Below are 57,671 nucleotides of genomic sequence, written 5' to 3'. Positions count from 1 at the left end.
CAAGACGACTAAGAGTTGAAACAGCGCTAACCAAGGGCCAAGCAATAGCGCCGTCAGTACTAGGGCTTCTGGGCCTGCTAAACGTTGGAACCAACGACGGGCGAGGCTATTGTCCTGTGGTGTTAAACCAAGCTGGAATCTTAGTGCTGCTACGGCGTAACTGAGTAATAGCACTGGCGCTATGGTCATTAGCCATGTTGTTAGCTGCTCTGTACTGTGGTCGTGATGGGCATGTTCGTGGCCGCCAGAATCCATCAATAACAGCATCATTAATAAACCAATACCGAGCAAACTGCCGATACCCGCCTGATATTCATACTGGCCTTGTTTATCTGTTTCCTGTTGACCATGTGGCTGATGTAACACCACATGCAGAATCGAGCCTGTCACAAAAGCTTGTAAATAAACGGTTTTATCTATGCTCATGTGTGATAAAAGCTGTTCGCTAGCAAAATAGCCAATACTCGTGAATAGCATAATGGCGGCAAAAATAACCAGCGTCCAACGAGCTCCAAGATGAGGTTTTAGTATCCACCAAATAGCAAAACCGACAGGGAGACGATGGAGTATAACGCCCAAGGCTAACAAAATAGAGTTGCCCTCATTTTGGGCTAATACCATAGCGCTCCCATCTGTGATGGTGTGCAGCAATAAGCCACTAATGCCAAGAAAAAGGGCAAAATTATGCGTAATTTCTGAGTAGCGGTGGAATAAGCGTTCACTGGCTGTGGGTCCCCACAGGCCGAGTACTACAAAGACGATGGCCAGCAGGCCGCCATGCTCGAGAAGTTCAGGCAGAATATGGATCAGCACTAATCCGCCTAAGGAGACGAAAATAAAGCCATCAAGTCCCTTCTGCAATCCGCTGCCTGATGCAAAGTAGCGGTAAAACAGTGGCCCGATTAAGAGTGCGAGACAACTAGCAAGAAGATAGAGCATGTATTCCACGAAAATTGGCTGAAAAAACGCTGTAGTATACCAGTTGTAATTTAAATGAGCAGTGACTTACAGGCAATTTACTCAAGCGAGATGTTGTGCTGTGGCTTGTAGTAAAAATGAATCAACGACTCAATGGCTTATGGATGATAGGTAAAAAGCCGCTAGAGGATCATGAAACGGCACTCATAATCCATCTTAAGGAATTTTCTAGATAATTTTTCACATCTGTAACGCGAAAAAGTTATACAATATGTGCTCATGTTGGCTTAGACGTTGATAAAGTTAAATGGATATATTTTCTGCTGCGGTAATGTTGTTTCTCATCATGGACCCCCTCGGTAATTTACCGATATTCGCGTCGATTTTACGGCATATTGATCCTAAAAAACGTCGTAGGGTTTTGATTCGTGAACTCATTTTTGCATTAGTGATCATGTTGGCCTTCTTGTATGCCGGCGAAGCCATCTTAAGTTTCTTAAATCTGCGATCTGAATCGGTCAGTATTGCCGGTGGGATTATTTTGTTTCTGATCGCGATTCGGATGATTTTCCCCCAGCCGGGTGGTGTGGTTGGCCTTGCAGCAGGGGAGGAGCCATTTATCGTGCCGATGGCGATACCATTAATGGCGGGACCATCTATTCTTGCCGCGCTCATTTTACTAGCGCATACCGATAGCTCACGTATGGGGGATTGGACTATTGCTCTCGTATCAGCTTGGGGCGCGAGTGCGGTTATCTTAATGTTTTATAAGCTCTTTACCCGTATGTTGGGTGAAAAAGGGTTAACGGCTGTTGAACGTTTGATGGGGATGGTGCTGGTAATGATATCGGTACAAATGTTCCTCGATGGAGTATCAAACTATATGAAAACTGCTGGGTAAGCGTATTGCATCAAGTTATCAAAAACCGCATTACATCGTTAATGCGGTTTTTTTATGGCAAAAAATCGCTGTTGAGGATGCTTGCTGAACCAACGCTGACAAAAGTATAAAAACCATCACCTTCCAATCTGTATCAAGTTGTTACACTCTTGGTGTCCTGATATGTTTTCACATCCCATTGAAGTTGGCTTTCCGATGAGGGAAGACAACCAATAAACAAACTTGCCATAGAGCAAATAGGCACTAGCCTTAAAAAATAGCTTGGCTATAACAGCGCAGATTGTGACGGAAGGAAGACGGTAATGCGAAGTACAAAGAGTATCACAGCGTTTGGATTGATGTTGGCCTTGCTGAGTGGCGCGAGTATTGCTGCGCCCAATCACACGCCAGCGGATGCAGGAGTCATTAATAAAGAGCGGATCCTCTATTGGCTGATTAAGCGGGGTGAAGTCTCAGAGGATGCCAGCGATAGCGTTAAGCAAGCGGCCGTTGAAGCCTTTATTGCTCGCGCAAGTTTCGCACAGCCTAAAGAGCCTAGAATGGTGATTGAGGCTGAGCATGAACGCCTGCAAAAAGCCAAAACATCAGCGGTGATGCGTGCACCCGCACAGCGTGTTTTAGCGGATGCAGATGTGACTAAAACGGTTAAGGTATTAACCGTGCTGATTGATTTTCCAGATTTAAAATATAATAACAATGGCTTAACAGCGAGTGATACCGACATGTATTACTCGAGTTATCCTGCTTCTCACTACAAGAATTTACTCTTCTCTACGGCTGGTTTTAGTGGCCCGCAGGGGCAAACTTTAGATTCGGCCTATCAGTATTACCAAGCCGTTTCGGGCAAAACCTTCTTCTTTAGTGGTGACGTTAAAGGTTGGTATACCGCTAGCCAAAATGCTGATTACTATGGCGCTAATGATGCTGACACTGGCAACGATGTTAATGTGACTGAACTGGTTAAAGAAGCAGTATCGCTAGCCGTAGCGAATATGTCAGCTGCAGAGCTTGCAACCTATGATATTGAAGACCCATATGATTTAAATGATAACGGTAACTTAAATGAAGCCGATGGCATTATTGATCATGTGATGATTTTCCACTCCAGCATTGGGGAAGAAACTGGTGGTGGTAAGTTAGGAGCAAACGCTATTTGGTCGCACCGTTATTACGTGGATCAAGGTACTCAAGGTTACACTTTACCGGGCTCGAGCAAAAAACTCTTTGGTTACACTATCCAACCGATCGATGCCGCGACTGGGGTCTGTACCCATGAATTTGGTCATGATCTTGGGCTGCCCGATGAGTACGACACTACAGACAACGCTAACAAAGATGGTTCACCTGTTGGTTATTGGTCCTTAATGTCGGGAGGCAGTTGGACAGGGGCTATTCCTGGTGCGCAGCCGAGTGGTTTTAGCCCCTACGCACGTTCGTATTTACAGACAAAATATAAAGGTAAGTGGCTTAACGAGCGTGAGATTACTTTAGACAGTATTCCTAAATCGGGTATGGAAATTACGCTTAATCAGGCGATAAACCAAGATGCCGTGAATCAAATATCGATACCGCTTCCTGCGGCACAAATTGTCTTTAAAGCACCTTATCAAGGGAGTTACCAGTACTACTCTGGTCAAGGTAACATGCTGACAAACAGTATGAGCTTTACCACAACCTTGCCTAGCACCAGCGAAAAACTCACACTCTCTTTGCAGGCGAGTTGGGCAATTGAGACTGACTATGACTATATGCAAGTTAAGGTTAATGGTACGGCGATTGCGGGTAATTACACTAAGTCGATCAACGCAATTAACAATGCCCGACATATTATCACTGGTAAGTCATCAGACATCTCTACCGCAGTGGGCAGCGATGCTTGGGTTGCCTTGGAATATGATTTGTCAGCCTATGCAGGTAAGAGTGTCACCATTGAATTTACCTATGTGACCGATGAGGCGGCAATTGAGTCGGGGATTACTATCGACAATATCAGCATTAAACAGGGCGTAACTGAGCGGTATGCCGATAATGCTGAGGTGGCTGGTAAAGCGGCTCTTGTGGGTTACAGCCGCATTACCAGTACTCGCCCTGGCGCCGCATCCCGTTACCTTATTCAATTACGTAGCCATAATGGTGTCGATGCGGGCTTAAAGAGTAAAGGGTTTGATCCTGGTGTACTGCTATGGCTAGAGAATGCCAGTTACAGCGATAACAATGTATCGGATCATCCCGGCCGTAGCTTGATAGGTGTGATTGATGCTGACCAGAATATGATTGGCACTCTTTCTACCGATGAACAAATCCGTGATGCGGCTTTTAGCATGGTAAAACAAACAGCTTACTCTGGGGACAATAACCTCGATGCGGTCAGTCTTTTTGATGATAGTTTGGATTACAGCGCACCACTACAACCTCAGTCTGGCATGCAACTGCAACAACTTGGGTTGACGATGCAAGTGGTCTCTCAGGCCAGCGATAACCGCACCGCGGTAATTCGTTTAGCCAATGCGAATGCCGATCCAGCGTTAGCTCCGTTAACTGCGGCAATAAATCTGAGCCAAAATGCCTTAACCGCCACCGTGGCCGCAGTGGTTGATGGTGGCGAGGGTGCTTACACCTATGCTTGGGATTTTGGCGTTGCCGGAGCGACGAGTAATTCATCATCGGCGAGTTATACCTACGCGAGCGCTGGAACTTATACGCTGACCTTAACGGTAACCGATGCAAAAGGCGCAATTGCCACCGCGACGAAAACGGTGGTGATGAGCTTGCCCTTAACTGCTGGCTTTAGCGTCATTGCCAACCAGCTAACGGTGAAGTTTAGCAATACCTCGGCAGGTGGCGTTGGTAGCCTAAGTTATACATGGAACTTTGGCGATGGCACCTCAAGCACTTCGGCATCGCCTTCCCACACTTATGCTCAGACGGGTACTTACACAGTGACACTGACGGTGAAAGATACACAAAATGCCACTGCCAGCAGCAGTTCAAGTGTTACCGTATCTGAGCCAACGACGCCAGGCGAAACCCCAAGTAGTGGCGGTGGTGGCAGTCTAGGTTGGCTAAGCCTGATGTTGCTCGGTGGTTTTGCATGGTGCCGCCAGCGCCAATAAGAAGGGATTGTTCTAACGAAAAATGCCTCTGATATAGAGGCATTTTTGTTTTAGCTTAAGAGTGCTAGGGTTGTAGCCTCGCCATCGCTTGTACAGCGGCCGGAAGGAACATTTCACTGACAAACATTTCCTCTTCGTCATGGTGAAAATATCGGCGTCGACCCCAAAGTTCATGCTCGACGTTTTGCGCTAAACTTTGGGCGAGCAGGGCAAGGCGGCTATCGGTGTCAAATTGGGCGATTTCAATGCGACCAGGAATGAAGCTATCTTGGCTAAATAATAATTCGCCGAGTGGGCGTGTACCTAGGCCTAAAAAATCGGCTTGGCGTGTCGATAACAAAGACTGAGGGATCAAGGTTCTGGCAAATACCCAAGGTACAGAATCGAGGCAGAGTAACACTTCGCGCACCCAAACGGTGTTTTGCTTAGGATATTCCCCTTCGAGCGGGGCACATTGGCCTTCACCAAGGATTTTTACTTCAAACTTATCGCAGCAGGTTTTGAGTTTTTGCGTCAGGCTTCCTGGCGCCAGTAACCATTCCTTAAGGGGAGAAGCGGGAAGATTTTTGGCATTATCGGCACAAAACCATTGAATAGATTCGCCATAGGGAAAGCTTAAGCTGGTCACATTCATTAAATACTCGTTACAATATAAGCAAACGTCGGCAGTCTACCAGATAGATTGGGAAGTTTCTTCCATTGACCATTATTGTTTTTAGGGAGCTGTAAACCGCGATGAAAAAATTATTATCAGCCTGCCTGATTTTGCTTAGTGCTGTGTTTAGCGCATATGCAGCCGACGAGAAAGCTCCACCCCCTACTGGGGATTTCGCCTATTACGGGTTTGAGCCCGAAATTGTGACTAACTATATTTCAAACCGCAAAAAGCTCGGGTTTGTAAAGATCAGTGTTGAGCTGATGGTAAAGAGTCCCGATGATTTAGTGATCGTTGAGCGCCATGATCCACTGTTGCGTGCCGCCATTATTGAGGTGCTGGGTAACCAAGCCGAAGAAAAAATTAAGTCTCTTACTGGCCGTGAAGAAATCCGCCGTGAATGCTTTGATATGGTCAATAATCTGCTGACCAAGGAAGCGGGTAAACCAATAGTAGTCAATCTACTGTTTACCTCTTATCTTTACGATTAATCCAGCCAATAGGCTAAGGGCCGATCTTTGGATTGGCCCGCTCTTGTTGAACCATCATTATGTCAAAGCCCATCGTTAAAATTGCCGCTAAGCCTGCGATGTCACCCACAGGAAAACGCAGCAAACCAAGCACGCCTAAGCCACCTGTGGCAAAATCAGCAAAATCAGCAAAATCAGCAAAACCAAATATTGCCCCCGCTAAAGCGATGAGCAAGCCAAAACAGGGCGTTGAGAGAAAGACCTTACACCCGCGTAATTTGCATGCTCACGGCTATGACTTTTCGGCGTTGATGACGAGTTACCCTAAGCTAAAAACCTTTGTTCGGCCAACGCCATACGGCGCCTTATCTATCGATTTTGCCGATCCCTTGGCGGTGAAAACCCTCAATGCGGCCCTTTTGAAACATCATTATGGGCTGGCGTTTTGGGATATTCCTAAGGGCGCGCTGTGCCCACCAATCCCCGGACGAGTTGATTATCTGCACTACTTGGCTGATCTGTTGTTCGAAGGCGCCCCCGTCCAGCGTGCTGGACAAGTTAGCGTTTTAGATATCGGCACTGGGGCGAATGGCGTTTATGCCATCCTAGGGCATCAAGTGTATGGCTGGCAGTTTGTCGCCTCGGATATCAATGCCGAGTCGCTAGCCAATGTGCAGCGGATTATCGACAATAACCCGAGTTTGCAGGGGCACTTATCCTTAAGGCAGCAGCAGGATGAAAAGTCGGTCTTTAAGGGGATCATTCAGGCATCTGACCGCTTCGAGTTAACTCTGTGCAATCCTCCCTTTCATGGCTCGTTAAAAGAAGCTAGCGAAGGCTCGCTGCGCAAGGTGCGTAATCTGCAACTTAATCGCGGTGAACAGCCTAAAGCGACCAGCGCGACCTTAAACTTTGGTGGTCAAGCGGCGGAGTTATGGTGCCAAGGCGGAGAGAGGCAATTTTTAGCCACAATGATCCGCGAGAGCCAAGCGTTTGCCGAGCAGTGTCTGTGGTTTACCAGTTTAGTGTCAAAGCAGGAAAATCTTAAACCTTGCTATCAAGCATTGGCAAAGTTGGGTGTTGATACCGTTAAAACCATTGAGATGCAGCAGGGTAATAAGGTGACTCGGGTGCTCGCATGGAGTTTCCATTCGCAGGCTAAACGTTTGCAGTGGCGAAATCAGATCGTCAGCGGGACATAAAACAACAGGCGCCGAGTGCGCCTGCTTTTTTACTCAGCCTCAATTACTGGGCTTTTCCTGTGGATGGTCGCGGCGAAATAGCGCCCACTCTTCAATCTGTTCACCGTTTGGCAAGGTACACATACCGTGTTCCCCCTCTGCGGTTCTTTGGATTTCCGATATGCCACCGAGGGAGGCGCAATACTTTGATGCCGGGTTGGCGATTTGTGCTTTCGCTTCCGTTTTTGTTTCAGCCTGAGCGTTTGTTGCTGGCTCGGTTTTCTCGCCGCAGCCGATTAAGCTGGTGCCGATGATGAGGCCGATTAACAGTGGTGAGGTTAGTTTCATGCTGTTTTCCTTGTCATTGAGTGACTTATTTTCGTCCTAAAATCCGCAAAATACGCAGAAATAGATTGATGATATCCATATACAAAGCGGCGGCGCTATCGACGGCGTTATCGACGGTTTTCGGGATTTGGTTCGCGCGGCCCCAATCGTAGCCAATATAGCCACAAAAGATCAGCACAACTATCCAATCTAAAATGCCGTGATGGGTATTAAAGATAAATATTTCAATTAGTTCGACCACTATCACCAATAGTAATGCGATGGTGAGTACCCCAGATATTTTTTGGAAAAAAGCTGGAAACAGGGTGCCCAAACACATCATGGCAATCGTGACTAGGCCAGTTATTCTAATCGCTTCGGTAACTAATACGGGATCGTACTGACTGACAACCATATTAATAATCAGGCCAAAGGGCACGACTACAAAGTTATAGCCAATAAAGCTGACGAGGGGATTAGTTGAAGATTGGAACAGATAAATCCCCAAGAAGCAGGAGGCAAAGTAACCGATAAAGAACACCCACGGATTCACGCTGGCAATCGCCTCGGGGTCGATATAACTGACCATCATATAGTTCACGGCAAAACCCCAGACGAGGGTTAAGCCAATCACTAAGTTATAGACACCCGCGCCTATAATGGGGTCATCGGTTGTGCGGCGGTCAAATACGCTATTTTCAGTATCCATTTGATTTGTCATTCCTTAATTGTAAAAAGCGTGCTGAATATTAAAGGTTAATGTGCTACTCACCACATATCTTGCAGTGAGGGTGCTTGGGTAATTTCATCTCGCGAAATTCCATGGTCATGGCATCGATCATCAGCATTCGTCCTGCCAGTGTTTTGCCCATACCCGTGATGACTTTGATTGCTTCAACCGCCTGCAAGCAGCCGACCGTACCGACGACGGGCGCAAGAATACCGGATTCGACACAGCTGAGTTGCTGCTCGCCAAAAAGTGAACTAAAGCAATGATAACAAGGCGTTTGCGCTTGATAGTCAAATACGGTGACCATGCCTTCCATGCGGATGGCGGCGGCAGAAATCAGTGGGATCTTGTGCTTAAAACAGCTTTTATTTAATTGTTCACGTACGCTGACATTATCAGTGCAATCGACCACGATACTGTGGTTGGCGACTAAGGCATCGATCTCATGGTCATCCAATACCGCATTGATGGTATTGATTTTAACGTGAGGATTGAGCTGATTAAGGCGCTGCTTGGCCGACTCGACTTTAGGTTGGCCAATAGTGGCATCCTGATGCAGCACTTGGCGCTGTAGGTTAGAGAGCTCAACCGTATCGAAATCGACTAAGGTCATCTCGCCAATACCCGCAACGGTCAAATATTGCCCCGCCGCGCAGCCTAAACCGCCGGCGCCAATCATCAACACTTTGGCGAGTTTTAAGCGTTCTTGGCCATCGATATCCATCGCCTTGATCGAGATTTGGCGGCTGTAGCGGGTGAGTTCGCTATCGCTAAGGATGTCTACTTGTTGATTCATAAAAAGACCTTAGCAAAGCACGCTGTTAAAGGGTTCAACCGTGACTTTTGTGCCCGCTGGCGAGTCACCTTGGAACTGTTCTAACAACACAAAGCAGTTAGCCAGACTCATCGAGGTCAACATACCCGACCCTTGACTGCCTGTAATGGCGACTTCCAGCTCGCCCTGTGCATTGCGGGATAAAATACCGCGCTGATACTCAACGCGGCCGGGCTGTTTACGCACTGGTGTCGTCAGGGTAGCCGATAACATCAGTGGCGCTTTTGGGGTTAAGCCCTGCATCTTGTTTAGAATTGGCCACACCAGCTTATAGAATGTCACCATAGAGGACACAGGATTACCCGGTAAACCACAGAATACTGCTTTGCCTATGCGTCCCATGGCGAAGGGTTTACCTGGTTTGATGGCGAGTTTCCAGAAGGTGATTTTGCCTTCTTCATCAAGGATCTGCTTAGTAAAATCTGCCTCACCGACGGATACGCCGCCCGAGGTTAATACCATATCCGCTTGGCTCGCAGCATGGCGAAATGCATGACGAATCGCCTCTGGATCGTCAGCGACAACCCCTAAATCCAGCCATTCCACATTGGCACGGCTGAGTAACCCTTGGATTGAATAGCGATTGGAGTCGTAAATTTGCCCTGGCGCTAAGTCGCTGCCCACGGGGCGCAGCTCATCCCCTGTGGAGAAAAACGCGACCTTGAGTTGGCGGTAAACCCGCACCTGACTCACGCCAATGGTGGCTAATACGCCGAGTTCGGCGGCTTTAATTTCGATGCCCGCTTTAAGCACTTTAGAGCCTTGCAACAGCTCTTCACCGCGGCAACGCACATTGGCGCCCTTAGCCTTAGGGTGATTGATTTGGATTTGATTGCCCTGTGCTTGGGTCTCTTCCTGCATTTGCACTGTGTCATAACCCGCAGGCACTGGCGCGCCCGTCATAATGCGCACGCAGGAGTTGGGGATAATTTCACCCTCAAAGCCATGGCCTGCGAAGGAACTACCAATCAGGGTTAATGTGGTGTGCTCGGTTTGACTGTTTAAATCGGCAAAGCGAAAAGCGTAGCCATCCATTGATGAGTTATCAAAGGGGGGTAAATCGATACACGAGGCCAAGTCCTCTGCTAACACACGGCCAAGCGCGTGGGGAAGTGTAACGACTTCGGTGTCTGACACTGGGCTAACCTGCTCAAGCAGAAGGGGAATGGCTTGATCTGGATGCATTAAGCTAGGTTGCGAACAAGGATCGGCTTTCACGGACATCGGGTCTTCCTTATGGGCAAAGGGTTGGAGCAAATATGGGAGCTATTATGCCACGCTGCGCTTGCTTGGCTATGATCTGCATAGGAGTTTATGTGATTTGTTAGGTAGTTTTCCTTAAGTGTTGCCTAAGGTTTACTCTTTTTATACTTGAGTTTGCAGTAACGTTCGTGCGGTACTAAACGCGATTCTATGAACAAATGAAAATCATTTTTATCAATGAATCATTAACTTAGCTAAGTCAACAAAGGTAAATTTTGTTGCTTTTGCTGCCGCCCTTCATGACAATGTGAGCCGATGATTTAAGTGCGAATGCCCAAGAGGATTAACTATGCTGTCTGCAACCATGATCGAAAAGTTGAATGAACAAATTAATATGGAGTTTTTCTCCTCTAATTTATACCTGCAAATGAGTGCATGGTGTGAAGATCAAGGCTTTGAAGGCGCAGCAAAATTTATGCGCGAACATGCAGATGAAGAAATGGGCCATATGCGCCGTTTGTTCACCTATGTGAGTGAAACCGGTGGTTTACCTCTATTGGGCGCCATTGCAGCACCTCAGTCACAGTTCGATTCTCTGCTGGCGTTATTCGAGCTGACCTATGAGCATGAACAGTTAATTACTCGTCAGATTAACGCGTTAGCCCACACTGCATTTTCGAATCAAGATTATTCAACCTTCAATTTTCTGCAATGGTATGTGGCTGAACAGCATGAAGAAGAAAAGCTGTTTAAGTCGATTGTCGATAAGATCCGTTTAGTGGGTGAAGATGGCAAAGCGCTGTTCTTTATTGATAAAGATCTTGCCAAATTAGCCTCAAAGGGCGGCGAAAGTATTATGAATGCTCAAAGCCAACCGCAGGCTTAAGCGCAACATCTTTGCCCATAAAAAAGCAGCCTAGGCTGTTTTTTATGGGCAAAAATCAGGGTTTGGGTCAATCTATTAAGCATTTACGCACTTTTCGCGCGGTTCTTGCTGCTGTAATAATGCCGGTAGTGTTTGGCTTAGCAGCGGCGTAATGGCTGCAAATGGCAGGGGCTTAGAGATCAAATAGCCTTGGGCGTAGTGACAACCTAAATCACGCAGTAGATTCCATTGGGCTTCGGTTTCAATCCCTTCGGCCACGAGTTCCATTTCAAGGCTTTGTCCCATCATCACGATGGCTTTCACTAAATTAGTATTTGAGCTATTGCTCAGAGCATTTTCCACAAAGCTGCGATCGATTTTTATCACAGAGATAGGGAATTTCTTCAAATAACTCAAGGATGAATAGCCAGTACCAAAATCGTCGATATAAATCTGCGAGCCTAAATGACGAATGGATTCTAGGGTGGTTAAGCAATGGCTAGCATCGCCCATCAGCATGCTTTCGGTGATCTCAATATGCACGTTTCTTGGGTTGATATGGTGGCGGTTAAAGCATTCTTGCAGCACTTGATCAAATCCTAAACCTCGAGCATTCACACATTGGCGGCTTGAAACATTGATAGCCACGTTAAGGTGTAAGCCAAGTTGTTGCCATTGTCTGAGGTCGTGCATCGCTTGGTTGAGCACCCATTCCCCCATAGGTTCGATAAGTCCTGTTTCTTCAGCGATGCCAATAAACTGGTCAGGAGGGATTAAGCCTAAATCAGGGTCTTGCCAGCGGATCAGCGCTTCAACACTGCATACTTTACCCGTTTTCATCTCCACAATCGGTTGATAGTGCAGCGTAAACTCATTCTGTGCCACGGCACGGCGTAGCCGCTGTTCAAGCTCCATACGGGCAAACATGGCTTGGTTCATTCCTGAGGTGAAGTATTTGAAGTTATTGCGGCCGGCGTCTTTTGCCTGATACATGGCCATTTCGGTGTTGCGGGTCAGCGAGCTGACATCTAGCCCATCTTCTGGGTAAACCCCAATCCCAAAGCTGGCAGAAATTTGAATTTCCCGTTCATTCAAGCTAAAAGGCGTCGACAGGGTTTCGATGATATGGCTTGCCATATGCTCGATCGCAAATTCATTGGTGACACGGGGAAGGATAAGCACAAATTCGTCCCCGCCGATGCGGGCGACAAAGTCGGTTTTACCAGCAATATTTTCCAGTCGCTTGGCCACATCTTGTAATAATAAGTCGCCTGTGGCGTGGCCTTGTACGTCATTAATATATTTAAATTGGTCTAAATCAATTAGCAGAATCGCCAGTTTACGGGAGTCATGTTGGGCGAGCTGGATTTCATGCTGCAGCCGCTCATTAAAGAGTTTGCGATTCGGTAGTCCGGTGAGCGTATCGAAATGTGCCTGATACCACAGATCCTGTTCATATTGCTTACGTTTACTGATATCCATAAACAAACCAATATGTTGGATTATTTCACCCCGTTCATTACGCACCACTGTAATCGCAAGATACTCGGGATACACTTGGCCATCTTTGCGCTTATTCCAGATTTCGCCTTCCCATTTGCCGTTTTTTTCTAATGCTTCCCACATGGTGGTGTAGAAATGGCTGGTATGGCGTTTTGAGCTTAAAATTGAAGGGCTTCGGCCTTTCACCTCTTCTAAGCTATAGCCTGTGATCTGGCTAAAGGCGGGGTTAACTAATTCGATATGGTTATCGGCATCCGTCACCATAATGCCTTCGGCCGAATAGTTAAAGACCGCCGCGGCCCGATTAAGCGCTTGATTCGCTTTCTGGCGCTCGCTCAGCATACGGTTCATCGCCCGAGACATCCGCGCAAGTTCATCTGAGCCTGACACATCAATATGAATATTCAACTCAGGGTCGGCGGCCATTCGCTGCATATCATTAGCAATTTGGGTGATTTTATCCATAAAGCTACGAATAATTTTCCGCCCTAGCCACAGGGTGATGGTGGCGGTAAATAAGGCGGAGAGCAGATAAATACCTAATAAGGTTAGCGCATGCTGTTGTTGTTCATTACTCTGGCGAGCCATGGTACGCGTGATTTCATTACTGAGCGCGTTCAGCTTATTGATTCTATCTGTGGTTAATGTCCACCAGTGTTTGCTGCTCACTGGGTGGGGAGGCATTAATAATTTATCAATGGCGCTAGTGAGATCGGTATTGTTGATGTGAGCAAGGGCGGTGATTTCAGCGAGCGATAGTTTTTGATCTTTTAATTGTAAGATCTTGGACATGCAGAATTGATACTGGTTGATACTCTCTTCGATAATCTGTACCGCAGGCGCAAGTGAAGGCAGGTTGATTGTTTCGCGGTTGAGTTCTGCGATTTTTTGCTGAATCGTGGCTAAGGATTGATTGAACTTCTCAAGCGATATCAGGCTACCCGTTAATAAGTAATCTTGAAAACTATCGATTAACCCATCGTAACCCAGATGGGCGTTGATGCTTTGTACTAACGTGCTGATATGGATCTGTTGCTCAATTTGTTGACTGATTTTAAGTATTCGCAAGCTTTCCGGTGAGGCTTGTATCTGGCGGATGAGGGAATGTCTGTCAGATATTGAGGCATTGCTGGCATGGGAGATGGCTTGGCCATATTCATACATAATGGTATTGATGGCTTTGTAGTCATTAATGCTGAGGCTTTCTGACAACAACATACGATTGATGGCGCTGCGTTCTTTCACTGCCAACTCTTGCACCATCAGTAGATTCAGTAAATCTGCGTAGGCTCTTGATTGATTAATATCATTGGTGAGTAATTGCAGTTGTTGGATTAACTGCATTAATTCAGAATTAAATTGTTGATATAAATCGATAAATGCAGATGGGTGTTGATCGAGCGCTTCTTGGCGGCTCGATGCCAATTTATGACTTAGCAGCGTTAAACTCGTCAGTTTTTCCTGTAACTGGGTCGATGCTAGTTGGCCACTTAACGCAGTATTCAACGCAAGCAAAGCCGGACTTTTAAGCAGTGCTTCTAGTGCATCAGAGGTCAGTTGTTGCTGTTGCAATAGACGAGTTTCATCTTGAGGCGTAGTGGCTGGGAGTAATTGGGTACTTAATCCATATTCGTTATGAAGTTGATAGAGTAATTCATTGATTTTTGAAGTAGTTTGTATTGCCAAATGGTTTTGAGTGGCAAAGCGATACTCTTTCACAAGTACATACATTCGCGACAGCACAAAAATACTCATCATCAGCAAAGGTAGCAGCGAAAACAGAATCAGTTTCTGTTTCAAGCTGAGATGCTGTAGCGTGGATGGCATACAAACTTACTCCTCAATTGGCCAGATTTGAGACATAAAAAATCAAGGAATTTCCTTGATGGGGTGAAAGCGGAAGGTCAGGCACTGGGTGCGAATATTTAACATACAAGTCTGTCGCTCGCGACCCTTGGTTTATGGATATCTAATCTAGCTCACGAAATTCAGCTATTTATTATATACACCTAAGATTATATTTTTATTGATGAAATTTTCTCCTAGCAGATAAATTGTTTTGCTGTCTGTGATATCTAGCGTGATTTGATACTTAACCAAAGTGTTTTATCGAAGTTAAATAAAAAAGGACGCGGGCCTTCGCACGCGTCCTTTAAATTGCATCCTGTTTATGGGGCCAAATTTAGCCTACATTGGCTAATAACGACTTACGGTAAACCACGATATCTTCAATCGTCAGTACAGGCATTTTATGCGCTGCACCAAAGGCGATAATTTCCGGCAGACGCGCCATAGTGCCATCGGGATTGGTGACTTCACACAACACGCCTGCGGGCTTGAGTCCGGCCAGTTGCATTAAATCAATAGTGCCTTCGGTGTGGCCACGGCGAGTTAACACGCCGCCGGGTTGAGCGCGCAGCGGATACACATGGCCTGGGCGAGCTAAATCGCTTGGCTTAGCATTGTCGGCGATGGCGGTTTTAATGGTGGTGACACGGTCAGCGGCCGAAACTCCAGTGGTTACGCCCACTTTAGCCTCGATACTCACGGTAAACGCTGTGCCATATTGGCTCGAGTTGTTTTCGACCATAGGTGGTAGCTCAAGGGCTTTGACCTTTTCGTCCGGTAAACACAAACACACGATACCGCTGCATTCGCGAATGAGCATGGCCATTTGCGCATTGGTCAGTGACTCGGCGGCAAAAATTAAGTCGCCTTCGTTTTCCCGATCTTCGTCATCGACCACCAACACACCTTGGCCTTGGCGCAGGGCAGCAAGACCCGCTTCAACGCGTTCGATAGCAGTACCAAAAGGAGCAAGTAAAGACTGATTCATGGTTAATATCCTTCAAAAATACGACATGGGAATATCCAGAATCAGGGCGTGCAGAAATACAGCCATTACCCTAAAGGGGATTGTGCTGTAGCAATCGACCCGTTTTAAGCGCAGGCTTAAAAACGTGATTGCAAAATATGAGGCTAACAGCAGGGATACTTAGCTCAAGTTAATGCCAATTATCCAAGTGTTGTCTTACATTCTCTTCCATCCGGACTCAGTACTGTTGCTTGCGGCAAACAGTCCATTACCGTCGGCTCTGGAATAGTAGCGCTCGATAGGCATTAACCATGGCGAGACAAGCTAGGGCACCAGATCTGCTGACCCCGAATTGCGTTCGGGCGCTCGCGGGCTTTAGTGTGGGGAAATTTATTCACCTCACTATTTACCGCCGGTGGGGAGTTTCACCCCGCCCTGAGAATTGTTGATAGGCTTTGGCCTAAAAACGCGGTTATGTTGCGCCTAATTAATGGTGATAGCAATAACATCGCGCCTGAAATTGGGCAATGTTTGCGCAAGCGCACAATGCCTTGGGATCCTTAAGCAAGCGCAATCTTTAGGAAACTCGCAACTTGAGCTAGCTTGGGTATATCATATCCGGCACATTTACTTATTGGCTTGCCGTCGTGCCCCACGATGGTGTTTGAACGTCACAAGGACGTATACATGCGCACTCTGCTGCTTACTTTAGGTCTTGCTATGCTATTACCCGGTTGCTCCACTCCAAAAGGGCAAGTCTCTGCGCCCGTTGCGGAAAAAATTCCCCATGTGATGACCTTGCACGGCGTCACTCGCACCGATGACTACTATTGGATGCGCGACGATAAACGCCAAGATCCTAAGGTATTAGCGCACCTTAAGGCTGAGAATCGTTATACCCAAGCTTACTTTAAGCCGCTTAAGTCATTGCAAGACGGGTTGTTTAACGAGCTGACTGGGCGCTTAGTGGCCGATGAGTCGAGTGTGCCGTACCAATGGCACCAGCATAGCTATTACCGCCGCTACCAAGAGGGCAGCGAATATCCGCTGATCGCCCGCAAAGGCAGTGACGGGGTTGAGCAAATGATGCTCGATGTGAATGAACGCGCCAAGGGCCATGAGTTTTATGGTTTAGGTGGCGTTAGCGTCAGCCCAGATGAAACCATGTTGGCCTTCGGTGAAGATGTGTTAAGCCGCCGCGTATATAACATCTATTTTAAAGATATTGAGTCCGGCGCCATGATCACCGATGTGCTTGAAAACACAGAGGGACGCATCGTTTGGGGCAATGATAATCGCCATGTGTTTTATATCGCCAAAGATCTGCAAACCCTGCTGGGTTACCGCGTGTATCGCCACGAACTCGGCACACCACAATCGAGCGATGTGTTGGTGTATGAGGAGCAAGATGATGCTTATTACATCTCCCTCGGCAAGAGTTTAGATGAGTCGCAAATCGTGCTGTTCCACGAGAGCACCACAACCAGCGAAGTGTCAGTGCTGGATGCAAACGATCCTTTAAGCCTGTTCAAACCTGTGCTTGCGCGGGAAGAAGGCCATGAATACAGTGTCTCTAAGCTGGGTGACAGTTATTACATTCTCACCAACTGGCAGGCGACTAACTTCCGTTTGATGAAAGTGGCGATTAAGGATGCCGCCGATAAATCCAAATGGCAGGAAGTAGTTGCTCACAATCCCAATGCGCGGCTTGAAGATGAGCTGGTGCTGAAGGATTACCTGATCATTCAAACCCGTGAAAATGGCCTGACACGCATTAAAGTGATGCCATTCAATGGCCAAAAGCCCTTTGAGCTGAGTTTCGATGAACCCGCTTATGTGCTGGGTTTAGATGTTAATGCCCAGCAAGATAGTGATAAGTTACGGGTTTTCTACTCTAGCCTGACCACGCCCGAGGCGATTTATGAGTACCACTTAAGCAATCCCGATAGACGCGATCTGCTTAAGCAGGAACAAGTACTCGGCGGCTTCGATGCCAGTCAATACCGCGCCGAACGTTTATTTGTCACCGCCCGCGATGGCGCTAAGGTGCCAGTGTCCTTGGTGTATCGTAAGGATAAGTTCAAGAAAGACGGCACCAACCCTCTGTACCAATATGGTTATGGTTCCTATGGTTACACTGTTGAGCCTGACTTTTCTTCATCGGTGATCAGTCTGCTCGACCGTGGCTTTGTATATGCCATCGCCCATGTGCGCGGCAGCGAAATGTTAGGCCGCCCTTGGTACGATGCGGGCAAATTACTCAATAAAAAGAATACCTTTAATGACTTTATTGATGTCACTACGGCCTTAACCGAGCAAGGTTATGGTGATAAAAATAAAGTGGTGGCCTCTGGCGGCAGTGCTGGTGGGCTGCTAATGGGCGCGATTGCCAATATGGCGCCTGAAAAGTACTTTGCCATTGCGGCACACGTGCCCTTTGTGGATGTGGTCACGACCATGCTCGATGAGTCGATTCCGCTCACTACCAACGAGTACGATGAATGGGGTAATCCAAACGACAAAACCTATTTCGACTATATGCTCAGCTACTCGCCCTATGACAATGTTGCCGACCATGAGTATCCCCACCTATTGGTGACCACAGGTTTGCATGATTCACAGGTGCAGTATTTCGAGCCAGCGAAATGGGTAGCAAAACTGCGCGAAGTGCAAAATAAATGGTACAAACTGGACGATAAGGTGTTGTTATTCCATGTCGATATGGATGCTGGCCACGGTGGCAAGAGTGGTCGTTACCGCCAGTACCAAGACACGGCACAGGAATATGCCTTCTTCTTAAGTCTGCTCGGCATGACTAAGTAGGCGCCAACGGGTGACCGATTTAGTGATAGAAGCCGCTAATTCAACTCCCTCGGCTAGCCCCCAAAAAGGGGCTAGCCAAGCGCAAGCTGTTAACCAAGCTCCGCTTTCTAGCAAGCCAGAAGCGCTAGGTGCTGAGCAAGCTGTGACTTCGGAGCAAGGCGCAACATCAGAGATTGAACAAGCATCAACGTGGTATCTGTATCTTATCCGCTGCGCCAATGGCCACTTATACACCGGCATCACCACAGATGTCGCACGCCGATTTAATGAACATCAATCAAGCAGCCCCAAAGCAGCAAAGTACCTGCGCGGCAAAGGGCCATTAACCCTGATGTATCAAGAGCAAGTCGGCACCCGCAGTGATGCCCTAAAGCGTGAAATCGCGGTTAAAAAGTTAAGCCGCAGTCAAAAGCTGGCGTTGATTGAGTCTGTCGAACATAGTGCGATATGAAAGAGCAAAATCAGGTTTAATCATTGGTATGCAAATACAATGATTAAGCACTGTCATTCCAGTGACTCGCCGTGAATATGTCCCTATAGGCTCGACGACGGCATCCATGCCGTCAACGGTCACTTCCATGTCAGTGCTTAATCCCGTTAACCACTGAGTATCTTGTTAATCTGAACTATCCCAGTTCTGTCTTTAAGTTGCAGAATTTAACAGTTAGTTTCGATAAACTCGGTTATCTTAACCATTATGCGTTCTTAAGAATTGGAGGTTTTGTGGCGGATAAGAAAGACCAACATTTGGTTCCAGCTTGCTATCTAAGCTCCTTTGTCGCTGATATATCTGATGCTGCAAAGCATAATCCTAGGCTCGAAGCTGGTGTTTATGTCAATTCAAATACGCTGGACTCTGGTTGGAAGATGAGAGGAATAAATCATAAGACTTTCAAAAAGTCTTACTATTACAACCTACCAGAAGATAATCCAAATGAACCATATATCGAAAACTTTCTATCAGGTATTGAAAGGTTATATCGCAAGAATTTACAAAAAGTTATAAATCGCGAGTTGGACAACGAAGCTATGTCATTTCTATCGTATTTCACATCTATTCAGTACATAAGAGTGGATAAATTCATCACTTCTATGCAAAACTCATGGGATCAAATTGCTAAATGGTGTGATGAGGTATCAGGCGGTAATCAATACACGTCAACACTGGCAAACGTAGTTAAAAAACAAATTCCGACGATTGATTTAGGCGGTATTATTCATTCTAATGCATGCATCATCTATAACAATACTAGATTTCCATTTGTTACTTCAGATACACCTGTTGTTCGAAAAAATGTAAATGTGCCTGATCTAAAATGGGTTATCCCTCAAGCAAAGCTTGACCATTCCGTGTCAGATTCCCATGAAAGTTCTTTTTTCTTTTTCCCTTTAACGCCTTATATTGCTTATGTTTCATGCGATTTAATTCTAACTGGGTCGATATTAGAATTTAATGATGACGAATTAACTCATATTTTTTATCTAAATTATTACTCAATATCAAATGCGCACAAGCATGTTTACTCGTCTGTAAGAGAGCCAATCAAAGGCGAAGTGGAGCTTTCAAAATATCTAAAAAATAAACCAAATGGACAGCTCATCAAAATTTACACGGATCAACATAGATTGAGTATCAAAGGACTGGTTGTATCAAGCGATGGAAACAGTTTGTCATTTTTATGCGAGCCTAGTAATGAGCTATCAAAGCTTAAGTTAGGAGAAAAGGTTAGTCTTGCAGAGATTTATGACAGTGGTAGCAATATAATTGGTATGAGGCACTGTTCAGTCCAAAAGCTAGATGTAGATGGTGGTTTGGTTGTACTTGAGTCAGACTTTAAATTTTGCATTTAACAAATCATTTATTGCCAGTTTATCGAGACACCCATTGTTAAATTTGGCTATGTAAAGATTGAATAGCCCCATATCTAAACTATCAAAAGTCAAGACAGGCATTATTCGGCTATCAATGGTTCCACCAAATCAAGCATTGTTGCACCAGTGACCTTCTAAAACATGGATGTTTTAGTAGAGCCTACAAGGACGTATCCACGGCGAGTCACTGGTGTAACAGTGCGAAAGCCTGCGGCAGGCAATTAGGGAATACGATAGCTAGAAGTCATATCTCCGCCGATTAGTTCTTGAATTATGCAGAAACTAATTAAATAAAATCAATGCTGTATAACAATAACAAAACAGTTTTTCGAGATATATACTTCAATAAACCTAGTCAAAATAAAATCTAGGTCGTTAAAGTTTATTGGATGAAAAGATGACAAAAATTCAAATATTGCTCAATGATGCGGCCGAAGTTGTGATGCCTGCGCTGCATGATTTTGATGTTAAGTCTTTTAGCATAAAAAACGGTTTATCGAGACACCCACTGTTAAATTTTGCTATGTAAAGATTGAATAGGCACATATATAAGCCATTGGTTCGTGCCAAACTTGCTCAAAGAAGAGTTTATCGAGACACCCACTGTTAAATTTTCTTACAGGAATGATAGGGCTGGCAAAACTCTTGTGGGATTAACAGCCTGAATCGGAGGTTCAGAAGTTCATCTCCTCTGCGAAGTTGCAGAAGGGCGTTGAAGACTCTTTATTAAAAGGATAGAGCGTGACGCAGACAGGATGTCTGCGTAGCTTTCGGGGTACAGGATGTACCATCGGAAGCGTAAGCTATTTACGAATAAGCACGAAGCTAGTAACGAATGCATGTAACTTCGCTAGGGGCGTCTTGTCTGCTTGTGAAAACATTAGTAAGGAGGATAGGACGAGTAGTCCTCCTTGGTCGGGTGTGGGGTGAGGCCCCACGACTTTGACTTTGATTTTTTCAAAACAACAGTATATCGATACACCCACGACTAAATTTTGCGGCTGATGCTATAGCCGCTATGGCTTGTTACTTCATATACGGTATATTGTCAGTCCTGCTTACATGGAGGTTTTATGAAATATATTTGTTTGATTGTTTTGTTATTTTTGCCAACTTTAGCCCTTTCAAAGAAGTTTATCGAGACACCCATTGTTAAATTTTGCCCCACATTTATCGTTGTTACTTTAAATCATGTATTAGCTAAGGTTATGCCTTTTAGAAAGCAGCAAATAACTACGATTAATTATCCGTTCGGATAGCGAAAGTTGAATGTCTGGCTTATATATTTATGGAGGGAATAAGCCTGTATCAGGCGTCAGATAAATACATTTGAGCATAGTCATCATTGTCGGGGTTTACATGCGTAATCTAAAGATAAATCATCTTTTACTTGGAGCTTTTGCAATTCCCATGGTTGCGATTCTTGGGTTAGCCATGCTGGCGATAGGTAAAATGCAAGTCATTAATGAGCAATCCACCGTCATATCCAACGACTGGCTACCATCCGTGCGCGTTATAGAACGACTGAATGGCCAAACGGCAGATCTTAGGGTGTTAGAATCCCGTCATATTCTCTCGTTGGACGATGCTCAAATGCGAGATACTGAACGCGAATTGGATAAAATAAAAGCGAAAATTGACGAATCTATAAGCACCTATCAACAACTGATCAGCGAGAATGAAGAAAAAGTCATATTCAATGATTTTAATCGCTTATATAAGGAGTACCTAGGAATTCAGCAGAAGCTTCTCACTCTCTCAAGAGCAAACAAGAATGAAGACGCCAAACAACTGCTGTTAACCGAATCTCTCAATGCTTATAACGAATACTCGGATTTATTACTCCAATTATCTGATTTAAATAGCAAAGGAGCACAAGCTGCGAGCAGTTATGGTGATGAGATTTACGATGAATCGATAAAAATAATGCTATTTATCTTAGTCATTGTTTCGCTATTGGTATTAGCTACATCGATTATCATATCGAGATTTATTGTAACTTCGATTAAGACAGTTCAGGCCTTTATTTCTAAATTAGCAAATGGTGATCTTACAGATCGAATTAACGATATTGGTAATAACGAATTAGGTCTATTGGCAAAAGGCTGCAATGATACTGCTGATAAAATTTCTGAAATGACCGAGCAGTTGATTAACGTTGCCGATAATACAGCGACTTCTGCGGAAGTATTGGCCTCCACTATGAATCAGGTTGAAAATAACTCTAAGCAAATGCTGGTTCAGGTAGAACAGATCGCGACCGCACTCAATCAAATGTCCAGTACAGCCCTAGAAGTCAGTAAAAATGCAACTGAGGCTGAAACCAGCGCAAGGGAGGCAATGGATAATGTCACAGTGGGTAATAAATCCCTCGGTGAATCTGATGTCATTTCTGAAAAAATCGGCGCGGCCATTCGTGATTCAGGAGCCATAGTGAATCAACTAAAAGATTATTCGATAGAAATTGGCTCTGTTATTGACGTTATTACCAGTATTTCCGAACAAACTAATTTACTGGCATTAAATGCTGCAATTGAAGCAGCACGGGCCGGAGAAGCTGGACGCGGTTTTGCTGTCGTGGCAGATGAAGTACGCTCACTTGCCGCTAAAACACAACAATCGACTATTGATATTCAAGGGATCATTTCCAAGCTACAGTCTCAAGCAGGAAAAGCTGATCATTACATGAAAGCAAATACAAGTTTGTTAGATGAATCTCAAATGGTTTCGGAAAAGGTACGTAACGCTTTCCATGGTATTTCCACGTCGGTCAATACAATTTCCAATGTCAATACTGTCGTTGCAACGGCTTCTAGCGAACAATCAAGTGTGACTGAAGATATCTCCCAAAATATTTCCTCTACAGTTGAAATAGTCGACCAAAACGTAATGGGTATTGGCAGTGCCAGCAAGGCCTGCCAAGATGTGTTGGCTGAAGCTGGTAAACAAAAGCAACTACTTGCCTTTTTCAAAACAAAACGTCGATATTGAGTGAATAAGTCGACACTAAAAAAGTCATGACAGGCATTACTCGGTTATCAATGGTAGCACCCAATCCCGGAAAGTCTCAGACACAAAAAAAGATGCCACTACAAGGGGTTAGTGGCATAAAGTGCATAAGATTGTCCATGGAACGGTAACGCTAAAAAGGGTGGGTAGAAGACTGACATTTTGGTTGGGAACCGTTACAACATCAGTCTCTACGCCGGGAAGTTGGTTGAGCGGTAACGCTGTTGGTTTAACGGGTTTAGAGTTTGCTTACTGGGCCATCGATTTTATCGAAGTTCACATCCCCTGAACCTGCTGAGAGAATGGTTAACCCCTTAGTGTTCACCACATTGATATCGCCTGAGCCATCGTTGATGGTGACTGTGCTTTGCACATTAGCGACTTCAATTTCGCCAGAGCCGTCATCAATGGTGATGCTGCCTTTAATATCATTAACTTGGATACCACCAGAGCCGTCGACAATTGCAAGGTTGCCGTTGACTTGGCTGACTTCAATCGCGCCAGAACCATCGTCGATACTGACATTATTGCCGCCATGGATAACCAGTTCGCCTGAGCCATCCTTCACCTTAATATCCGCAGTCATCTTGTTGATAAACATAGCACCTGAGCCATCGTCGATATCTAGCGCTAATCCTGCTGGCACTTGTAGTTTCAAATCGATATAGGGTGAGTAATTGCTAAAGCTGCTATGGGATTCAAAGTCGGCCTTAAGCTTGGCTTTGTTGGCCTTTTTCTCAAGGGTGAGAATGACTTTGCTATCGTCATTGCTATAGATATCAGCGACTAACTTAATTTGGGTCAGGCCTTCGACACCGATGATTTCAAGGCTGCCCGCACCTGTTTCGGCAACGAGTTCCTGTAAGTCTTGAGCATCGAGGCTGAGTTCACGTTGCTCGTGGTCTAAATCCGGCATGCCAGCGGCGTTCACATTGATAATGCAGCCAGTGAGTGACACGCCAACCGTAAAGAGGGCGACAAATCCGAGGGTGAATATAAAAGGGCGTAGTGACATTTTCTTCTTCCTTGTTATCGACACTCGACGACCGACTGAGTGCAACACTGATAGCGATTAACTTTATGTAAGTAGAGATTGCACATCCTATGCCAATTTTAAAATGTATTAATAATCATGCGGATAAGTTAAATGTGTCCGCTTGGGCGCAGGCGGACATGTCCGCTGAATGAGTGATTTTCCCAAAGAGTGGTGAAATTACTCACTTATTCGGTTAGCGTGTGTCCAACATTCCTGCTTGATTTAAAGCGCAACTAGAAAGGATTCACATGGATTACTTAACGACCAATAAAACCGCCTGGGATGCCCGCACTCGAGTGCACTTAACTTCTGATTTCTATGATGTTGAAGGCTTTTTGAGTGGCAAAACATCCTTAACGGAAATCGAATTAAATGAGCTTGCGGTGACGGACAAAAGCCTACTGCATCTGCAATGTCATTTTGGTTTAGATACCCTGTCGTGGGCGCGAATGGGCGCAAAAGTGATTGGGGTTGATTTATCCGAAGTGGCGATTGCTGAGGCGCGTAAGTTGGCGCAGCAGACGCAGTTGTCTGCCGAGTTTATTTGTAGCGATGTCTACAGCGTTGTAGGCAAGGTTGAGCCGCAAGATATTGTTTTTACCTCCTATGGCGCGATTGTTTGGTTGCCGGACTTAACACTCTGGGCGCAGACCATTGCGGCGTGTTTAAAGCCCGGCGGACAGTTTTATATGGCCGAGTTTCATCCGGCGCAGCAGCTATTCGATGGCTATAGCTATTTTAATCGCGGTGAGCCAGACATTGAGCAGGAAGGGACTTATACCGAGAATGCCGGTGATGAGCAGCAAACCTTAATGTGCTGGTCGCATAGCTTGTCTGAGGTGATCAATGCCTTATTGCAGGCGGGCTTAGTGTTGGAGTTCTTCCACGAGTTTGCGTTTAGCCCCTATAACTGTTTCGAAGGGCTAGAGGCGCAAACCGATGGTCGTTATGTACTAAAACACCAAGGGCAACAGGTGCCCTTGGTATATAGCATTAGCGCGCGTAAGCCTGCTTAATCCTTGCCGTTTTTAACTGCGGGATTAACGGCTACGGTAGACTGGATACTTAAGATATTGATTATCGTAGTAAGGGCTGCGTTCATAGAACCAGCGTAAGCGTGCCTCGGGATCGGCGGCAAACTCTGGGTTTTCCAGCGCTTTGTTAAATTCCGCCTGTAGCTTTGGATCTTCCTTAAGCATCTTGGCGGCCAGCGGCTCTACCGCGTAGTCCTCAATGTATTCGGTACGGGTAAAGATAGGGTTAAAGAAGCCCCATTGCAGTAACGAGTCCGGTGATTGTGGCTCAAGCAGTAAAATCGCCAGATCGCCTAAGGGTTGATCTGTACTGATTTTCACTGTGCCCGCGGGCAAGGTGGTGGTCAGTTTCGCCAGTGTCGAGTCGGCCTTCACTGTGAGTCGTCCCTCGAACGCCTTGGAATTAAACACCGGATTGCTCAGGCTATATTGCTGCAATTTAAGTTCGGTTGGTTTGCTTAAACGTGTCATCCGGATGCCGTGTAGATTCAAGCGGTCAATCACTTGTGTCCACTGGGCGGGAATATAGTAGGCGCTCGGGCGAGTGACTTTAATATCCGGCACGGTTTCGGCCATCACTGGTAAATTCGGGTACAGCTTAGGCTCGCCAGTCCAACGCACTACCTCGGTGCCGCTAATCGGACTTTTCTCAAGAGTGTAGTCGATGCCTTTAAAATCCCAGCCTTTAGCCAGTGGTGCCGATTTCCACGTTAATGTGATCAGTGGTGAGGCGCGGTATTTATCCTCTTGAATCGCACTCTTTAACTTGGTCGCTTGGTCGCCCACGGTTTTAAGGGTTTGCTCAAGCATTACATAGGTGCCAAGTACGCGCTGCTTAAAGGGTTTTAAGCTGTGGTTCTCAATCAAAATAGTCGGCAGATGGCGGGCATCACCATAACCATTAGAGAAGCGTGGGCTTGGGTTCCACAATGACATGCCCTTAGTGATATCGGTATTGTCTACGGCGAAGATCAGCGGACCCGGAATATGGCCTTGGGCGGTTAAGGCCGCTTCTACCGCTGGGCGATAGCTATTTTCGAGCCAGCGGAAACTGGCGGGACTCAAGCCTTGGGCGAGGTTGTAACCGAAGGTTATATCGTATTGGTAATCGATGCCGTCGGTGACATGCACATCGATATACAGATCCGGTTGCCACACATTGATTGCCCGCAGCATATTCTGCATTTCTAAGGTGTCGGCCTTGGCATAGTCACGGTTCAGGTTGAGATTATTGGCATTGGTGCGCCAGCCCATATTCACCGGGCCACGTTGGTTAACGCGATTAAATTCGCCGCTGCGCTCATGGGCATCAACGCTAAACATAGGCACAAACAGCAGGTTGGCTTTTTCGAGTAGCTCGCTTTTGTCGCCTTTGACTATATCTCGCAGTAGCATCATGCCTGCATCTTTACCGTCGATTTCACCGGCATGGATACCGGCTTGCACCAGAATTGTCGGCTTAGTGTTTTGCTTTAGCCGTGCCGATTCGTTAATGCCTTCACTGCTGGCGACATACATCCAAATGTCGCGGCCTTGAGGGCTCTGACCTAGGCTGACTTTTTGCAATTTAGTGGTTTCGGCCGCCAATCGGTCGAGCCATGCGATGGTGTCGTCATAGCTTGGGCTTTCGGTGCCGTTGCTTTGCTCGAAGGGCGTCGCCCATTCGTTATCGGCGCTGAGTAACAGAGCTTCGCTGCCACCATGCCAAGTAATACTCGGCGGGAGAATGGCATCATTGACAAAGGTATTAGCGCGAGTCGGTGTCGCTGCGACTTCGGGGGCGGTTTCTGTCGCGCTCAAAGCGCTACTGCTGGCATCTGTTTCAACCGCGTCGGTTTTAGCGGCCTCAGTGCTGGCAACTTCAGCGTTGGCAGCTCCAGAATTAGTCACTTCGGGTTGTGCGACTTCGGTATTCGCGGCAACGGCTAACTGGGCTGTGAATAATGAGCCCGCCGATAAGCAGGCAATGGCGATAACGGAAGGGGAAAACAAGCGCATGAAAACAGTCCACACATCGAATTTTTATTAGGGCGGTATCTTTTCATTAAGCCCCTACAAGTGCAAGGGCTGCCAAGGGTTTATCTTGGTATGACGGAGTGATTTTTCGCTGCTATTCCCGTGGTGACGGCCTATGCGCGCTTGGTAGTTTTATGTAACACGGTTTGTCCGCGATAGGCGACTTCGATAATCTCGATATCGGCGTAGAGAGCTTCGACGGCAATGGCAAGTTGATAGATAAGCCACCCGTATCCCGTGAGGGCAAATCCCTGTGCGACTTCATTTGCCAAAGGGGGCGAATTCGGTGCCGAGCTTGCCAAGCTAAGTTGTAATCTGTGTTGCAACTCTTGCTCTAATGCATTTGGTAGTGTGGGCAATGTGGCTGTTTTACCTGCAACAAATTCGCTAAGGCGTTGCAGATAAGCCGTAAGCTCGGCGGCGACTTTGTTGATTTGGTGGTAAGCCTCTTTGTCGGCCTCCTGCCAGCGACTCAAAGGTAATAATTCGAGCAGGGTGATCAGCCGCACCTGTTTATTGACTAATTCCGCCAGCAGCACTTTATGTTTTTTTAGGGTTTGGCTTTCCCACTCGAGGGAGAAAAACAGTTTCTTCTGAGTTAATACCGCCTTCATCGCCGCTTCGAGTTCGGCGCGAAAATCTAAATCATGGTTGGCGGGGGCCTGTAAATGTTGGGTCAACACCTTGGCCATATTATCGATGGCATTGGCGAGCTGACTACGCCAGTCCTGTTTGGCTTTAATCGGGAAGATAAACAACGACACCAGAATCGCGATAACACAACCCAGCAGAATATTGGCCGTGCGCCAGAGTGCCTCTGAGGTGTCGTGGTTCGCATCGCCCACCACGATAATAATGGTGAATCCTGCCACCAGATAGGCATAACTGTAGCGTCCCGCCGAGATAAAACAAATCAGCGTCACCCCTAAAATTAACAGCCCCATAATCAGCCAATAACTGTCGAGTGTGGCCACTAACATCACGCCATAAGCCGAGCCTAAACAAGTGCCTACCGCCCGTTGCTGTGACTTTTCAATCGCACCGCCCACCTGTGGCAGACTCATCATAATGATCACAATCGTCACCATGCTCCAAATAAAATGCGGCGGCGACCAAATGGCATTAATGGTGACGGCAATCAGCAGGGCGAGGCCGAGTTTGAGGGCGTGAATGGCGCGGAAATGGCGATAGATAAAGTCGGCAAAAGGGCTTGCAGGGGCAAAGACGGACATAGTGCAACACTCCTTTGGACTGATGGTAGCCAAGCCATTATCGCAGAAACGCACTTCGCCCGTGTGGTTGGGCAGATAAAGAAATGCAAATTGCGAGGCGGCGCTGTTTGAGCTTAGTCCAAGGCACCGCCAAGATCACATTAAAGCTAGGTAATTGACATTAAATCAGTAAGATAGCGTGCGGCCTGTACAAGCCTCAGTCATAAAAAAGGCTTGAATAAGCAAGCCTATTCAAGCCTTAGGATGCGCGTGCGTGTTAACTCGGTTCTTGAGTCGGTTGCTCCGCAGTGTACTTATCCATAATCACGGCACAGGCGGCGTCACCTGTGATGTTTAGCGCGGTGCGGATCATGTCAAACACTCGGTCGAGGGCGAATAACAGCGGTAAACCATCAATGGGAATACCCGCAGCCAATAGCACTGCGACCACTAAAAATGATGGACCTGGCACTCCCGCTTGACCAATGGCGCCTAAGGTGGAGGTAAAGATAATCGCGGCATAGGCGGTCATTGAGAGGTCAATGTTGTACATTTGCGCGAAAAACATCGCGACCAGACCATAATAAATCGCGTTACCACTCATATTGATGGTGGCACCTAAAGGCAGCACAAAGGCAGTGGTGGCCTTAGAAACCTTAAGATCTTCTTCGCAGGTTTCCATATTTACTGGCAGCGTTGCCATTGATGACGCCGTCGACAGTGCCATCACCTGCGGCTTTTTCATCGCAGAAATAAATTGGCGTGCCGAGACCTTAGAAAACAGCTGCACCACTATGGGGAAGAACACAAAACCATAGAGCAGAATCGCGGCCACAAACACGGCAAACAGCTTAAATACGACTTCTAAGGCATCAAAACCAAAGGTGCCGACGGAATCGGCCATCAAACCAAACACACCGATAGGGGCAATCACCATCACGCAGTTGATCATCCACACAAAGGCGTCGACGACGGTATTTAACGCCGCCATGATGGGCTTAGCGCCATCACCTTTGACCTTAGTCAGTGCGATACCAAAGAAAATACTAAACACCAGTATTTGAAGGATATTTCCGCCGTTTAGCGATTCGAACACATTAGTTGGGATCATGCCGATAAAGGTGTCGATCACTCCGGGGAGTGCGCCATGTTCGGCGGTCACTTCCATCAAGCCACTGCCACTGTGGGCGGTAAAGTCAACACCGGCGCCGGGTGTAAACACCTTACCCATCACTAATGCCAAAGCGACAGCAAGGCCTGAGGTGACGATAAAGAAGCCAAAAGTGCCCACGCCAATCTTACCCGCCGAGGGGCTATCACCTAAGCTGGCGGCGCCACTGATGATTGACACCAGTACCAATGGGATCACTAGCATTTTGATTAAATGGATAAAAATGGTACCCAGTGGTGCGAAGATACTCGCACTTTCACCCATCATAAAACCCACCAGTGCGCCAATAATCATGGCGATAACCACTTGTACACCAATGTTGCCTAATAAACTCTTGCTCTTCATTCTTGCGAAACTCCCCGGTTGCCGTAGCATTTTGTGTCTTAAGACTCGTGATCTATTTACAGGCCAGCCTTTGCTTTTAGCGTAAAAAGCTAAGCCCCGACAGGTTTTTTGGGCGCCTAAGGTATCACAGTTGCTGTAACGGGTTTTGTGAAACATCATCAACCTTGGTTTGAAAATAACCAAAACCTAAATAACATGACATATAAATAAATAATATTTAAAAATTATCGTATTAAAATGGTTTTTATTTAATTAAGACTTGTTTTTTGTCCATCGAATTGATGAATTGTGATTTAGGCTTTGATGGGCGCAGATATCCTCTCGTATTCTTGGCACCGGTTGAGTCGCGATAATTCCCATCTTTTACTTGTATAAATCTTGAGAGTGGTGAATAGCCAAATAGCCTCCATGACTATTCAACTCTTTGACTTACTCGGTTTTCCCTATGACAACACCATTTCGAGGACATTATGAATATCACTTCATTCTTTGGTAAACCTGAGTCGTTACAGTGCTGGATAAGAAAGTGCATCGAACAACCGGGACTAAGTTATTGGCTGGTCTATCAAGATCTTGATCAAGGTGAATCCCTTCAACTGACCACATTGTTGTTCCCGATAGTGGTTAGGGCGTGTTGACGTTTCGAGATTAGATTTTGTTCGTTCTGGCAAGCACGTGCTCGCGAAACGAGGAATGAAGTGTAGTTATTCTACTCAAATGACGAGTGACAAAGAGCAAGGGCTTGCCAGGCGAACCCTTCGGGCAGCATTTGGCTGGCGTTTCTGCCGCGTTATCGTCCGTTTATGTAGAATAACTACACTGTACGGACTTTGCCTTGCATAAAAGCCAGCCAAATTGCTGCAAAAATAACCCTGAAACTTCAACACGCCCTAATATGAGGGATCTATCGGATGCCGAAATCGATGCCTTTGAGGATGGCTTAAGCCGCAGTGACTATGGTTATCTGCTAAATACGGATCAAATCGAGGATGTCATTGCTAATCTTAAGCAGCAAAAAGCTCAGCCCAGTGAACAGGAACTGCTTGAGGCTATTATCTTTTACTATGAGCGAGATGCGTTTATCGATATTTAAGTATTTGTATTTAGATGTTTTTAATCAGATGAAATGCCGACGTTTTACGTCGGCATCGGCGTTTAAAGCGAGGTAGTAAGCGGTGCAGTGTTTAGTGGTTATTGAGGTATCGAGTGCCCTGTTTATTATAAATTCAATGTTGCTAGCACTCGATACTCTTTTCGCCCTAAGGCATTGCTGGGAAAGTGAATGAGCTACCGATACCTAATGGCAGACCTAATGCCCAATATGCCAATAAGAAACCGCTCCAAAGCAGGAGAAAACTGATTGAAAACGGCAGCATCAGCGCCACTAGGGTGCCAATACCTGACTCCTTAACGTATTTTTTGCAAAACACCACTATCAGCGGAAAGTAAGGCATCAGCGGGGTAATGATATTGGTTGAAGAGTCGCCCACGCGGTAAGCGGCTTGAGTCAGATCGGGCGATACGCCCAGTTCCATTAACATGGGCACCATGATGGCACCAATCAACGCCCATTTGGCTGAGGCCGAGCCGACTAATAGATTGACGAACGCGGTGAGAAACACAATTCCCACCAAAGTCACACCCATCGGAAGGGCCAATTCTTTCAACGCCAACGCGCCTTTAATCGCCATTAATGCGCCTAAATTGGATTGACCAAAGGCATAAATAAACTGGGCGCAGAAAAAGGCCATAACGATGTAATAACCCATGCCGCTCATGGACTTACTCATGCCTTGAATAATGGCTCTGTGGTTATTCGCCGTGCCCGCAACATAGCCATAGACTATGCCTGGCACGAGGAAGAACACAAAAATAATTGCCACAATGGAGCGCATTAAGGGGGCCGAGGCACTGGTTAGCGCGCCATCGGTACCACGCCAAGCAGAGTTGTCACCATAGGCGGTAAACACCAGCCCTAAGACACATAACAACATGGCGCCCATAGCGAATTTGAGACCGCGGCGCTCATGGGGCGCCAGCTCATCAAGCGTTGGCAGCGTGCTAGGATCGCCATTCACCGCAGTGTTTTTTAGGCGCGGCTCAATCACTTTATCCGTTAAGAACCAGCCAATTAAGATAATTAACACGGCAGATGCCGACGTAAAGAATATATTATTCAGTGGGTTAATTGTTAATGTGGCGGCAGCTGGGTCGGCCGATAATCTTGCCGCCGCCTGAGTTAAGCCGGCTAACATAGGATCAAGACTCGATGGCACGCCCACGGTTGCAGAAAAACCACCGGATACCCCAGCAAAAGCAGCGGCAATACCGGCTAGGGGATGACGACCCGCAGCATAGAAGATCACCGCGCCGAGTGGGATAACCAGAACATAACCCGCATCAACCGCGACATGGCTCAGTATACCCACTGCGATAAGTACCGGAGTGAGTAACATCTTGGGGGTCACTGATAAAATTGAGCGCAGCCCCGCATTAATAAAGCCAGTATGCTCAGCCACGCCAAGCCCCAGCATAGCAACCAGCACGACACCGAGCGGTGGAAAAGTCACAAAGGTTGATACGAGTGTTGAGGTAAAGGCGGTTAATGCACTGCCTTCGAGCATATTGACGACTTGAATTGGGTTGCCCGTTCGGGGGTCGATTTCATCAAAACTGACGCCCGATAACCCCCAAGAGATCAGCCAGACCAAGCCTAGAAATAGTGCAAATAATACTGCGGGGTCGGGGAGTTTATTCCCTACGGTTTCGACGGTATTGAGAAATCGCTGGAATCCTGTGGCAGGTTTATGATTTTCCATTTGGGTGCCGCTTCCTAAAAGTGATGATTGTTATTGGTGATTATAAAAACGCAGCATTAATTTAAGCTTGGTTTAACTAATCGATAAGAAACAAAACACATAAAAAATCTAACGCAGTGACGTTAGTGCGGGTGGGGTTTAGTTACAAAATCAACAGACAAATAAAAAGCGCGGGTTCATCACTGAACCCGCGCTTTTTTACTCAACAATGTGTTTGATTACATTATCTAAATGAATTCGCTACGCTTATGCCTTTGGGCCCGCGTTACGGATGGCGTCTGACACTTGATACTTCGCGAAGTTCTTAGTGAAGGCTTCGGCCAGTTTTTGGGCGTATTCGGCGTACAGTGCTTTATCGCTCCAAGTGTTCACTGGGTTGAGTAGATTGCTGTCGACACCGCTAACCGCTACAGGCACCGCGAGGTTTAAGGTATCTAAATGAACGGTTTCAACGTTTTTCAGCTCGCCGCTGACAATCGCATCGACAATGGCGCGGGTGGTTGGGATGTCGAAACGTTTACCAATACCGTGTGGGCCGCCAGTCCAGCCAGTGTTAACTAGGTATACTTGGCTACCGAATGATTCGATACGCTTCATCAGCAGCTCAGCATACACGCCCGCAGGACGTGGGAAGAACGGCGCGCCGAAGCAGGTAGAGAAGGTTGACTGAATCGCAGAGGTTGAGCCGATTTCAGTCGAACCGACTTTCGCCGTGTAGCCAGAGAGGAAGTGGTAAGCCGCTTGCTCTTTGCTCAGGATAGAAACTGGTGGCAACACGCCAGACACGTCGCAGGTTAAAAACACCACTGCGTGAGGCTCGGCGCCACGGTTGTCTTCTTTACGCTGGGCGATATGCTCGAGCGGGTAAGCCGCACGGGTGTTTTCCGTCAGGCTGCTGTCTTTGTAGTTAGGCACGCGGTGTTCGTCCATTACCACGTTTTCCAGCACAGTACCGAAGCGAATCGCATCCCAAATCACTGGCTCATTCTTTTGGCTTAGGTCGATACATTTGGCGTAGCAGCCGCCTTCGATATTGAATACGCCGCCCGGTGCCCAGCCGTGCTCATCGTCACCGATCAGGAAGCGTTTTGGATCCGCAGACAGCGTGGTTTTACCTGTACCCGACAGACCGAAGAATAGGGTGGTGTCGCCGTCTTTACCTACGTTTGCCGAGCAGTGCATTGGCAATACGCCTTGGGCTGGCAACAGGAAGTTTTGCACGGAGAACATCGACTTCTTCATTTCGCCAGCGTATTTCAGGCCCGCTAGCAACACTTTGCGCTCGGCAAAGTTTAAGATCACTGCTGCATCTGAATTGGTACCATCACGCTCAGGAACACAGACGAAGTCTGGTGCGTTAATGATTTGCCATACAGGCTTGTCTTGACGGTTAAATTCTTCTGGGATGATAAAAAGGTTGCGGGCGAACAGTTGGTGCCAAGCGTATTGAGTCGTCACGCGCACTGGCTGGTAATGTTCTGGGTCTGCACCGACTTCGAGGTCAGATACAAACAACTCTTTATCGGCGAGGAATGCTTCTACACGCGCCCATAATCCTTCAAAAGCACCGGGTTCAAATGCTTGGTTGACGGGTCCCCATTCGATATCAGCCGCTGAACTAGGTTCTTTAACAATAAAACGATCGCCAGGAGAGCGACCTGTGCGTGTACCGGTTTTGGCAACCAGCGCACCATTGGCGGTTAATTCACCTTCGCCGCGGAGCAGGGCAAATTCGACCAGTTGTGCTGTTGAGGGGTTGTAATGAACGCGGTTTAATCCATCCGCCATAGTGAGGTCTCCATTGACTTGTATTTGTAAGGTTATTTTTTATCGATCGTCTGCCGATTTTGCTTTTATTTATCGCCCGAGGCGTGCTAGGGGACAAAGTGTGCCGATTGTATCCTATCCGTAGCTAAAGTGTGAGCTGGATCATCGAGGTGGTACAAAAAAGGGCACCCAAGGTGCCCTTTTGACAGTAAGTAAAAACTTACTGCTGGGTATTTGAAGTGGTGCCATTGGCATAGATTGCTGCAACATCAATAGCATCGAACACGTATTTCGCATTGCAGTATTCACAACCCATTTCGACCTTACCGTCTTCCGCCAGAATGGCTTCGACTTCGGCTTGATCGATGGTTTTAATCGCCGCCGCGCTGCGCTCGCGTGAACAAGTGCATTTAAAGCTGACTTCGATAGGATCGAACAGACGTACTTCTTCTTGATGATACAAGCGGTGTAATACGTCCTGCGCTTCTAGGGTGAATAACTCTTCCGCCTTGATGGTCGCTGTCAGCTGACATAAATGCTCGAAGTCGGCATTATGATCTTCTTGGCTTGGTAATATTTGCAGGAACATGCCAGCAGCTTGTTTACCGTCGGCAAATAGCCACATTGCTGTGGGTAATTGCTCTGACTGGTTAAAGTAGTCTTCGACACAGGCGGCTAAGGTGGGTTTATCAAGGGCGACCACACCTTGATAGCGTTCGCCTTCGTCCGGTGTGAGGGTGATAACCATATAACCTTGGCCAAACAGGTCGGCTAGGCTGGCATCGTCGGCTAACTCGCCATCCCAGCGGGCGATACCGCGTAATTGCTGCTGGTTATTGCCATTGATCACCGCCAGCGATACTGGGCCATTCCCTTGCAACTGCACGCTAATATCACCGCTAAATTTTAGGGTGGCGGTTAATAAAGAGGTCGCCGCCAGCAACTCGCCGAGCAGGGTTTGCAGCACAGGAGGATAGGCATGTGAACCTATTACCTGCTGATAGCTGTCTTGCAATTGCACCAGTTCACCACGCACATCGGCATTATCGAACAGGTAGCGGTGTAAAATATCTTGGGTCATTTTGTATCTCACTATTAGGTAACTTTTACGTAATTCTTAGCATTCTTTAAATCGAATAAGTTGGCGTCGTTGCTTTTTATCCGGTTTATGGTCGGGTGCAGGATTATTAAGAATATTCAATCGTCTTGCTTCGGCATTTAACGCGCGTTTAGCGATGCTGGCGGCGGTTTCTTCGTACAATTCCTGTGCAATTGATGCACTTTGGCGTGATTCTGATAATTTTTTTATGACGATCTCTTTATCGTCATAACCTTGTCGTATCTTAAGGACGGCACCTATCTCAGCATTCTTACTAGATTTGGTGCGCGCACCGTTGTAATGTACTTTGCCGCCGTTGATCATTTCTTTGGCTATGGCTCGAGTTTTATAAAAACGTGCGGCCCATAACCATTTATCGAGTCGAACGCTGCCACTGTCGCCTGAACTTTGTGTCATAGTGTCTCCAAGATAAAAGATCGATGAGTTCACATGCTGAGTAATAAAATGCCTAAGTCGCATTGCTATTATGTTAAAGAGTGGTGCGCTTCACACCCTTTTTAGGCGGGCAAAGTTAGCATAAATGGCCAATTTTCGCCAATTGCAATACTGTTATGGGGTTGTTGCCAAATGCGGCCTAGGTTAGCATGTGGCGAACATGATAATTTTTATAATCAGAACAGAGACCTGTATTGAGGGTCCACATAAATATGGATTTATTAGATAACGTTATCGCAAAAGCTGCAGGTATTCCGCATAAGCCGTTGAGTCAGGTTGTTTTCTGGCTTGGTTTTATTCTGAGTTTACTCTTAGCCGCGCAAATTACATGGAAACTCGTGCCTACCACCTCTTCTCCTACAGCATGGTCTCCCACTGCGGTGACCACGGCGGGTAAAGGGGCTGGGCAAATTGATCTGGCAGGATTACAGCAACTCGCACTTTTCGGCAAAGCCGACGCCAAGGCGGATAAACCTAAAGTCGAAGTGGTCGAAACCGTAACCGATGCGCCAAAGACTTCCCTTTCTATTCAACTGACGGGGGTGGTGGCATCCACCGCTGACCAAAAAGGTCTAGCGATTATTGAATCCAGTGGTAGCCAAGAAACCTACAGCTTGGGTGATAAAATTAAGGGGACATCCGCTTCGTTAAAAGAAGTCTATGCAGACCGGATTATCATTACCAATGCGGGTCGCTATGAAACCTTGATGCTTGATGGTTTGGTTTACACCAGTCAAAGCCCAGCGAATCAACAATTACAAAAGGCCAAGAGCGGAAAAGCTGAAGTCGTTAGCCGAGTGGATCAGCGCAAGAATGCTGAAATCTCTCAAGAACTGGCCGAATCTCGCAGTGAACTCTTAGCCGATCCCAGTAAAATTACTGACTATATTGCGATTTCGCCCGTGAGACAGGGAGAAAACGTTGTTGGTTATCGCCTCAATCCTGGCAAAGATGTGAACCTATTTAAGCAAGCAGGCTTTAAACCCAATGACCTTGCTAAATCGATTAATGGATACGACCTGACCGTAATGAGTCAGGCGTTAGAAATGATGAGCCAATTGTCTGAATTAACTGAAGTTTCTGTTATGGTTGAACGGGAAGGACAGTTGGTTGAAATCATGTTTAGTTTGCCGCAATAACACGCGTTAGGGGAAAGTAAAATAATGAATAACAAACGGATTCGACGCAAACTGATTGCTGGAGTTGTGGCGGGCGCCACTATGCTGACCTCGCAATTTGTTTGGTCTGAACAATATGCGGCCAACTTTAAAGGCACTGATATTCAAGAGTTTATCAATATTGTTGGTAAAAACTTGAACAAAACCATCATTGTTGACCCGACGATTCGCGGCAAGATCAACGTTCGCAGCTATGATCTGCTCAATGATGAGCAGTATTACCAGTTCTTCCTCAACGTGCTGCAAGTATACGGTTATGCCATCGTCGAGATGGAAAATAACGTTATCAAAGTGATCAAAGACAAAGATGCGAAAACCGCGGCGATTCGTGTTGCTAATGACAACGATCCTGGCCTAGGCGATGAAATGGTTACCCGCATCGTGGCGTTGTATAACACCGAAGCCAAGCAATTAGCACCATTATTACGTCAGTTAAACGATAACGCTGGTGGTGGTAACGTAGTGAACTACGATCCATCAAACGTGCTGATGCTCTCTGGCCGCGCTGCGGTGGTTAATAAGTTAGTTGAAATCATTCGCCGTGTAGATAAACAGGGTGATACCTCTGTTCAAGTCGTGCCACTTGAATATGCTTCTGCTGGCGAAATGGTGCGAATTATCGATACCCTGTACCGCGCGACAGCTAACCAAGCGCAGCTCCCAGGACAAGCGCCTAAGGTTGTTGCCGACGAGCGGATTAACGCTGTTGTGGTCAGTGGTGATGAAAAGAGTCGTCAACGGGTGGTGGAGCTGATCCACCGTCTCGATGCCGAGCAAGCCAGCACGGGCAATACGAAAGTACGTTATTTACGGTATGCCAAGGCCGAAGACTTAGTTGAAGTGCTAACTGGTTTTGCCCAAAAGTTGGAAGGTGAAAAAGATCCTAGCGCTCAGGCAGCGGGTGGTGGCAAACGTCGTAATGAAATCAATATTATGGCCCACACTGATACTAACGCATTAGTGATCAGCGCTGAGCCAGATCAAATGCGCACTATTGAAAGCGTGATCAACCAACTCGATATTCGCCGCGCCCAAGTATTAGTCGAAGCCATTATCGTGGAAGTTGCCGAAGGCGATAACGTCGGCTTTGGGGTGCAATGGGCCGCGAAAGCGGGTGGTGGAACTCAGTTCAATAACTTAGGCCCAACTATCGGTGAGATTGGCGCGGGTGTATGGCAGGCGCAGGATAAAGAAGGAACCTATATTACCAATCCAAACACAGGTGACGTGATTGGTAAAAACCCAGATACAAAGGGCGATGTTACCTTACTTGCTCAAGCCTTAGGTAAAGTGAATGGTATGGCATGGGGCGTTGCTATGGGTGACTTTGGTGCCCTAGTACAAGCCGTATCGAGTGACACTAACTCAAACGTACTTGCAACACCTTCTATTACTACCTTAGATAACCAAGAAGCCTCTTTCATCGTCGGTGATGAAGTGCCTATTCTTACCGGTTCTACCGCCAGCTCAAACAACAGCAACCCATTCCAAACCGTTGAGCGTAAAGAGGTTGGGGTGAAGTTAAAAGTGGTGCCGCAGATCAACGAAGGCAACGCGGTTAAGCTTGCGATTGAGCAAGAAGTCTCCGGCGTAAACGGTAACACGGGTGTGGATATTTCCTTCGCTACTCGCCGTTTAACCACTACTGTTATGGCTGATTCAGGCCAAATCGTGGTACTCGGTGGTTTGATTAACGAAGAAGTCCAAGAAAGCGTGCAGAAAGTGCCATTCCTCGGCGATATTCCAGTACTTGGCCATTTATTCAAATCTTCTTCCAGTAAGAAGACCAAGAAGAACCTGATGATCTTTATCAAACCCACCATTATCCGTGATGGTGTGACGATGGAAGGTATCGCTGGTCGTAAATACAACTATTTCAGAGCATTGCAGCTTGAACAGCAGGAGCGTGGTGTCAATCTAATGCCTGAGACTAAAGTGCCGGTATTAGATGAGTGGAACCAGTCTGAGTATGTGCCGCCAGAAGTGAACGATATTTTAGATCGTTATAAAGAAGGCAAAGGACTAGAGACTCAGATGCGTAAAACTGACCCGACTCTCAAGTCGCTGGATGAAAACAAAAACAAAGATAAAACACAATGAGTGAAATACAAGTATCCCAAGTCGAGGATTTAAGCTTAGTTTCCAATGAACTAGGTATTGAAGCCGAAGGTGATGAGGTATTTCGCTCCAGCAGCAAAGAGCGTTTACCCTTTGCCTTTGCCCACCGCCATGAGGTGATTTTAGCCTATGGCGATGATGGCGCCTTGAACCTGTTTTATACCGCCAAAACCCCGTTAGCGGCGATGCTTGAAGCGCGTCGCTACTCGGGCGTGGATTTACCTTTGGTACAGCTCGAGCCGAGTAAGTTTGAGGTCAAACTGACTCAGGCCTATCAAGCCAATTCCTCCGAAGCGCAGCAGCTGATGGAAGACATTGGCAATGAAATGGATTTATTTACTCTTGCAGAAGAGTTGCCACAAACCGAAGATTTGCTCGAAGGCGATGATGATGCGCCGATCATTAAGCTCATTAACGCCCTGTTATCAGAAGCGATTAAAGAAGAAGCCTCGGATATCCATATCGAAACCTACGAGAAGCAGCTAGTCGTGCGTTTCCGTATCGACGGTGTGCTGAAGGAAGTGCTTAAGCCGAATCGTAAGCTGTCATCCTTGTTGGTGTCGCGGATTAAGGTGATGGCGCGCCTCGATATCGCCGAGAAACGTGTACCACAAGATGGCCGTATTTCGCTGCGGATTGCGGGCCGCGCGGTGGACGTGCGGGTATCGACCATGCCATCGAGCCACGGTGAGCGTGTGGTGCTGCGTTTGCTGGATAAGAATGCCGGTAATCTGGATTTAAAACAGCTGGGTATGACGGACAGCATCCGAGCCAAGTTCGATGAGCTTATTCGTCGTCCCCACGGCATTATCTTGGTAACGGGTCCTACGGGTTCGGGTAAGAGTACCACGCTATATGCTGGGCTTACTGAGATTAACTCTAAAGATACCAATATCTTAACCGTTGAAGATCCCATCGAATACGAATTAGAAGGCATAGGCCAAACTCAAGTTAACACTAAGGCGGACATGACCTTTGCCCGTGGTCTACGGGCGATTCTGCGTCAAGACCCCGATGTAGTAATGATCGGGGAAATCCGTGACCTTGAAACCGCCCAAATTGCGGTGCAGGCATCCTTGACGGGTCACTTAGTGATTTCGACTCTCCACACCAACACCGCTTCGGGCGCGATTACCCGTTTGCAGGATATGGGTGTTGAGCCTTTCTTAGTCTCATCAAGTTTGCTCGGGGTATTGGCTCAGCGCTTGATCCGTACCCTCTGTCCAAAATGTAAGACTGCGCATGTGCCCGATGAGCGTGAACGTGAACTGCTGGGTATTACTGCCGATGATCCACGCCATATTTATCGTGCCAACGGCTGTAAGGCCTGTGGTAACAGTGGCTACCGTGGTCGTACTGGCATTCACGAACTATTGTTGGTCGATGATAATGTGCGCGAGCTTATTCACGGTGGACGTGGCGAACTGGCGATTGAGAAATATATCCGCCAGTCGGTACCAAGCATTCGCCACGATGGCATGAGCAAGGTGCTCTCAGGTATCACCACTCTGGAAGAAGTCCTAAGGGTGACCCGCGAGGAGTAAGCTATGCCTGCATTTGAATATAAGGCGTTGGACGCCAAGGGGAAGCAGCTTAAGGGCGTGATCGAAGCGGATACCGCCAGACACGCACGTAGCCAATTGCGCGATCAACGCTTGATGCCGCTGGATATTCTGCCGGTCAGCGAAAAAGAAGCCAAGGCGAAAGGTGCGGGATTTTCGCCCTTTAAGCGCGGGATTTCAGTGGCGGAATTAGCGCTGATCACCCGTCAAATCGCGACACTGGTGGCGGCGGGCTTACCGATCGAGGAATGTCTTAAGGCGGTAGGCCAGCAATGTGAGAAGGCGCGGCTTGCCAGTATGATCATGGCGGTGCGCTCCAGGGTCGTTGAGGGTTATAGTCTGGCCGATTCCTTGGCTGAATTTCCGCATATTTTCGATGACTTATACCGCGCTATGGTGGCCTCGGGGGAAAAATCTGGCCACTTGGAAGTGGTGCTAAACCGCTTAGCCGATTACACCGAACGTCGCCAGCAGCTTAAATCTAAACTGCAACAGGCGATGATTTATCCCATCATGCTGACGATTGTCGCTATTGGGGTGGTATCAGTGTTACTTGCGGCTGTGGTACCAAAGGTCGTTGGCCAGTTTGAGCATATGGGCGCCGAGTTACCGGCGACGACCCGTTTCTTAATTGCCGCCTCGGATTTTGTCCAACACTATGGTCTGTTTGTTGTTTTAGCGATTGGTATTCTGTTGGTAGTGTTCCAGCGTCTACTCAAATCACCGATTTTCAAGATGAAATACCATACGTTTTTGCTGAAAATGCCAGTGATTGGCCGAGTGAGTAAAGGGCTCAATACTGCGCGTTTTGCGCGTACCTTGAGTATTTTATCCGCCAGTTCGGTGCCTTTGTTGGACGGGATGCGCATTGCCAGCGAGGTATTGCAAAATATGCGGGTACGGGCGGCGGTGGATGATGCAACGGCGCGCGTACGGGAAGGAACTAGCCTCAGTACCGCGTTGACTAACACTAAGCTATTCCCGGCGATGATGTTATATATGATCGCCTCGGGGGAGAAGAGTGGTCAGCTCGAAGACATGCTTGAGCGTGCTGCGGATAACCAAGATCGCGAGTTTGAGAGTAATGTGACGCTCGCCCTCGGCGTATTCGAACCCATGTTAGTGGTGAGTATGGCGGGGGTTGTACTCTTTATCGTAATGGCCATTCTGCAACCGATATTGGCGCTGAACAATTTGATTAGTGGCTAGTTTTTGACATTATGGAATATTGCCTTTCAGTCATACGGCTGAGAATGGCACAGGTTTTTTAGGAGATGTAATCGATGCAAATGAATAAAAAGCACAAGGGTTTTACCTTACTTGAAGTGATGGTGGTAATCGTTATCCTCGGTATTTTGGCGTCTATGGTGGTGCCAAATCTGATGGGCAACAAAGATAAAGCCGACCAACAAAAAGCGGTATCTGACATAGTCGCGCTCGAAAACGCTTTAGATATGTACAAGTTAGATAACGGTGTTTATCCAACGACTGAGCAAGGTTTAGAAGCCTTGGTGCAAAAACCAACGATTTCACCTGAGCCTCGTAACTACCGCGAAGAAGGTTATGTAAAGCGTTTACCACAGGACCCATGGCGTAATAACTACTTACTGTTAAGCCCTGGCGAAAACAGCAAGTTAGATATCTTTAGTGCAGGCCCAGACGGTCAACCAGGTACCGAAGATGATATCGGTAACTGGAACTTACAGAATTTCCAATAAGATGTTAACGCTGCGCCACGCCGGCTTCACCTTGATGGAGGTGATGCTGGTGATTTTGCTAATGGGACTCACCGCCGCGGCGGTGACCATGTCTATTGGCAATTCGGGGCCACAACAGGCGCTGGAAAAAACCGCGCAGCAATTTATAGCCGCTACAGAGTTAGTGCTGGATGAAACCGTATTAAGCGGCCAATTTATCGGTATTGTGGTGGAAAAAACCAGTTATCAGTTTGTTTTTTATAAAGATGGTAAATGGAATCCATTGGAAAAGGACAGAATTCTGTCTGAAAAACAAATGGAACCTGGTGTGGTGATTAATTTGGTGCTCGATGGTTTACCGCTCGCACAAGAGGACGAACAAGATGACTCTTGGTTTAAAGAACCTTTAATCGAGCCCTCTGCGGAAGATAAGAAAAAGCACCCTGAACCACAGATTTTGCTATTTCCCAGCGGCGAAATGAGCGCCTTTGAGTTGAGTTTTATTACCAAGACAGATAAAGGCCCCCTCGACGTATTGGTGGTGGGCGATGCCCTTGGCCGTTTAACCCTAGGGCGCCCCGATGAAATACGCTAAGGGCATGACGTTACTCGAAGTGATCGTCGCCTTGGCGGTGTTTGCGATTGCCGCCGTTTCAATCACCAAAAGCTTGGGTGAGCAAATGGCGAATATGCCGATTTTGGAGTCGCGCACCCTTGCTCAGTGGGTAGCCGACAATCAAATGGTCGATGCCAGACTCGAGCCTCAATTTCCGGAAATCGGTAAAAAAGAGGGCCAAGTAGAACTGGCGGGTAAGGATTGGTACTGGCGAAAAGAAGTGGTGAAAACCACCGATGATAATTTTCGCATGATCCGTATTAGTGTCAGTGAAGATGAGCGTTATCAGCGTATTGCAGCACAAGTGAGCAGTTATGTCCTTAAAACAAACTAATGCTCATCGGGGGTTTACCCTGCTGGAAATGCTGATCGCGATTGCGATTTTTGCCATGTTGGGGTTAGCGGCCAATGCGGTACTCAGCACAGTTCTGACCAATGATGAAGTGACAAAGAATTTCTCAACCCGTTTAAAAGCGTTGCAACAGGGCTTTGGGGCGATTGAGCGCGACTTGGGACAGATGGTTGCCCGCACACCTAGACTCCTCGAAGGTGGCCGCGGAACAACGGTATTTCAGACGGGGAATGACCTTTTAGATTCGGAGTCCGAGGCTTTAGTCTTTTACCGCTTGGGCTGGCTCAATCCAGATGGCTTATTGCCCCGTGGCAGTTTGCAGTCGGTCGCCTATGTCGTACGAGAAGGAAAATTAGAACGCTGGTATTTTCCTTACCCTGAGCCGGAATTTGGCGCCGAGCCAATCAAGACGGTGATTATCGATAAGGTGCTCTCGGTCGAGTATTCCTTCTTTATGGAGGATAAGTGGGAGCGCAAGGTTGAGGCGACTAAGTTACCCAAAGCCATTGCAATCGAAATTGAGATTGAAGGTCTAGGTAAGATTCAGCGTAAGTTTATGCTGCCTCTGGGCGCGGCGGCGCCAGAAAAGTCTAGTGATGAAGACAACAAAGACGAAAACACCGAAGACAATAAAGAAGACAACGGTGACAAAGATAATAACGGCGATGGTTCCGGTAACGGGGAAGAAGATCCTGGCACCGGTGAGCCAGAAAATGAGGATGGCGCATGATAAGGCGAACTCCTACTAAACAGCGTGGTGTCGCGCTGATCGTCGTATTACTGATCGTGGCCATGGTGGTGATTATTGCCACCAATATTACCAGTCGTAATCAGTTGTCGATGCGCCGCACCTTAAACTTAGCTCAGTACGATCAGGCCTATTGGTATGCGATTTCCGCCGAAGAGCTGGCGAAGAAGATCCTCAAGCAGGACTTCGACGATTCAGAGGGGCGTGTCCATAAGCAACAATATTGGGCCATGAGCGATGTGGTATTTCCGGCAGAATATGGCGAGATTGCAGGCAAGATCACCGATATGCGTTCGTGTTTTAACTTAAATGCCTTGTCCGTCACCACAAAAGATGTGGAAAACGGTCAACCTAAATTGCCCTTGGCTGCTAAGCAATACAAGGCGTTATTAGTGAGTTTAGGTATGGATGATTTTACCGCTGATCATCTCACTCAAACCCTAAAGGATTATATCGACGAAGACACGATCACCAGCCCCTATGGCGCTGAAGATGCCGAGTATGAAGCACGCCACGTGCCATACCGTGCCGCCAACACTCTGATGAATCATCGGAGTGAGCTGCGGGCAGTGATGGGATACACACAGGATATTTATTTGAAATTATTGCCCTATATTTGTGTTATCCCGGGGAATGACAGGCAATTGTTGAATGTGAATACCATTGATGTCGAACAAGCAGCGCTTCTGGCGGCCATGCTCGATAATCAGATTTCTGTCGGTGAGGCGGAAAGCATTATTAACCAGCGCCCTGGCGATGGTTTTGCCAAGATTGATGATTTTTACGAATCCTCCTCAATGGGGTCGATTAAATGGGAAGATGCGATGAAGTCGACTTTTGTGATCGACAGTCAATATTTCCTCCTTGCCTCGGGCGCAAAGGTCGACAACGCCATTTTTAGGATGGAGAGTGTGCTCAAAAAGGGCAGCGGTAACAAAATGGATGTGCTCACCCGTCAGTTTGGTGGACAAAAATAATAGCAAACAAGCTCAATCCCTTAAGGTTGAAGCTGGTGGAGAAAAACTGTGAGTGAACGGCTATTTATTCGCTTAGGCAGAACCGCAGAGCAGGCATGCTCTTGGCTGGTTTGGTCCGAACAAGAACAAGAAATTATCGCCTCAGGCGAACTGGCCAACGCCCAAGGTTTATCAACCTTAACTGAGCGCGCGGGCAATCGCCCCATTGATGTGTTGGTGCCAGCTTCCGCCATGACGCTCACCAGCGTGAATCTGCCCGAAAAAGGCCAACGCCAAGCCTTAAAGGCCCTGCCTTTTATGTTGGAAGAAACCATCGCCGAGGATGTGGATGCGATGCACTTTACCGTTGGTCCACGCAATGGCGATGCCCTCAGCGTGGTCGCCGTTGCCCATGAGCAAATGCAAACTTGGCTCAGCTGTTTGGCCGAAGCGGGCTTAAAAGTGAAGCGTATTGTGCCTGATTGCTTGGCCTTGCCATTGCAGGAATGCCAATGGGCGGCCATGCGTTTTGGTAACGAGTTATTGTTGCGTACAGGATTAGGAACGGGCCATAGCCTGCCTTTATCTTGGTTGCCAGTGGCAATGAAGCAACTGACGGCTCAGACAGACGAGGTGTCGGTCGCCAGTTACACCGAGATGGCGTTGGACGGTGTCGAGCTTAAGCCACAGCCACTCGACTTACCTATGTTGGTGCTGGCGCGCGGCATTTTACATGCGCCGATTAACTTACTGACGGGTGTCTATACGCCTAAGCGCGAATACAGTAAGCATCTGTTGCAATGGAAAAATGCGGCAATTGTACTAGCCATTGCTATTGTGTTGTCTCTGGTAAATAAAGGCTTAACCATTCATCAGGTAAATGGCCAAATCGCCGATTTGAAGGCGCAAAGTGAAGCCATTTATCAACAAGTGATACCAGGCAATTCACGCATCGTGAATTTACGCTCGCAGATGGAGAGCCAACTGCGCGCACTCCAAGGCCAAGGCAATGGTGCAGAGTTTTTTGCTATGCTGGCGGGGTTACAAGACGCCTTTAAACAAGTACCTGAGCTAAAACCCAATAGCTTACGATTTGAAAGTGCCCGTAATGAAATCCGCATGCAAGTCACTGCTAAAAATTACGCGCAAATTGAGAAGTTTAAAGAGATTGTCGGCCGTCGCTTCCAAATGGATGGTGGCACGATGAATAGCGGTGAAGATCAGGTCACCAGCACCTTAACCTTGAGGAGCAAATAAGATGGATAATTTGCGGACTTGGTGGCAAGGGCTTGCGTCGCGCGAGCAGCAGATCGTAGGTTTTGGCGCCGTATTTTTAGTGATCGGTCTATTTTACTGGGGGATTTGGACACCAATCGCCAATGCTGAGGCCAATGCACTGCGCAACTTAACGGCGCAGCAGCAAACCTTGACCTATGTAAAGCAGACGGCGAATAAAATCGCTGGCTTAAAACAAAGCGGCGCTAAGCCGACGATGAGCGGCAGTTTAAGTTCAGTCGTCAACCAAACAGCGGGCAGTTATGGCTTAGTGATCACTCGCATGCAGCCCCAGGGCGATAAAATCCAAGTGTGGATGGATGATGTGCCATTCGACGCGTTACTCAGTTATTTGAATGATTTAGTGCAGCAAAAGGGCTTATCCCTTGAGAGTGTTGATTTGGCGGAGGCTGACGCGCCTGGCTATGTCAAAGTAAGACGGATCCAACTAGCGCAATAGGTTAAGGTGTAGCTGTGAGTCTGATAAAAAAGATTATTATTGGTGTACTAATTTATATCGTGTTTTTAGTGGCGTTGTTTCCTGCCAGTGTGGCCGTGCGCCTCGCACCACTCCCAGCGAATGTGGGAATTTCTGGAGTGAGTGGCAGTATTTGGGCGGGTAGCATTGAAACTTTGAATATTCAGCAGCGCCAATTGGAGCAAGTGCGTTGGGAACTCAGCCCTTGGTCTTTGTTTTTAGGCAAAGTGAAGCTGGATTTTCAAGTAGGTAGCCGAGCTACACCCGTAAGTGCTAAAGGGTTAATCACTTGGTCAATGGCTGGCATTAGTGCGCAGGGATTACGCTTTGAAGCGCCCGATAGCTTCTTAATTGGTAATACTAAGCTGCCCTTTAGAACCGAAATTAATGGTGAAGTCAGCCTGCTGGTGGAAACCCTAGAACAAGGTAAACCTTGGTGCGAACAATTATCGGGTAAATTATTCTTAAACCAAACCAATGTGAAAAACCAATTTGGCGATTATCCACTGGGTAATATCGAGTTGGGCCTTAGCTGTGTTGAGGGGAAAGCTCAGCTCGCTACCGACGAAAGCAAAAACCAGTTGGGAATTATCGGTACCTTACAGTTAGACGAGGGGAATATGGTCAAGGTTGCCGCTAAGATCAAAGAGACCAACGAACAGCCGGAAGATATGCGTAAATCTCTTAATATCCTCGGCAAGCGTGGAGATGACGGTTACTTCCCTATTGTTTATCAGGGGCGTATTCCTGGGCTTTAATCTAGCCAGTAATGTAACCTAATGCATGATTTGATAAAGGCACCTTGGGTGCCTTTTCTATTTCGAGGAGTTAACTCGCGAGATCGTTAAGCAACAAACGATAGTCGCTAATGGCCGGAAAATCATTGAAGGTTTTGGCTGGTTTTTGGCTATCGGGATTGCTGATCCCGAGCTGATGCCCCACGCCCGCTAAGCGCGCTGCATTTAAAATGGGTTCACTATCATCGATAAACAGGCAGCGCTCTGGCACGAGGGCGAATTTTTCAAATAGCGTTTGCCAAAATTGTGGGTGTTCCTTGGGATAACCCGTTTCATGGCTTGAGATCATCGCATCTAAACCACTTCCAAGTTCAGTATGCTCTAGCTTAAGAGCAAGACTCTTAGGGTGGGCATTGGTGACTAAGATGCGTTTTTTGCCCGCGGCGGCGAGAGCATCGAGAAAAGGCATACTGTCTTGGCGCAGTTGAATACGGTCAACTAAGTCGCGGTGAAGCCCCATAATGTCGAGCTGCAGCTCGGACTGCCAATAATCGAGGCAATACCAATCTAACGTGCCTGCGACTCTGCCGTAGGCTTCTTCCACCAGTTGTTGTGCCTGGCTCTGGCTTAATCCCCGCTGCTTGCTCAGCTCCTGTGGCACCAGACTCAACCAAAAATGGTTATCAAAGTGCAGGTCGAGCAGGGTGCCATCCATATCGAGCAGTACAGTATCAATCTTCTTCCAGTCAAACATGGGATATCCTGTGTGGTTAGGTCGGCTTGTAGATCAGCTTATCTTGTCAGCATGACACTTTGTGCTAGGCTTGATTAATTCGTTTTTGTCTAAAAATGAGACACTTGGATATGGATATCTGTTCATTCGCCTTGCTTACCCAAGCTCCAAATATCACTAGTTTACAGCAAGAACTCACGACTTTGTTGCAGCATGAGTGGTTGCCACACATTAACCAGCGTGATTATCACGCGGGCTCTCAGGGCGGTTGGGATGTGTTGGCTCTTCGCTGCGCCGAGGAATATCGAGTCGCGCACCCCATTTTACAAGCCTTTTCCATTAGTGCCGCGACAGATTGGGATAATTTGCCTTCACTGGAATCGAGCCCCGCGCTGCTGCGGTTTATTCAATCCCTTGCTTGCCCAGTTAAATCGGTGCGCTTAATGCGCTTACACGCTGGTGCTGAAATCAAGCCCCATAGGGATCAGGGATTATCACTTGAACAGGGTGAGGCTAGATTACATTTGCCCCTACAAACCCATGATCAGCTTTATTTTTATGTGGATGAGAAACGTGTACCTATGCGGGCCGGAGAGCTTTGGTATATCAATGCTGACCAAACCCATTGGGTCGCGAATAAAGGCGTGGATGCCAGAATTAATTTGGTGATCGATTGTGAAGTCAACTCGTGGTTAAAGGAGCTTATCCATGATGCCAAGATCAAAGCCTAATGCAGGGCAGCGCGAGGCGTTTCTAAGATTAAAGCTGTTTGCTCAGGCGCTGTTGCAATCCCATTCAGCGGGGGAGGCAAAGCGGCTTATCGATCCAATGCTGGCGCAGTTATGCCAATTGACTGGGTTGGAACTGCACCCGGCGTTGTTTCTCGATACAGAGGCGAGTATTACGGCTTTTGGCAAGGCGGTATCACCGACAACTGCGGCGCAATGTGCAGAAGATCCCGAACGTAGCAGAGTGTTTATTCAGGGAATTTATCAAGCGATACAGGACAAACTTAAAGCTAACTCGAACCATCCTGTGCACATACTCTATGCCGGAACCGGGCCTTTTGCTTGGTTAATCTTAGCCTTATTACCGCTATTTACGGCGAAGCAAGTGCGAGTAACCTTACTCGACATTCATCGAGCGTCATTGGAGAGTGTTGAAAAGCTGCTGGCATATTTCGATGTAGCGGATCGTGTCGATGCGATTATTTGTGCTGACGCTACGCTTTGGCGGCCAGCATCAACACAAACCTTTGATCTGATAATTTCTGAAACCATGAAACACCTGCTGCAACAGGAACCGCAGGTACAGATTTTTAGCCATCTACAGCATTTTTTAGCAGAGGATGGATGTTTAATTCCTGAGTCGATTGAGTTGGATGCATGGCTCGAGCTAAAAGAGCGGCCACCCATTTATTTGGGTCCTTTATTCTGTCTCGATTTAGCTCATGCCCGCTTGCTCGCTCAAGGTGACAGAAGTGGGCTAGTGGGGAGCTTATTGTTACCCGATTATGATCCTCAACCCGTAAGCCTAAAATTGACGACGCAAATCAGGGTTTATGGCGAACATCAATTACTTGAAAATCAATCACAATTAACCCTATCTCAATATAAAAAATCCTTATGGCTTAAACCTCTGAGCAGAGTGGACTTCCGTTACGAGCTGGGAACATATCCCGATTTTATCTTTCAATATCAGCAGCAGAAATTGCTACTTGTTGGCAGTGAGGATTTGAGTTGTTTGGGGATTTATCACTTGCAGCGGCTATGGCAAAAAATTCAGTTACAAAAGCTTGGACAAACCAATGAGGTGACAGAGGGAGAATGGAACCTAGATAAAGCGCTGCTGGATCTTTGCGGTATTGGATTAGAGCCTGGGATGAAGGCGCTCTATCAATATGATAAACAGGCTGATTTTATCGCCTTCGTTCAAAGGCAAACTAAGCTGACTACAGCGGATATTGTTGGCATCAATCAGCGATTGCGCGCCTTATCCCAAGCTGAGCCAGAAAACGGCAATACAGAGCTAGCTTATAGCGATGCTTTACCTCAAGTGCTTACCGACGCCCAACTCGCCTTTTGGCAACGAGAAGGTTATTTAGTCATCCCGCAAGTGTTGTCAAAAGCCCAATGCGCGGCGAGTCGAGCCGTGATTTGGCAGCAGCTTGGCGCGAATGAAAATGATCCATCAACTTGGTACCAGTCCCATGAGTTGATGCAGAAAATCATGCTGCAGTTATTTCGTCATCCCGTCCTCGATGCCAATCGGCAAACACCTCTAATCCGCCAAGCCTTTGAACAATTATGGCAGCGTACCGATTTGGTGATGACGACTGATAGAGTGAGTTTTAATCCCCCTGAAACGCCCACTTGGCAGTTTCCTGGGCCCAATATGCATTGGGACATGCCATTGCAACTGCCTGTGCCATTTGGAACACAAGGATTAATTTATCTTACGGATACCCCTGCCGAGCAGGGGGCATTTTGCTGTGTACCCGGCTTTCACCTCAAAATTGAAACCTGACTACAGGAACAAAACAAGACTGATATTGAGTTGCAGCAACAGCATTGGGACGAGTGGCCGATTAAACCTATCGCCGCGAGCGCAGGGGATTTAATCATTTGGCACCATGCCTTGCCCCATGGACCGACGCCAAATCGGGGCCTGTTACTCCGCATGGTGCAGTACATTAATTTCTATCCAATGGCCAGCTAATGATTAATTTTAATGAACAACAGCAATGCTATTGGCAATTGCTGCATCAGCCTGAATCATTGTATTTACTGTATCAAGCGCAGGATGTTGAGCATTTTGTTGCCTTGATGGCAGACTTCCTCAATTGGCCTGAGCTAAATTTAGAGCAGATGCTGGCATTTATTGCCTTACAGCAACCAAGCTTCATTCCAGATTTAGCACGCTTCAGCCAAGTTTGGTTTCCTTCTCGCTATCATGCTCAAACCAAAACAATCAGTTGGGTTCCTATCTTTCAGCGGTTATCAAAACCTTTCTTGGAGGACGATATCTGCGATGCTCGTCGTGGTTTACTGGCTAGTTTTATCCAGCCTCAAACCTTGCTCGAACCCTTATTATCTCAACGCGAAAGTTTGCCCGCGATCAATCCTAATTTGATGATTTTCCATTGGTCCCGTTGTGGGTCAACACTCGTTTCAAGCAGTTTTTCCCTACTCAAAACTTGCCGAGTGTTATCCGAATCCATGCTCTGCAGCGATGTGATGCACCATGATGCTTGGCCTTCGAGCTTAATACCGCAGCTGGTGGATTTATGTTTAAGGCTACAAGGGCGGTTGAGGCCTGATGAGCGTGAGCTAGTGATCAAGTGGAATGCGTGGGATTTAGCTTGTTGGCCCATGTTGCTAGAACTCTATCCTAATAGTCGAGTGCTATGTCTGATGCGCCATCCCAGAGATATTTTGGCTTCGCATCAACGAGAGGCAGGGATGCATATGGCGGGGCGGGTGAAGGCTTTATTTCTCTATTCATTACCGCTTAGTGAAAATACACATGGTGAGTCTAGTGAAAACACACATGCTGAGCCAAATTTAGACGCATTTCGAATGGATGTGTTGCATGGTTTTGCCCAGCAAACTGCTGCACTTTATCAATCAAGTCGTTGCATCTTAATGGATTATCAACAATTAAATGCGCTTAAACCCAGCGTACTTTCGGCCATTCTAGAATGGCCGTTAGCCGCAGAAGATATTGAGCACTGGCAAGGCCACTGGCGCTTTGATGTAAAGCGACAAGGGCAATTGTTTGTACCCATGGTACCCGCCCAATCTACCCCATTAAATGAATCACAAACTCTCTCATGGCAGCTGTTATTGAATGCTTATGAGCAACTGTTGCAACCTTTAGTTCGAGATAAAAACCATGATGCTAGCTGAGTTAAATCCATTCACTGGCTTGAGTATTAAGCCTGCCAATGCAAGCGATAACTTATTTATGGCAGAACTTTTTTATTCAACTAAAACCTTCTTCTATGAGCTTGGTTTACCCCTTGATGTCGTACAGAACATGTTGGAGCAACAATATCGGCTGCAACAAGTCTCTTATCGGGAGCAATATCCACATGCCATTACCTATATATTGTTTTATCAGCAACAAGCGGTCGGCAAACTGATGCTCGATACCAATGAGCATAGGGTTCATCTTGTTGATTTTATTATTGCGCCAAGTATGCGAGGTCGCGGTTTAGGCTCTGCGGTATTAGAGGCGGTCAAGCTTGAGGCGAGGCAACGTCAGTTGCCTGTTCATTTATCAGTAGAGAGTGAAAATACTCAGGCTAAATCACTTTATTTACGGCATGGATTTCAGTTTCAAAGCCGTTCCGAAACCTATGAGTCAATGCTATGGCCTTAAACGTCGGCTGATAATTTACACAAAATTATTTCTGCTTAATTGTGTTTGCCGATTTTTCAGATATGTTTAGTTGTAGCTAAATTGTTTTCATTATGTTTCACAATAGGCCTTCGATTGTGTGATGTGAATGATGTTGTCATCAGCAAAAGGACTCGCTGTCGATTAATTGTCGTGAGTAATTAAGTCATTGCAAGACGTTACATAGACAAAATCGTTATTTAAGGAGAAATACAATGTCAGATCCATTTATTGGAGAAATCCGCATGTTCGCTGGTACTTTCGCTCCGCGTGGCTGGGCGCTTTGCAATGGACAGTTATTGGCCATTTCCACCAACAGCGCGCTTTTCTCTCTTCTGGGTACAACCTATGGTGGCAATGGCACCACAACCTTTGGGTTGCCTAACTTGCAAAGTCGTACTCCTGTGGGTACCGGAACTGGTGCAGGGTTAAGTAATGTTGTTTTGGGACAAGTTGCCGGTGTTGAAAACGTTAACCTCACTACCAATCAGCTACCCATTCATGCACCAACAGCTACTTTCATTGGTAATGCAAGTAGCGTAACAGCAACGGTTGATGTTGCTACCACCACGGCCACTGCAATGGTTCCTCCGGCAGCAGGCGCGACTACCTACCTCTCTGCTACGACAGCTAAGGCGGGGCCTACCAGTGTTGCGTTTAATGGATTGTTTACCAGTACGGCGCCAGATTCTACCAAGAGCAGCCTCGGTGGAGTGCATGGTAGCGTTACACCTGCTGGCACCGTAACCGTCAATCCTGTTGGTGGAGGACAGCCTGTCGGAATTCGCAATCCCTATCTGGGGATGAATTTTATTATCGCGTTAGAGGGTATTTATCCGTCGCGTAATTAACGTTGGATAATTGCTATTAAATTAATTCAGTAATCCAGAGGGAATTAAATCTTCTGGATTGCTGGTTTTAGCTACTTTAGCTAAATCAAAAATTTTCGTACACAGCTATTAAGGGGCTTAATATGTCATGCTGCAAAACAGATCATCCCGATGAGCGATATCAAACTCCGGCTTGTGGATTCGTAAATATAAATACAGGCATTAAGTGGATCGTTCAACTGGGTTTTGCAGCAGTAGTGTTGCTAAGTATGAGTGTCAATGCGGCTTCAATTCCTTCTAATGTCATTGTCGATTTCAATGCTTCTGGTTTTGTTGAGAGTGCAGACCATGGATCAAATGTTTTTACACAGGGTGACTTTAAAATAACTTACAGCGCCGCTAACTGGTTTCAGGATACGGATGATGGTCAGAGTAATTCTGCCGGGTTATTTGCAGGTATGTATTCTGGAGTTGAAACAATTACTGTCGAAACCACCTCGGGCAATGAATTTGACTTCGTTAGTTTTTACATCAATGCATTTGGTGGTGGTTTTGCCTCGGTTGAGGGCTTTAGAGACGGATCATCTGTGGGGACTCAAAGTACTGGGTCTGGCTTTGGTCAGGCTAATGGCTCATTTACTGTAACGTTAAACAACAATCCCTTTGATAATGTTGACAAGGTAGTTATTACTTCAAATGGCGGCGGTTATTTTGATGTATTTGATAGCTTTGTATTTAATACGGTTCCTGATGTCACCCCTCCAACAGTCACCAGTGTAAGCGTTCCTTTCAGCGCAACTTATATCACTGGGCAATCACTGAGTTTCACGGTTAACACCAGCGAAAACGTGATCGTGAATATTAGTGGAGGTACCCCTCGCATTGCATTGACTATTGGTGGCACAACCAAATACGCAACCTACTCGTCGGGATCTGGAACCTCTGCGCTTGTCTTCAGTTACACGGTTGAGAGTGGTTTGGTTGATTCTGATGGTATTACCGTAGGTGCGCTTGGTTTGAACGGCGGAACCTTGAAAGATGCTGCCAATAATGACATGACGCTGACGCTAAATTCTGTCGGCTCCACAAGCAGTGTTCTTGTGGATAGTACAGCACCCACCGTTTCTTCTGTGACAGCCAGTACAGCCAATGGCACTTATAAAGTGGGCGATAGCATCAGTATCCAAGTTAACTTTAGCGAAGTGGTCAATGTCACTGGTACGCCGCAATTAACCCTTGAAACAGGCACAACAGATCGTGCCGTTAATTATGCCAGTGGCAGTGGAACCAGTAGCTTGACCTTCAGCTATACGGTTCAGGCGGGTGACAATAGCAGCGATTTGGACTACGTATCAACCAGTGCACTGGCGTTAAACAGTGGCACCATTCGTGACGCCGCTAGCAACAACGCAACGCTGACATTGGCAACACCGGGTGCTGCCAACTCATTGGGCGCCAATAAAGCGCTGGTTGTGGATGGCGTTACACCGTCTGTAACTAGCACTGCTCCTGTTGGTGGCGCAGTATCGACTGATACCAGCGTCGATTTCACGGTTAACTTCAGCGAATCCGTCAACAACATTTCTACCGATGACTTTGCGCTTGGTACTACCGGTGGCGCGACCGGCACTGTCGCCAGTGTCTCCGCGACCTCTGGCTCAAGTGTGACGGTGACCGTCAGTGGTATCACCGGCAACGGTACTATCAAGCTGAACCTGAATGGCGCAACGAATATCAGCGATGCTGCTGGCAACGTAGGTCCAGCCGCCTATACGAGTGGTTCCGCCCATACTGTGGCCATTCCGACAGTGCCTGATGCGCCAACCATAGGCACTGCAACTGCAGGTGATGGCCAGGTATCAGTTGCTTTCAGCGCTCCCGGCAATAACGGTGGTTCTGCTATCACTGGTTATACCGTGACCTCTAACCCCGGAGGTTTTACAAATACGGGTGCCAGTTCACCGATTCTCATCACCGGTCTCACCAACGGCACTGCCTATACCTTTACTGTGACGGCGACCAACGGTATAGGTACAGGCACTGCCTCGGCCGCATCCAACTCGGTAACCCCTAAAGCCGACCAGACAATTACCTTTGCCCAGCCGAGCAACTATAACTTTGGTACCACACCGAACTTGTCTGCAACTTCAGACTCCGGTCTCACAGTCACTTTCTCGTCGTCTACCACTGGTGTATGTACGGTGAGTGGCGTTGCTCTGACCTTTGTAAGCGCAGGTACCTGTACGATTGATGCCGATCAGGCTGGTAATAGCGCAACCAATGCGGCGACTACAGTAACCCAAAGCTTTACGGTGAATGCGGTAGTTCCTGATGCGCCAACCATCGGTACGGCAACCGCAGGCGATGCCGAGGCAACGGTAACATTTACTGCACCTGCCAGTACCGGTGGTGCATCGATCCTTGCTGGTGGTTACACCGTCACTGCTAGCCCAGGTGGTGCAACTGGTACTGGCTCCGGTTCGCCAGTTACAGTGACCGGCTTGACCAATGGTGTTTCCTACACCTTCACGGTGACAGCGACTAACTCGGCGGGCACGGGGGCGGCTTCGGCAGCATCGAATTCCATTACCCCGGCATCACCACAAACCATCACCTTTAACAACCCTGGAGCACAGACCTTTGGGACTACACCAACGCTGACAGCCAGTTCGTCTGCAGGCGGTGGTTATGTTGTCACTTTCACCTCATCCACCCCTGGTGTCTGTACGGTGAGCGGCACTACGCTAACATTCGTGACCGCTGGCACCTGTACTATCAATGCCAATCAGGCGGGTGATGCTGCTTATTTGGCTGCATCACAGGTCAGTCAGTCATTTGTTGTGAACCCCATAGTGCCAACGGCACCGACCAGTGTGGTGGCAACGGCGGGTGATACCCAAGCAAGTGTGGCGTTTGTGCCTCCTGCTAATAACGGGGGATCCAATGTTCTTGGCTATGTTGTATCGGTGACGCCAAATGATGTCTTACCTGTCAGTGGCACAAATTCACCGATTGTGGTGAGTGGTCTAACTAATGGTGTGACCTATACCTTTACGGTGGAAGCTGAGAATGCAGTGGGTTTCGGCCCTGCCTCCAGCGCATCTAACCCAATTACGCCCAAAGCGATCCAAACGATTACCTTCCTCAATCCGGGCGATCAGAATTTTGGTACATCGCCAACACTTACTGCAACGACCGACGCAACGGGTGGGTTGATCCCAACCTTTACCTCATCAACACCCGCTGTCTGTACGATTACTTCCGATGGTGTTTTGACCTTTGTAGCCACAGGCATGTGTACGATTAACGCAGACCAGATGGGCAATGCGAGTTATTTGGCGGCGACTCAAGTTAGTCGTTCATTCAGTGTCAATGCCGTTGTGCCAAGCGCGCCAACAATCGGCACTGCCACTGCGGGGAATGCTCAAGCAACGGTGAGTTTTAGTGCTCCGGCATTCACTGGTGGTGATGCCATTACGGGCTATTCCTTAGTATCGACTCCAGGCGGTATTACGGCATCGGGTACTTCTTCACCCATCACGATAATGGGATTAACCAATGGGACTTCCTATTCATTTACGGTTGCAGCTATAAACTCAGCCGGAACCGGTAGCGCCTCCACGGCGAGTAACGCAGTGAAGCCTAATGGTGCTCCCGTTATCAGTTCAACGGCGTTAACCAGTGCCAACCAAGATGCGGTCTATAGCTACACCTTGGTAGCGACCGACAGCGATGTCGGCGACAGTGTCACCTTAAGCGCCGTTACACTGCCAAGCTGGCTGAGTTTTAATGCAGCCACTGGCGTGTTAAGCGGTA

Annotated in this window: 44 protein-coding genes, 2 pseudogenes and 1 riboswitch (1 of these 47 running past the window's edge); of the genes and pseudogenes, 29 read left to right on the top strand and 17 right to left on the bottom strand. The window is 47.3% G+C overall.

What is annotated here, in order from left to right; all coding sequences use genetic code 11:
• Positions 1–939, bottom strand: partial view of a metal transporter gene (locus SHEWPOL2_RS08035; RefSeq protein ID WP_037427565.1) — the 5' portion only. The gene continues 702 nt to the left of window position 1, outside the view; only the first 939 of its 1,641 coding nucleotides appear in the window; its start codon is at positions 937–939; the stop codon falls past the left edge of the window.
• Between the two features lie 286 nt (positions 940–1,225).
• On the opposite strand from SHEWPOL2_RS08035, the gene SHEWPOL2_RS08030 reads away from it, so the two are divergent.
• A complete protein-coding gene (locus SHEWPOL2_RS08030) occupies positions 1,226–1,819 on the top strand; it encodes a YhgN family NAAT transporter (protein ID WP_037416335.1) in 594 nt (197 codons plus the stop codon).
• A gap of 302 nt (positions 1,820–2,121) precedes the next feature.
• Positions 2,122–4,932, top strand: coding sequence for an immune inhibitor A domain-containing protein (locus tag SHEWPOL2_RS08025; RefSeq protein ID WP_037427563.1), 2,811 nt, complete (start codon positions 2,122–2,124; stop codon positions 4,930–4,932).
• A 64-nt stretch (positions 4,933–4,996) separates the two neighbouring features.
• Here SHEWPOL2_RS08025 and SHEWPOL2_RS08020 read toward each other — a convergent pair whose 3' ends face one another.
• The gene (locus SHEWPOL2_RS08020; protein WP_037427561.1) at positions 4,997–5,566 is read right to left on the bottom strand and encodes a chorismate lyase; all 570 of its coding nucleotides are present in this window, start codon (positions 5,564–5,566) and stop codon (positions 4,997–4,999) included.
• A 101-nt stretch (positions 5,567–5,667) separates the two neighbouring features.
• On the opposite strand from SHEWPOL2_RS08020, the gene SHEWPOL2_RS08015 reads away from it, so the two are divergent.
• Positions 5,668–6,078, top strand: coding sequence for a flagellar basal body-associated protein FliL (locus SHEWPOL2_RS08015; protein ID WP_037416344.1), 411 nt, complete (start codon positions 5,668–5,670; stop codon positions 6,076–6,078).
• Positions 6,079–6,305: 227 nt separating this feature from the next.
• Positions 6,306–7,259 (top strand): annotated as a pseudogene (gene rlmF, locus SHEWPOL2_RS08010) (23S rRNA (adenine(1618)-N(6))-methyltransferase RlmF); the annotation flags it as partial.
• 39 nt (positions 7,260–7,298) lie between these two features.
• On the opposite strand, the gene SHEWPOL2_RS08005 reads toward rlmF, so the two are convergent.
• Genes SHEWPOL2_RS08005 through glp form a run of 4 tightly spaced genes read right to left on the bottom strand, consistent with a single transcriptional unit; the run spans position 7,299 to position 10,354 of the window.
• Positions 7,299–7,586 (bottom strand): DUF333 domain-containing protein, encoded by a 288-nt coding sequence (locus tag SHEWPOL2_RS08005; RefSeq protein WP_037427557.1) that lies wholly within the window; start codon positions 7,584–7,586, stop codon positions 7,299–7,301.
• A 25-nt stretch (positions 7,587–7,611) separates the two neighbouring features.
• Positions 7,612–8,274, bottom strand: coding sequence for a Bax inhibitor-1 family protein (locus tag SHEWPOL2_RS08000; RefSeq protein ID WP_037427555.1), 663 nt, complete (start codon positions 8,272–8,274; stop codon positions 7,612–7,614).
• A 55-nt stretch (positions 8,275–8,329) separates the two neighbouring features.
• Positions 8,330–9,091 carry a molybdopterin-synthase adenylyltransferase MoeB gene (moeB, locus tag SHEWPOL2_RS07995; protein WP_037427553.1) on the bottom strand — a complete coding sequence of 254 codons (762 nt, stop codon included), beginning with the start codon at positions 9,089–9,091 and terminating at the stop codon, positions 8,330–8,332.
• A 9-nt stretch (positions 9,092–9,100) separates the two neighbouring features.
• Positions 9,101–10,354, bottom strand: a complete 1,254-nt coding sequence (gene glp, locus SHEWPOL2_RS07990) for a gephyrin-like molybdotransferase Glp (RefSeq protein WP_037427552.1) — start codon at positions 10,352–10,354, stop codon at positions 9,101–9,103.
• Between the two features lie 328 nt (positions 10,355–10,682).
• On the opposite strand from glp, the gene ftnA reads away from it, so the two are divergent.
• Positions 10,683–11,219, top strand: a complete 537-nt coding sequence (gene ftnA / locus SHEWPOL2_RS07985) for a non-heme ferritin (RefSeq protein WP_037416358.1) — start codon at positions 10,683–10,685, stop codon at positions 11,217–11,219.
• Between the two features lie 75 nt (positions 11,220–11,294).
• Here the strand turns inward: ftnA and SHEWPOL2_RS07980 are convergent, their stop codons facing one another.
• Positions 11,295–14,528 (bottom strand): EAL domain-containing protein, encoded by a 3,234-nt coding sequence (locus SHEWPOL2_RS07980; protein WP_037427551.1) that lies wholly within the window; start codon positions 14,526–14,528, stop codon positions 11,295–11,297.
• A gap of 355 nt (positions 14,529–14,883) precedes the next feature.
• Positions 14,884–15,537: a 3,4-dihydroxy-2-butanone-4-phosphate synthase gene (ribB, locus tag SHEWPOL2_RS07975; RefSeq protein ID WP_037416362.1), complete on the bottom strand. Its 654-nt coding sequence runs from the start codon at positions 15,535–15,537 to the stop codon at positions 14,884–14,886.
• 195 nt (positions 15,538–15,732) lie between these two features.
• Positions 15,733–15,963: riboswitch (FMN riboswitch) on the bottom strand.
• 240 nt (positions 15,964–16,203) lie between these two features.
• Here ribB and SHEWPOL2_RS07970 point away from each other — a divergent pair.
• The 4 genes from SHEWPOL2_RS07970 to SHEWPOL2_RS07950 all read left to right on the top strand — a co-directional run bounded on the left by SHEWPOL2_RS07970 (position 16,204) and on the right by SHEWPOL2_RS07950 (position 23,202).
• Entirely contained in the window at positions 16,204–18,339 is a 2,136-nt protein-coding gene (locus tag SHEWPOL2_RS07970; RefSeq protein ID WP_037427549.1) for an oligopeptidase B, read from the top strand.
• A 10-nt stretch (positions 18,340–18,349) separates the two neighbouring features.
• Complete coding sequence (locus SHEWPOL2_RS07965) at positions 18,350–18,790, top strand: GIY-YIG nuclease family protein (RefSeq protein ID WP_037427547.1); 441 nt, start codon at positions 18,350–18,352, stop codon at positions 18,788–18,790.
• A 272-nt stretch (positions 18,791–19,062) separates the two neighbouring features.
• Positions 19,063–20,190, top strand: a complete 1,128-nt coding sequence (locus SHEWPOL2_RS07960) for a DUF4238 domain-containing protein (RefSeq protein ID WP_037427546.1) — start codon at positions 19,063–19,065, stop codon at positions 20,188–20,190.
• Positions 20,191–21,570: 1,380 nt separating this feature from the next.
• Positions 21,571–23,202 carry a methyl-accepting chemotaxis protein gene (locus SHEWPOL2_RS07950; RefSeq protein WP_037416375.1) on the top strand — a complete coding sequence of 544 codons (1,632 nt, stop codon included), beginning with the start codon at positions 21,571–21,573 and terminating at the stop codon, positions 23,200–23,202.
• 256 nt (positions 23,203–23,458) lie between these two features.
• Here the strand turns inward: SHEWPOL2_RS07950 and SHEWPOL2_RS07945 are convergent, their stop codons facing one another.
• Positions 23,459–24,235 carry a lipoprotein gene (locus SHEWPOL2_RS07945; protein WP_037427542.1) on the bottom strand — a complete coding sequence of 259 codons (777 nt, stop codon included), beginning with the start codon at positions 24,233–24,235 and terminating at the stop codon, positions 23,459–23,461.
• 269 nt (positions 24,236–24,504) lie between these two features.
• Here SHEWPOL2_RS07945 and SHEWPOL2_RS07940 point away from each other — a divergent pair, with 269 nt between their 5' ends.
• Positions 24,505–25,272: a class I SAM-dependent methyltransferase gene (locus tag SHEWPOL2_RS07940; RefSeq protein WP_037427541.1), complete on the top strand. Its 768-nt coding sequence runs from the start codon at positions 24,505–24,507 to the stop codon at positions 25,270–25,272.
• 24 nt (positions 25,273–25,296) lie between these two features.
• Here the strand turns inward: SHEWPOL2_RS07940 and SHEWPOL2_RS07935 are convergent, their stop codons facing one another.
• The 3 genes from SHEWPOL2_RS07935 to SHEWPOL2_RS07925 all read right to left on the bottom strand — a co-directional run bounded on the left by SHEWPOL2_RS07935 (position 25,297) and on the right by SHEWPOL2_RS07925 (position 30,033).
• Positions 25,297–27,288 (bottom strand): M14 family metallopeptidase, encoded by a 1,992-nt coding sequence (locus SHEWPOL2_RS07935; protein ID WP_037427540.1) that lies wholly within the window; start codon positions 27,286–27,288, stop codon positions 25,297–25,299.
• Positions 27,289–27,419: 131 nt separating this feature from the next.
• A complete protein-coding gene (locus SHEWPOL2_RS07930) occupies positions 27,420–28,538 on the bottom strand; it encodes an FUSC family protein (RefSeq protein ID WP_037427539.1) in 1,119 nt (372 codons plus the stop codon).
• A 256-nt stretch (positions 28,539–28,794) separates the two neighbouring features.
• A complete protein-coding gene (locus SHEWPOL2_RS07925) occupies positions 28,795–30,033 on the bottom strand; it encodes a dicarboxylate/amino acid:cation symporter (protein WP_037427568.1) in 1,239 nt (412 codons plus the stop codon).
• 895 nt (positions 30,034–30,928) lie between these two features.
• On the opposite strand from SHEWPOL2_RS07925, the gene SHEWPOL2_RS07915 reads away from it, so the two are divergent.
• Positions 30,929–31,126 (top strand): hypothetical protein, encoded by a 198-nt coding sequence (locus tag SHEWPOL2_RS07915; RefSeq protein WP_239642749.1) that lies wholly within the window; start codon positions 30,929–30,931, stop codon positions 31,124–31,126.
• Positions 31,127–31,292: 166 nt separating this feature from the next.
• On the opposite strand, the gene SHEWPOL2_RS07910 is transcribed toward SHEWPOL2_RS07915, so the two are convergent.
• From SHEWPOL2_RS07910 to hslR, 4 genes are all read right to left on the bottom strand, one after another.
• Positions 31,293–32,852: an AbgT family transporter gene (locus SHEWPOL2_RS07910; protein ID WP_037427537.1), complete on the bottom strand. Its 1,560-nt coding sequence runs from the start codon at positions 32,850–32,852 to the stop codon at positions 31,293–31,295.
• Between the two features lie 246 nt (positions 32,853–33,098).
• On the bottom strand, positions 33,099–34,640 hold the full coding sequence (locus tag SHEWPOL2_RS07905) for a phosphoenolpyruvate carboxykinase (RefSeq protein WP_037416403.1): 1,542 nt from the start codon (positions 34,638–34,640) through the stop codon (positions 33,099–33,101).
• 199 nt (positions 34,641–34,839) lie between these two features.
• Complete coding sequence (gene hslO, locus SHEWPOL2_RS07900; protein WP_037416407.1) at positions 34,840–35,700, bottom strand: Hsp33 family molecular chaperone HslO; 861 nt, start codon at positions 35,698–35,700, stop codon at positions 34,840–34,842.
• A 36-nt stretch (positions 35,701–35,736) separates the two neighbouring features.
• On the bottom strand, positions 35,737–36,135 hold the full coding sequence (gene hslR / locus SHEWPOL2_RS07895) for a ribosome-associated heat shock protein Hsp15 (protein ID WP_037416410.1): 399 nt from the start codon (positions 36,133–36,135) through the stop codon (positions 35,737–35,739).
• A 251-nt stretch (positions 36,136–36,386) separates the two neighbouring features.
• Between hslR and gspC the strand changes: the two genes are divergently transcribed.
• The 12 genes from gspC to SHEWPOL2_RS07835 all read left to right on the top strand — a co-directional run bounded on the left by gspC (position 36,387) and on the right by SHEWPOL2_RS07835 (position 47,912).
• On the top strand, positions 36,387–37,313 hold the full coding sequence (gene gspC / locus SHEWPOL2_RS07890; RefSeq protein ID WP_037427535.1) for a type II secretion system protein GspC: 927 nt from the start codon (positions 36,387–36,389) through the stop codon (positions 37,311–37,313).
• A 24-nt stretch (positions 37,314–37,337) separates the two neighbouring features.
• Positions 37,338–39,452 carry a type II secretion system secretin GspD gene (gene gspD / locus SHEWPOL2_RS07885; protein WP_037427533.1) on the top strand — a complete coding sequence of 705 codons (2,115 nt, stop codon included), beginning with the start codon at positions 37,338–37,340 and terminating at the stop codon, positions 39,450–39,452.
• Complete coding sequence (gene gspE, locus SHEWPOL2_RS07880; RefSeq protein WP_037427531.1) at positions 39,449–41,014, top strand: type II secretion system ATPase GspE; 1,566 nt, start codon at positions 39,449–39,451, stop codon at positions 41,012–41,014. The genes gspD and gspE overlap by 4 nt, the downstream gene beginning before the upstream one ends.
• 3 nt (positions 41,015–41,017) lie before the next feature.
• Complete coding sequence (gene gspF / locus SHEWPOL2_RS07875) at positions 41,018–42,241, top strand: type II secretion system inner membrane protein GspF (RefSeq protein WP_037427529.1); 1,224 nt, start codon at positions 41,018–41,020, stop codon at positions 42,239–42,241.
• Between the two features lie 74 nt (positions 42,242–42,315).
• Entirely contained in the window at positions 42,316–42,750 is a 435-nt protein-coding gene (gspG, locus tag SHEWPOL2_RS07870) for a type II secretion system major pseudopilin GspG (protein ID WP_011715426.1), read from the top strand.
• A gap of 1 nt (position 42,751) precedes the next feature.
• Positions 42,752–43,324: a type II secretion system minor pseudopilin GspH gene (gspH, locus tag SHEWPOL2_RS07865; RefSeq protein WP_081990910.1), complete on the top strand. Its 573-nt coding sequence runs from the start codon at positions 42,752–42,754 to the stop codon at positions 43,322–43,324.
• Entirely contained in the window at positions 43,311–43,679 is a 369-nt protein-coding gene (gspI, locus tag SHEWPOL2_RS07860) for a type II secretion system minor pseudopilin GspI (protein WP_037416429.1), read from the top strand. Before gspH ends, gspI begins: the two co-directional genes overlap by 14 nt.
• On the top strand, positions 43,660–44,427 hold the full coding sequence (gene gspJ / locus SHEWPOL2_RS07855) for a type II secretion system minor pseudopilin GspJ (protein ID WP_037416432.1): 768 nt from the start codon (positions 43,660–43,662) through the stop codon (positions 44,425–44,427). The genes gspI and gspJ overlap by 20 nt, the downstream gene beginning before the upstream one ends.
• Positions 44,424–45,422: a type II secretion system minor pseudopilin GspK gene (gene gspK, locus SHEWPOL2_RS07850; RefSeq protein ID WP_037427527.1), complete on the top strand. Its 999-nt coding sequence runs from the start codon at positions 44,424–44,426 to the stop codon at positions 45,420–45,422. Before gspJ ends, gspK begins: the two co-directional genes overlap by 4 nt.
• Before the next feature lie 48 nt (positions 45,423–45,470).
• Positions 45,471–46,658 carry a type II secretion system protein GspL gene (gene gspL, locus SHEWPOL2_RS07845; protein WP_037427525.1) on the top strand — a complete coding sequence of 396 codons (1,188 nt, stop codon included), beginning with the start codon at positions 45,471–45,473 and terminating at the stop codon, positions 46,656–46,658.
• Position 46,659: 1 nt separating this feature from the next.
• The gene (locus SHEWPOL2_RS07840; protein ID WP_037416438.1) at positions 46,660–47,136 is read left to right on the top strand and encodes a type II secretion system protein M; all 477 of its coding nucleotides are present in this window, start codon (positions 46,660–46,662) and stop codon (positions 47,134–47,136) included.
• A 14-nt stretch (positions 47,137–47,150) separates the two neighbouring features.
• Positions 47,151–47,912 (top strand): type II secretion system protein N, encoded by a 762-nt coding sequence (locus SHEWPOL2_RS07835; protein WP_037427523.1) that lies wholly within the window; start codon positions 47,151–47,153, stop codon positions 47,910–47,912.
• Between the two features lie 70 nt (positions 47,913–47,982).
• Here SHEWPOL2_RS07835 and yrfG read toward each other — a convergent pair whose 3' ends face one another.
• Positions 47,983–48,645, bottom strand: a complete 663-nt coding sequence (yrfG, locus tag SHEWPOL2_RS07830) for a GMP/IMP nucleotidase (RefSeq protein WP_037427521.1) — start codon at positions 48,643–48,645, stop codon at positions 47,983–47,985.
• A 110-nt stretch (positions 48,646–48,755) separates the two neighbouring features.
• Here yrfG and SHEWPOL2_RS07825 point away from each other — a divergent pair, with 110 nt between their 5' ends.
• The 6 genes and pseudogenes from SHEWPOL2_RS07825 to SHEWPOL2_RS07800 form a co-directional block, all read left to right on the top strand.
• Positions 48,756–49,355, top strand: coding sequence for an aspartyl/asparaginyl beta-hydroxylase domain-containing protein (locus tag SHEWPOL2_RS07825; RefSeq protein WP_037416448.1), 600 nt, complete (start codon positions 48,756–48,758; stop codon positions 49,353–49,355).
• Positions 49,333–51,342: pseudogene (locus SHEWPOL2_RS07820) on the top strand (phytanoyl-CoA dioxygenase family protein). The gene SHEWPOL2_RS07825 and the pseudogene SHEWPOL2_RS07820 overlap by 23 nt, the downstream one beginning before the upstream one ends.
• Positions 51,342–52,532, top strand: a complete 1,191-nt coding sequence (locus SHEWPOL2_RS07815; protein ID WP_037427519.1) for a hypothetical protein — start codon at positions 51,342–51,344, stop codon at positions 52,530–52,532. Before SHEWPOL2_RS07820 ends, SHEWPOL2_RS07815 begins: the two are co-directional and overlap by 1 nt.
• Positions 52,519–53,007, top strand: a complete 489-nt coding sequence (locus SHEWPOL2_RS07810) for an N-acetyltransferase (protein WP_037427517.1) — start codon at positions 52,519–52,521, stop codon at positions 53,005–53,007. The genes SHEWPOL2_RS07815 and SHEWPOL2_RS07810 overlap by 14 nt, the downstream gene beginning before the upstream one ends.
• 233 nt (positions 53,008–53,240) lie before the next feature.
• Positions 53,241–53,876: a tail fiber protein gene (locus SHEWPOL2_RS07805; RefSeq protein WP_037427516.1), complete on the top strand. Its 636-nt coding sequence runs from the start codon at positions 53,241–53,243 to the stop codon at positions 53,874–53,876.
• 122 nt (positions 53,877–53,998) lie between these two features.
• Positions 53,999–57,671, top strand: a 3,673-nt coding sequence (locus tag SHEWPOL2_RS07800; RefSeq protein ID WP_037427515.1) for a fibronectin type III domain-containing protein, incomplete at its 3' end; no start/stop codon positions are given.

The sequence above is a fragment of the Shewanella sp. POL2 genome, from assembly GCF_000282755.1.
Classification (GTDB): domain Bacteria; phylum Pseudomonadota; class Gammaproteobacteria; order Enterobacterales; family Shewanellaceae; genus Shewanella; species Shewanella xiamenensis.
This window is presented reverse-complemented; position numbering and strand designations above follow the sequence as displayed.

Bases quoted from the DNA above. Each gene is read 5' to 3' on its own strand.
- SHEWPOL2_RS08030 (WP_037416335.1), top strand. From the start codon at position 1,226: ATGGATATATTTTCTGCTGCGGTAATGTTGTTTCTCATCATGGACCCC.
- SHEWPOL2_RS08025 (WP_037427563.1), top strand. From the start codon at position 2,122: ATGCGAAGTACAAAGAGTATCACAGCGTTTGGATTGATGTTGGCCTTG.
- SHEWPOL2_RS08020 (WP_037427561.1), bottom strand. From the start codon at position 5,566: ATGAATGTGACCAGCTTAAGCTTTCCCTATGGCGAATCTATTCAATGG.
- SHEWPOL2_RS08015 (WP_037416344.1), top strand. From the start codon at position 5,668: ATGAAAAAATTATTATCAGCCTGCCTGATTTTGCTTAGTGCTGTGTTT.
- SHEWPOL2_RS08005 (WP_037427557.1), bottom strand. From the start codon at position 7,586: ATGAAACTAACCTCACCACTGTTAATCGGCCTCATCATCGGCACCAGC.
- SHEWPOL2_RS08000 (WP_037427555.1), bottom strand. From the start codon at position 8,274: ATGGATACTGAAAATAGCGTATTTGACCGCCGCACAACCGATGACCCC.
- moeB (WP_037427553.1), bottom strand. From the start codon at position 9,091: ATGAATCAACAAGTAGACATCCTTAGCGATAGCGAACTCACCCGCTAC.
- glp (WP_037427552.1), bottom strand. From the start codon at position 10,354: ATGTCCGTGAAAGCCGATCCTTGTTCGCAACCTAGCTTAATGCATCCA.
- ftnA (WP_037416358.1), top strand. From the start codon at position 10,683: ATGCTGTCTGCAACCATGATCGAAAAGTTGAATGAACAAATTAATATG.
- SHEWPOL2_RS07980 (WP_037427551.1), bottom strand. From the start codon at position 14,528: ATGCCATCCACGCTACAGCATCTCAGCTTGAAACAGAAACTGATTCTG.
- ribB (WP_037416362.1), bottom strand. From the start codon at position 15,537: ATGAATCAGTCTTTACTTGCTCCTTTTGGTACTGCTATCGAACGCGTT.
- SHEWPOL2_RS07970 (WP_037427549.1), top strand. From the start codon at position 16,204: ATGCGCACTCTGCTGCTTACTTTAGGTCTTGCTATGCTATTACCCGGT.
- SHEWPOL2_RS07950 (WP_037416375.1), top strand. From the start codon at position 21,571: ATGCGTAATCTAAAGATAAATCATCTTTTACTTGGAGCTTTTGCAATT.
- SHEWPOL2_RS07945 (WP_037427542.1), bottom strand. From the start codon at position 24,235: ATGTCACTACGCCCTTTTATATTCACCCTCGGATTTGTCGCCCTCTTT.
- SHEWPOL2_RS07940 (WP_037427541.1), top strand. From the start codon at position 24,505: ATGGATTACTTAACGACCAATAAAACCGCCTGGGATGCCCGCACTCGA.
- SHEWPOL2_RS07935 (WP_037427540.1), bottom strand. From the start codon at position 27,288: ATGCGCTTGTTTTCCCCTTCCGTTATCGCCATTGCCTGCTTATCGGCG.
- SHEWPOL2_RS07930 (WP_037427539.1), bottom strand. From the start codon at position 28,538: ATGTCCGTCTTTGCCCCTGCAAGCCCTTTTGCCGACTTTATCTATCGC.
- SHEWPOL2_RS07925 (WP_037427568.1), bottom strand. From the start codon at position 30,033: ATGAAGAGCAAGAGTTTATTAGGCAACATTGGTGTACAAGTGGTTATC.
- SHEWPOL2_RS07915 (WP_239642749.1), top strand. From the start codon at position 30,929: ATGAGGGATCTATCGGATGCCGAAATCGATGCCTTTGAGGATGGCTTA.
- SHEWPOL2_RS07910 (WP_037427537.1), bottom strand. From the start codon at position 32,852: ATGGAAAATCATAAACCTGCCACAGGATTCCAGCGATTTCTCAATACC.
- SHEWPOL2_RS07905 (WP_037416403.1), bottom strand. From the start codon at position 34,640: ATGGCGGATGGATTAAACCGCGTTCATTACAACCCCTCAACAGCACAA.
- hslO (WP_037416407.1), bottom strand. From the start codon at position 35,700: ATGACCCAAGATATTTTACACCGCTACCTGTTCGATAATGCCGATGTG.
- hslR (WP_037416410.1), bottom strand. From the start codon at position 36,135: ATGACACAAAGTTCAGGCGACAGTGGCAGCGTTCGACTCGATAAATGG.
- gspC (WP_037427535.1), top strand. From the start codon at position 36,387: ATGGATTTATTAGATAACGTTATCGCAAAAGCTGCAGGTATTCCGCAT.
- gspD (WP_037427533.1), top strand. From the start codon at position 37,338: ATGAATAACAAACGGATTCGACGCAAACTGATTGCTGGAGTTGTGGCG.
- gspE (WP_037427531.1), top strand. From the start codon at position 39,449: ATGAGTGAAATACAAGTATCCCAAGTCGAGGATTTAAGCTTAGTTTCC.
- gspF (WP_037427529.1), top strand. From the start codon at position 41,018: ATGCCTGCATTTGAATATAAGGCGTTGGACGCCAAGGGGAAGCAGCTT.
- gspG (WP_011715426.1), top strand. From the start codon at position 42,316: ATGCAAATGAATAAAAAGCACAAGGGTTTTACCTTACTTGAAGTGATG.
- gspH (WP_081990910.1), top strand. From the start codon at position 42,752: ATGTTAACGCTGCGCCACGCCGGCTTCACCTTGATGGAGGTGATGCTG.
- gspI (WP_037416429.1), top strand. From the start codon at position 43,311: ATGAAATACGCTAAGGGCATGACGTTACTCGAAGTGATCGTCGCCTTG.
- gspJ (WP_037416432.1), top strand. From the start codon at position 43,660: ATGTCCTTAAAACAAACTAATGCTCATCGGGGGTTTACCCTGCTGGAA.
- gspK (WP_037427527.1), top strand. From the start codon at position 44,424: ATGATAAGGCGAACTCCTACTAAACAGCGTGGTGTCGCGCTGATCGTC.
- SHEWPOL2_RS07840 (WP_037416438.1), top strand. From the start codon at position 46,660: ATGGATAATTTGCGGACTTGGTGGCAAGGGCTTGCGTCGCGCGAGCAG.
- yrfG (WP_037427521.1), bottom strand. From the start codon at position 48,645: ATGTTTGACTGGAAGAAGATTGATACTGTACTGCTCGATATGGATGGC.
- SHEWPOL2_RS07825 (WP_037416448.1), top strand. From the start codon at position 48,756: ATGGATATCTGTTCATTCGCCTTGCTTACCCAAGCTCCAAATATCACT.
- SHEWPOL2_RS07815 (WP_037427519.1), top strand. From the start codon at position 51,342: ATGATTAATTTTAATGAACAACAGCAATGCTATTGGCAATTGCTGCAT.
- SHEWPOL2_RS07810 (WP_037427517.1), top strand. From the start codon at position 52,519: ATGATGCTAGCTGAGTTAAATCCATTCACTGGCTTGAGTATTAAGCCT.
- SHEWPOL2_RS07805 (WP_037427516.1), top strand. From the start codon at position 53,241: ATGTCAGATCCATTTATTGGAGAAATCCGCATGTTCGCTGGTACTTTC.